Source organism: Nostoc sp. FACHB-133 (genome assembly GCF_014698055.1).
Classification (GTDB): domain Bacteria; phylum Cyanobacteriota; class Cyanobacteriia; order Cyanobacteriales; family Nostocaceae; genus Nostoc.
On record NZ_JACJSH010000024.1, the window covers coordinates 57,672 to 115,342 of the forward strand.

Consider the following 57,671-nt stretch of genomic DNA (forward strand, 5'->3'; position numbering starts at 1 on the left):
GGGGATACTTCTCTGAACCAGAGCCATATCTCAACAATCGCCAAATCTTTTGTCCTCGTGGTAAAGTTTTGGGGGGCAGCAGTTCGATTAATTTTCTGGTGTATATCCGGGGCAATGCTAGCGATTATGATCGCTGGGAGTCACTAGGCAATCCTGGTTGGAGTTACCAAGATGTCCTGCCCTACTTCAAGAAATCTGAACACCAGCAACGCGGATCTGACGCATATCATGAGGTAGATGGGGAATTGAGCGTTACTGATGTTATCTCCCCTGCTCCCATCTCCCAACGATTTGTTGATGCAGCCGTGGCATTGGGATACGATTACAACCCTGATTTCAACGGTATAAAGCAGGAAGGAGTAGGGCCGATTCAGTTGACGGTCAAAGAGGGGAAACGGCACAGTACTGCTGCGGCATTTCTCGTGCCGATTTTGGATCGTCCGAACTTAACGGTGCAAACGGGTGCGTTAGTGACTCGGTTATTGTTTGATGGCACTCGCGCCGTTGGGGTGGAATATTTGCGTGAGGGAATGCTGCATCAGGTCAGAGTCAATCAGGAAGTGATTGTCAGTGCGGGTTCGTTTGACTCGCCCAAGTTGCTGATGCTGTCTGGCATTGGGGATGCAGCACAATTACAAGCAATGGGGATTTCTGTTGTAGTTGATTTGCCCGGTGTCGGTCAAAATCTACAAGACCACATTGTTGTTCCTATTCCATACGAAGCAACTGGTGATTTACACACGGCAATTAGCAGCAATGGCATCGCCGAAGCTGTATTGTTTTTGCATAGCGAAGGTAATTTGGAAGCTGCACCGGATTTAGAGCTGATCTTCGGCCCGATTCTGTGGGCACCTCCTGGCTATCCAAACTCTGGTTTAGGCTTCACGGGTCTGGTCATTTTGACTCATCCCCAAAATATTGGCAGTGTCAGTTTGCGATCGCCCGATCCCAAAAACACACCAGTGATTCGGCTAAACTATCTGCAAAGTCAATCCGATGTGCAAAAGCTCGTTGCCGGAGTTAAATTAATGCGCCAATTGTTCCAGACCAGTGCTTTTGATGAATTTCGCGGACGGGAAGTTGCTCCGGGCGCTGATGTAACTGACGATGTAGCCCTGGAAGCATACATCCGGGAAACCTGCGGCACAGTGTTTCATCCGATCGGCACCTGTAAAATGGGCACGGATTCAATGGCAGTTGTAGACTCCCAACTGCGGGTCTATGGAGTTGAGGGCTTACGAGTTGTCGATGCTTCCATTATGCCAACTCTAAATACAGGGCATACAAACGCGCCCACAATTATGATCGGTGAAAAAGCAGCCGATTTAATTAAAGCAGCAGGTAGCGTTTCTAAGCAAGTACAGAAAGCAATTGCTAAGTGACTCATACGAATAACGCGATTACTTTTTGTAATGAGGATTTGACCCCAAGGTAGAAGAAAAATGAAGATTGCCCAATATGGAACAGCGATCACGGTTCTTCATGCGATCGCCAACGGACTGCATGGTTTAGCACATATAGAAATCCCAGTTGCCCTATCTTTGCTTCAGAGTTCATTTGTGGGGATTGTGATTTTTCTAACTCCCATCATTGCCGCCGTTTTACTTTGGACGCAGTTTTACCGCCTTGGTAGCTGGCTATTGGTGAGTTCAATGGCTGGATCGCTGCTTTTTGGAATCTACAATCATTTCATCGTAATTAGCCCCGATCATGTGTCTCAAGTTGCCTTTGCAGGTTGGGGAATGCTATTCCAAATCACCGCCATCCTGATATTATTTGTGGATGCATTTGGCTGTTGGGTTGGTATCTGGGCATTGAAAACGATTCAGGAACCAGAAAAGGTTATATAAATTGTTCACCTGCTTGCTGCCAATTTAGAGCAGTTTCCTTCATTAGACACAACGAATTATCCAATTTCTCATCGCACGGTATCGAACATGAACCACACACTCAAGAATAAACGCGCACTTATTACTGGAGGCAGTCGCGGTATCGGGGCAGCGATCGTCAAGCGTTTAGCAAGTGAAGGTGCTGATGTCGCCTTTACATATACCAGCTCACCCGATCGCGCGAACGAAATCGTCCAGGCAGTGCAAGCATTAGGTGTCCAGGCTCTTGCCATCCAAGCTGACAGTGCCGAAGCTAGTGCAGTAGTCGCTGCTGTTGAGGAGACTGTAAATCAATTGGGCGGCATTGATATTCTCGTCAACAATGCAGGCGTGTTGGCGATCGGGGCGATCGACGATTTCAAGCTGGCGGACTTTGATCGAACCTTTGCCGTTAACGTGCGTGCCGTATTTGTGGCGACGCAAGCCGCAGTCAAGCACATGAAAGAGGGCGGACGCATCATCAACATCGGTAGCACCAACGCCGAACGGATGCCATTTGCTGGTGGCGGCGTTTATGCCATGAGCAAATCTGCTCTACAAGGGCTTGTGCAAGGACTGTCACGTGACCTCGGCCCGCGCGGGATTACGATCAATAACGTGCAGCCCGGGCCGATCGCTACAGAGATGAATCCCTCGGAGGGTGAGTTTGCCGAAATGCTCAAAAAGCACATTGCGGTAGTCCGCTACGGCACCGTTGAAGAGGTTGCGGGATTGGTTGCTTATCTAGCTGGCCCTGAGTCTGGTTACATCACTGGTGCAAATTTGATGATTGACGGAGGGTTCAGCGCATAACTGCTGCCCGATTGAGCGATGGCGCAAAGCGCCCGCTGGAAGCGATCGCATTTATTTCTCATAGAGGTTGATAAAATATGTTTGATCTCGACCAAACTATTAAAGACCGCCACTCAACACGGAAATTCTTATCCCAACCAGTGCCACGGGCTTTGCTCGATGAAGCCCTGGCTCTAGCGCAGTTGGCACCGTCAAATTCAAACATCCAGCCGTGGCGGTTGGTGTTTGCCCAAGGCGATCGCCGCGATCGTCTGCAAGAGGCTTTGCTAAACCTTGCCAAGCAGCAGCCCAATATATCTCCTCTGCCTTCCGCCTTCCAGCATTACCGCCAGGAACTGGGAGCGCAAGTCTACGGGGCGATGGGGATTACTCGTGACGATAAGGCGAATAGACAGTTGGCGGTTCTGCGTAATTACGAATTTTTTGGCGCACCAATGGTTGCTATTGTCTGTATGCACCAAGATTTGGGTGTTGCCGATGCTTTAAGTGTGGGGATGTATTTACAAACGCTGGTGTTAAGCCTAACTGCTCGTGGCATTGGCACTTGCGTAGAGGTTTCGCTAGCGACTTATCCCGAAATCATCCGCAACGAATTGAACATCTCACCGGAATTATTAATCATTTGTGGTTTAGCCGTTGGCTATCCCGATCCTGATTTTCCCGCTAATCATCTGCATATAAGCCGTGAGTCCGTTGAGAAAAACGTCTCGTTTCAGGGCGATTAACAAAAGGCTGGATTTTTTTTCTACTAGACGCTAAACACAAGTCCAAAAGAGTATCTGCGTTCCCAATACGGTTCGGTTAAAGGGGAAAGGGTAAAGGGAAAAGGTTTTGAATACATCCTTTCCCCTTTACCCCTTACCCTTTACCCAGACCACAAGGAAAGTTAAAAATGCTTATCCGAACCGTATTGTCTGCGTTCCTACTGCCATTAATGAATTGATCTTTGTTGAAGTTTTTTATTTAGAAGAAATTAAAGATGAAGATTGCTCAATATGGTTTAAAAATTCTTTGATTTGTTTAATTTAGGAGATTTTATGTTTAGGAAGATTCTAGCTGCAATTGACCGTTCTCCAAATGGCAATGCTGTTTTTGATGAAGCACTTGCTCTAGCAAAGGCAACCAAAGCAAGCTTGATGCTGTTGCATATTCTATCTGGTGAAGAAAAGGATAGCCCCCAAACACCTACACTGCTTACTCTCGAATACCACCCATTACATGGAGAACTTCTAGAGGATTATTGGAAGCAGTGGCAAAGTTACGAAGAACAGGGTTTCAAATTATTGCGAGCATATACAGAGCAAGCAACCAATGCAGGGGTGAGTACTGAATTCACCCAAAATTCTGGCAATCCCAGCCGGAATATCTGTGAAGTTGCTCAAGGTTGGGGTGCTGACTTAATTGTGATCGGTCGTCGAGGACATTCTGGTTTGAATGAATTGATTTTAGGCAGTGTGAGTAATTATGTTTTTCACCATGCTCCTTGTTCTGTGCATGTTGTTTATGCTCCATTTTCTCTTAAATCTGAAGTACCCATTCTTAATGAAGCTCAAGTAGTTCATTAAGAATGGGCTATGAATATTTTTGTTGGTGGTAATGCAAAAGTTAGATTCATAAACTTCAAGCTTTTGCCTTAGTTGTTGCCGTGGAATCGAAATTGTTCTCAAGTAAACACTAATTCAGGAAATTTTGACATGGATAATGTAATAGCCCCGACCAATTCACCTGTTGTAAGACCACCCGAAGTAACATTGGTTCCTAATAACTCACTATTGACTGAGACACCAGAAGAAGGACGACAACTGGCAGTCAAAATGTCACGGTTAATTATTAAATTGACTCAGCCGGATGAAGAAAAACGCAACCAACTGCGAGATGTTTATGGCAATGATGCCATGATGCTGATTGCAGTTGGTCAAACGGTTGCAACAGAGTTTGCCACGATCGCAGCTGCTAATAACTACTGGCGCAAGTAATATCAATACGGTTCGGTTAAAGGGCAAAGGGGAAAGGGACTCATGTTTTGAATACATCCTTTCCCCTTTACCCAGACCACAAGGAAAGTGAAAAATGCTTATCCGAACCGTATTGGAAGTAATATCTCGAAAGTTTCAAATCAGTAATTTGCTCAAATGTGATTTCAATGGCACCCAAAGTAGAGGTAGCGGATGCTGACTTTAGCCTTGAAGGAGAAATCGCTGCTTACTGCACACTTGCAAATCGAGTCCCCAGTTTAGAGATTCAAAAAATTCTCTATTCCGAAATTGTGTTGAAATCGTCTGCTCATATTTACTTCGGTCATTCACCTCTATCTGAACTTGTGTTTCCCTAAACGTTTACTCACAGGACTTACGCAAAATACGTCTCAAATTCTTATTCCTCCATGTTCTTCATGTCTCTGTAGTAGCCTGCGGTAAGCCGCGTTGCATCTACGTTTTTTAACTATCTGTGCGTAAGTCCTAACTGATTACAAAACAATATATTGGGAGTAGAACTTATGGCTGCAACAACTAAGCAAAATGACACTAAATCATTCGTTTACTCAACCCGAATTGATATTCCCGTCGAAATCCGATCGCAAGTAAATACGTTACTTAATCAAAGCTTGGCAACTGCGATCGACTTGAAGACCCAGATCAAATATGCTCACTGGAACGTCAAAGGTAAAGACTTTTATCAACTGCATCTACTGTTTGATGAAATTGCTTCCGAAGTTGAAGAATTTATTGATTTGATTGCCGAACGAATCACAACATTGGGGGGGAAAGCACTGGGAACCGCCCGGATTGCTGCCAAAGAATCCGAACTGCCTGAGTTTCCCTTCGATGCTGTTGATGGGACAGATCATGTCATTGCACTTGCCGATTGCTTGGCAATTTACGCCAAATCCCTCCGCAAAAATATTGATAAAACAAATGATCTGGGTGACATGGATACCAACGATCTCTTTATTGAGATTTCACGAGCTATAGAGAAGCGGTTGTGGTTTCTAGAAGCTCATCTGCAAACCTCATTTCAGAACAAAGATCATTCAGACCAAAGTGAGGAGTGATTGATGAAGAATAACTTATTTACACGTCGAAGATTATTGAATGTAGGAATTTTCATAGGTTTAGGTTTTACTACTACCCCACTGATTGCACTTGCAAAACCTCAGAAGCATTCACATCAAACGAAGGAGACTAAAATGGCTGCTAATAATATCGTGCTGGTGCATGGAGCCTTTGCCGACAGTTCAAGTTGGAGTAAGGTGATCCCACTACTGCAAGACAAAGGCTTTCGCGTTACGGCAGTGCAGATTCCGCTTACCTCCCTTGCAAACGACGTTGCTGTAGTAGAGCAGATTCTTGCAGCTCAGACAGATCCGACAATTCTCGTCGGTCATTCTTATGGAGGTGCAGTCATTACAGTTGCAGGAGCCAATGCACCAAATGTTATTGGATTGGTGTACATTGCAGCTTATGCACCCGATACTGGAGAAAGCCTCGTTGACTTAAATGGGCGTTTCCCCACCCCATCTGGTTCTTCCCATGTCCGTCCTGTTTATAATAATCAGTTCCTTGAGGTTGATCCTGATACTTTTCAAGAGGCATTTGCTCAGGATGTTGACACTGTTCAAGCACTTGTGATGGCTGCTGTACAGAAGCCGATCGCAATCAAGAATTTTGACGATAAAGTGACCAAACCAGCCTGGAAGTCCAAGCGATCGTGGTATCAAGTATCTGATAATGATCGCATGATTTCACCAGAACTAGAGCGTTTTATGGCGAAGCGTATCGGGGCAACGGTCATTTCATTACCATCAAGCCATGCCTCAATGGTTTCACATCCTGCGGAAGTAGCAAATCTGATTATTGAAGCAGCAAAAGCAGAAGCCTTAAGTAAAGTTCATTAACCTTATTTATATGATGGTTAAGCGATCGCTAACCCTTATTGGCGTTGGTTTGAGGCATTAAACCAAACCTACGTCTATCGGATCTCGGAATCGGCAAATCAGGAAAGTGTTCTGATTTTAGAGGAATTCAACATGAAAGTTTTGATTCAAGCGATCGTCAGTTTTTTTGTATTTATTGTCGATTTCGTCTACGGAAATCGTTCTTACCCTCGATTTTATGTGCTGGAAACCATCGCTCGGGTTCCTTACTTTTCCTATCTCTCGGTGCTGCATCTTTACGAGACGCTGGGTTACTGGCGCAAAGCTGACTTGTTGAAAGTTCATTTCGCCGAAACCTGGAACGAATTACATCATTTGTTAATTATGGAATCAATGGGGGGCGATCGCTACTGGATTGATCGCTTCATCGCTCAACATATTGCAGTGGTGTACTACTGGGTGGTTGTCCTAATCTATATGCTGTTTCCCAAGTATGCCTACTACCTAATGGAACTGATTGAAAATCATGCCTACCATACCTATGACGACTACTTGAAAACCCATGAAGCAGAACTGAAAGCTCAAAGAGCGCCCAAAGTTGCAATTAATTACTACCGCGATGGCGATCTCTATATGTTTGAAGAAACCCAGTTTACATCAGATCATAAATTTCGCCGCCCGAAAGTGGATAATCTCTACGACGTATTCGTGAATATTCGGGATGACGAATGCGAACACGTCAAAACAATGGAGGCGCTCCAGCTACCAGAAGCACGGCAAACTTTCAAAAGTCCCCATACAGTTTTTGAACTGATGCCAACCAGCGTCGAGAAACAGGATTAATTCTATAGAGTTCCTATTTGATTTTTGAACAATTAAACCATAGGAAAACTATGAAAACACTACTGAAAAGATCCACGCTATTTCTTGCTCTAACAACCTGTGTTTGGGCTAATTACTCCTTAAGAGCTTCTGCTGATTCTACTGCTGACTTAATTCTCAGTATGAAATGCCGGGGTGGATACAATGTTAATGTTTGGAAAAGGTATTCTTCGGGTGAACTTCTCTACCGCTCTACAAGTTCGCACGGTGATTTGAGTTTAAACAAAGGAACTAGCAAAGTGACAGAAGGTGTTCGAGTGTATAAGTTTCAAAGTGGCAATTATAAATACTGGGTATGGGACGGTACACTAGATAGCCAGCAGTCTGGAACTTTAGAGGTGTATGAAGACAATCATCTCCTAATGCGGCAGGTTTGTACAAAACGTTGATGGGGAAATAAATGCTGCTTCTTTGGGTGACTCAAACCCATATTCCCCGCTTCATTCCACAGCAGTTCTTGATGGGGTCATTTCCCTCTGCTCCCTGCCCCCTGCCTCTTCATTAAAACCCCGATCAAGCTAGCTCTGACTTTTTCTGTTTTAACTATGAGCTAGCTCAAAGAAATTATTGAGAAAAATTGTCAGATTAAAGGTAGTTCAAGGGTATGAGGATAGCAATATGACTCTTACAAAAGTAAACACAAATATATCCCATATATCCCAAGTGGAAACTCTTGCTCAACTCTACTTAGAAGGCAAACCAGCCGAGATTTCTGACGAAACCATCACCCAACTCTGTGACTGGCTCATGGGTGAATTCCACCAATTACCTTTAAATCTGCAATTCTCAGATTATATGCGTTACCACAACGCTCTTGAGATGTTTGCCGATATTAAACTTCAGCAACTTTGGGTATCCGCTGATAGTTATGATTCTTCCGTTTATCCCAATCCGATCTATGGATTTATTTTTCAGGGAATGCACGATTATGACCACTACTTGACGGATAGCGACTTCAGTTTGAAGGGGGAAATCACGGCTTACAAATTCACTGCAAAACGTGCGCCTTCTTTGGATATTCAAAAGATTCTCTACTCCGAAATTGTACTGCGATCTGCTGCCAATCTTCATTTAGGATATGCAGCTAGTCCCAAAATTGTTTTTCTATGAGCAATGACACAGCAGAACGATCATGAATAACTGTCCTTATTGCTCTTACCCATTATTACCGCACATGCAGCACCATGAAATTTGCTGGTTTTGTTCCCAATATAGAACTAACAGTGCCTGTATTTTATGAAGTGCAAATGCCCCATCACAGCAGTATGGAAAATTATGATTCAAGCCTGTCATTGCTAATTTTATCGGCTGCTTTAACAGATTCATCATCACAAAATAGATTGGTTTTGCTCTCTCTGCCATTCCTTATATGCCCCGCGATCGCATTCTAATGATGCGACGAGTCTTCACTCAACACAAACAAGACTTTGGCTACATCGCTTTGTGTGCTGTTAGAGAATTGTAATAAACCTTGATTGAAATGACAGGAGATAAATCATGGTCTACCCCTCAAAAAATAATACTGAAATGACAGCTAATCTGCGGGAATTGGCAGATTACACGAAACCCGGAGTGACTCGCAAAGCGTTAGTACAAGATGAACAAAACAGTTTCTCTTTACTCTGTCTCACTGCCGGAACAAAAATGCCTGAGCATACTGCTCCTCGGCATATTTCGGTGACTGTAATTGAAGGACGCGGAGTACTTACTCTGCAAGGACGTGAAATTACTTTGCAACCAGGAGTATTTATTTATTTGCCTGCAAACACCCCCCATGCGCTCCATGCATTAGAAAATCTTGCATTTCTGCACACATAAAGTTGAATATACAAGTGAGGATGTCATGACTCAATACGATTATGTGGTGATCGGTGCTGGTTCAGCAGGCTGTGTTGTTGCCAATCGTTTGACAGAAGATGGTGAAACAACCGTGTTGTTACTCGAAGCAGGCAATCCGGCAACTAAACCAGAGATCCAAATCCCTGTAGCTTGGCCAAGCTTGCTAGGAACGGAGGTTGATTGGGCTTACTGGAGTGAACCAGAACAACACCTCAATGGGCGGAAAATTTTGTGTTCGCGTGGCAAAGTCACTGGCGGCTCTAGTTCACTCAACGCCATGATATACATTCGAGGCAATCGCCACGATTTCGACTGTTGGCAAGAACTCGGCAATTCCGGCTGGAGTTACGAAGAGGTATTGCCTTACTTCAAGAAATCAGAAAACCAGCAGCGAGGCGCGTCCGAATTTCACGGTGTTGATGGAGCCTTGAGCGTTACTAATCCGCTCGCGCCTGCTGTCATGTCAGAGCAATTTATCGAAGCAGCAGAGCAACTTGGCTACGGCCGCAATCCCGATTTTAATGGCGCACAACAAGAAGGTGCGGGATTATATCAATTAACTATCAAAAATGGTAAGCGACACAGTGCCGCCGCCGCATTTCTTGTGCCGATTCTTACTCGTCCTAATTTAACTGTTCAAACTGGTTCATTAGTGACTCGACTATTGTTTAAGGGAACTCGCACGGTTGGGGTAGAATATCTGCACCAAGGAACGCTGCAACAAGTTTATGTCAATCAGGAAGTGATTTTGTCGGCGGGTGTATTCGATTCTCCCAAACTGCTGATGCTTTCTGGAATTGGGAATGCAGCGCATCTGCGATCGCTCGACATTCCTGTGGTTGCTGATTTACCTGGTGTAGGTGAGAACTTGCACGATCATCCATTGGTTGCTGTTGGCTACAAGTCTACCCAAGCGCTACCCGTGATCGCACCTACCAGTAATATAGTCGAAGCTGGGCTATTTCTGCATAGCGGTAAAAGTAACGAAGTTGCACCAGACTTACAGTTCCTCTTTAGCCCGGCTCTGTTGTCTCCAACCCTTACCCATGACGTTTCGGGAGCCACATTGGTTGCTTGCCTAATCAAACCTCAAAGTCATGGTACTGTGACGTTGCGTTCAACAAATCCGCTCGATCCAGCTGTTGTTCAAGCGAACTATCTTCAGTGTGACACTGATTTACAAGTGCTGGTAGAAGGTATTAAAATTGCCCGTCAACTTGCTCATTCTGCTGCCTTTAATCAAGTATTAGGAGAGGAAGTGGCTCCCGGTAAAGATATAAGCAGTGATGAAGCGATCGCTGCTTACATTCGACAAACGGCTAATACCTATTGGCATCCTGTGGGTACGTGTAAAATGGGTAACGATGTACTGGCGGTGGTTAATGCTCAACTCCGAGTTCACGGAATTGAAGGATTGCGCGTTGTCGATGCCTCTGTAATGCCAACTATTCCATCAGGAAATACGAACGCATCTACGATCATGATTGGTGAAAAGGCAGCCGACTTAATTAGAGCCGCAGGCTACACATTTCAAAGCAAGAGTGCCAAGGTGAATTAACGCTTTTGCAAGCCTTTTTACTATTCCAGTCCAACATGAATGGCACAGCATAATTGCTCTTGCCAGCTGTTTGTGCTGCCATTCGGAAAGCATTGGTAGCAGGGTTGACTATTAATCAAAGCAAATACAACTACAAAAAGAACTAGGAGTCAGAAAATGAGACGTAAGTTTTTGAATTTAACAAGTATCTTGGGTAGTGTAGTTATTAGCATACTGAGCTTAACTATAGCTTATAAGTATGCTCAAGCTGGCTCTAGTAGTTATCCAAAAACTTGTCGGAATGAAAGGATATTTTATATTAATGGTACTAATACTACTAAATTGTCTGCTGTTTGTATCAATGTAAAAGGTCTACCTTTTACAAGTGAGATTGACTTACTAGGAATCACTAATAAAAATGGAAAGCTAATACAAAATCCCTTGGTTGGAACAACTTCTTTTTTTACAACCTGTACCGCTATAAACGTAACTTATGGGGTACTATCAGCTTATTGTAAAAACTTAAACGGCAAATATCTATCTAACGCTATTCGGTTGGAGGAAATTTCAAATTACGATGGGCATTTACACTATGAGATAAATAAAGTTATCGATGAAACAGCTTCCAAGATTGGGCATGGTCATGCCTATCCTAAGCACGGCAATGAATTCGCTACTCTTAGTAGTAGCCCAACACAGGGTGTTATGACAAAAATTGCTAAAGATATCCTCAATTCCAAGGCAAAAAATGCACAGTCAAAACCTTTTGGACAGGGGAAAAGAGCCTTCTGGGGAGTCATAAGTCCGTCTCATTATTTACCCGGTACTAGTTCTAACAAAGGCACTGTAGTTATTGTTGATCCAGCTAATCCAGACACAGGTACAATGTTTGTACCTTCAAATGGATTGCAATACTACAATAACTTAAGGTAAGAAGCAAATTTATTTAACTCAGTAAAAAGACCGAGCTTGTTGAGCTAAATAATTTATCTACTTCATTGCATCAATGATTTTCCCTATTTGGAAAAGTAACTCCTCCACATTTGCCCTTGACGCACCTATTCGAGTCGAAAACTCGTTTATATCTAATCCGTTGCATACCTCATTTAAAGCATTGTTTATAATTACCACTTCTTCTTGACTCAAACGAATGGTGGTTATCTCTTGTTCTACCTGCTCTATCTGCATAAAGTTGCATTTCTTAGGTGTATGGACAGTATCTCTTAGAGGATGATGTACTTTTAATTTTAAGCTGTCGAGTAGCGATCGCAATCTATTCTTGGCTTGATTAGCTTACTCTAACGCATCAATGCCACACAGCCTAACTTGCATTTGGTGGTCATCTGTTTGGCGCATATATTTGCACCAGATCGGATGGATAGGTTATTTTAACCCACATTCCGCAGGTTAGTTTCAAAATTTTGGTATTTTCTATAAACTAGTTCTGACAACAGTTTCGGGTATTGAACCTATATTCTGCACTCTGCGATCGCAACTCTGGCTTATTGCCCTGCCGTAAGTACTCTTTAATTAAAGAATGCTTAATATCAAGCATTTTGCTATACAATATTTTTAGCTTGAGATATTTTTTGCTAACTGTGCTTAACTGTCTAACATATATTTCTTAACTGTCTTAACTGTCCTTGCATTCTCCTGAAAATTGTGAAATATTAAAACCATGAAGTGCGCTCTTGATAGACTTTAAGCCACTTCCATTCTTCACATTTATCAAGCTAAACGCTTTAAGCGGACGGCTATATGTGCTGCTGTAATAGTAATTACGCACTAGACTGACTGATGTCTTGAGGCGAAAACTGCTGTGCGGGCGACCGTTGTTTTTTGCATTGACACGAATGGAAAAGCCTTACTCATGTTCAAAATCTAGTAATTTGAAGGGTTGGATTCATCACAATCATAAGCCTTACCACAGGAACATCTCCCAGAGACTTGACCTGCTGCCAGTTGTCCAGTCCCAGATAGTCGCGGGCGATCGCCTCTTGCTTCTGTCGTGAGCAGTTGAGAGACAAAAACAAATGAAAATTTTTGAAACCACATTGCGGGACGGAGAACAAGCGGCGTTTATTCATCTTGAACCCAGGCAGAAAGCTGATATTGCAGCCTCACTGGAAGCGATGGGTGTCGATATAATTGATGCTGGATTTCCCGCCGCCTCGAAGCTTGATTGGGAGGGTGCTTATGCAATAGCTGATGCAACCAACTTTGTCCAGTTAAGCGTATTGGCTAGACATATACCAAAGGACATTAAAGCAGCCTACAGTGCGGTAAAACATCATATAGACCGCACTAGATTGGCGACATGGGTTATGCCATACGAATTATACACTCGCCATGCTTTTGACTCCGACATCCACAGAAGGATCATTAATTCATCACGCAAGGCAGTGAGCTATGGGCGAGATATTTTTCCGGCTGTACAGTATTATCTGGTTTACAGTGGTAACCGAGACAAGTATTTTCTGAGTGAATTGGCTTGCGAAGTAGCGGATGCTGGTGCCACATGCATAGCAATTGCGGATAGTCAGAGTACTATGAATGCAAATAGTCTCGCATCTTTGGTGAGTTTCATTAAAGAGAGCTTACCGATAGGTGTTGACATATCTATTCATTGTCATAATAATATGGGGCTTGCCTTTGCCAATACTGTGGCAGCGATTAATGCTGGTGTCAATCAGGTGGAAGCAACTATTGGAGGAATAGGTGATGCTGGTGGAAATACACCACTTGAACAGATTTTGGCATACGCCAGTTATTTTGAAAAAGATAATCCTTTATTTGAATGTGGCTGCCGTCTTGACAGCCTTTACAAGATTGCCTTTGATCTGAGCAAGCTGACTGGTTTCCAGTTTGCATCAAATCAACCGTTTGTTGGACTAGATACTTTTAGTGTTGAAACAGGCATACACCATTCACTTGCTCAAAACATTCAAAACACCACATTTGATCCGAAAGTTATTGGCCGTAATATTAAGTCTACCGTTGGAAGACATAGTGGACTTACTGGACTCTGTGACAAACTGCAAGAGATTGGTGTAGACACCTCGTCCATAAATTTTCATATTCTTTACTCAAAAGTCATGGAAGCGGCAGAGACAGAAGGTACAGTCTGTAACGATACACTACTCCGTTTAGTCAAGGAGATGTAATACATTGGATGTCACTGTTATTAAATATGGGGATGAAGCACTTCCAGAAATCAAACGGCACCTTAGCCAAGGACAGCCTGTTGTCTTACCCAACCCTTCTCCCTTGCCGTATATGGTAGTGGCTGTTTCTCCAGTCATAATCAATAGACTGAAATGTAGATCGGTCGATCAAAATGTAGCTTCTTTTATCGGAAGGTTCGAGACTGTCAAACAATATTTCAATCTCGACCAATACGGTATGGAAATAGCTGAAAAATGCCTCTTTGAAAAGAAAATGACTGTGCTGTGTCCAGTCAAGAACGATATTGAGGTGCCGGCATTCCTTCTACCCTCTCTTAAAAACAATCATATTCTGTTGTTTGCTACTCATTTGGCTGGATTACAGCAGTTATGCCTTCAATTTCCTTCACTGTATGTCAGCAGCGGGAACGTGACAACGATGGAGCCACAGCAATTTTGTACAGATGTGCAAGCCCAGTTCAAGGAATTTGGAAACACTGAATTCAGATTGCTTCTAGTCGATGGAGATCATTTACGAGACAGACATCAACACCACGGCTCAACAACAATGGTAGCGATCTCGCCTACTGGCAACTTTTCTGTTAAGCGCAAAGACATACAGCAGCTACACCCCCTAGGAGAAACGCACCTTATTTACTAATAAAAACTAAGAGAGATTTCAAAATGATATAGATAATTGTAAAAATTGATGGAATGATAAATAAAACAAATGAAGTATTTCTGATAAATATGAATTAACTTATCTGCGGCTGAATGATTATTTATTGATGCTAAAACGACTCAAGATTTGAGTTTGTAAAAGTAGTTTGTCTAGAGGAAAAGTGAGATTTTTCCTAAAAGTCTAAATTCAAGTTTTGAGATATTAGTTTATGCTAACGCTAAAACTCTTGATAAATAATTGTTATCCAACCCAGTGAGAAACTGTTTATTTTTTATTCCACGTTTGACACGCTTCTCCTTACCTAAAACATTAACTGCAATATGTCTGAGAATTGCAAAATTCTCTGGAGCATTATCTTTTCCCCTACGACAGTCATCTTCTCATAAAGCAACATCTAATATTCATTGTAGTGAGTTCTCGATTCCCCAATGACAATCAACGACCTATTGCCGTACAAATTCCTATCGCTGAATTTTAAAAGATTGAAGAAATTATTGAGGATTATGGTTTAGCAAAACCCATAGAAGAAGTAGAAGAAGAAAAACCATTATCAAAAGATGAAGCACTACAATATTATTAATCACTAAAAGAAGAAAATGTGGCAAGTTGAATATACCAAAAGATTCTTGAAAAAATTACCTGTTGCTTCAACTATTGCCTCACTAATACACATTTATGGACTTCTACACAACAGTTTTGCGAAAGAGTGCGGGTTATTGGGTTGCTTTATGCTTAGAAAATGAACTAGTAGGACAAGGGATAAATTAAGAAGCAGCAATCAAGCAACTTAATGAAGCGATCGCATCTTTTTTGGAAGTCTATAAAATAGAATCTGATATTTACTATACTTCAGTCAGTATAAAATAATTACATGAGTTTTTGGCAGTGGAAAATACTAGATCCATCTGATAAATCCATACTTTGAATCAAAGTACTCGCCTTTAACTACACATTGTATACTGAGTTAAATGTATATTCTGAAACATAATTTTTCCTGTAATCAAAGATAAATACTTGCTCTCCTCACAAGTTCCTCAAATTCTTTTGCTATATATATAAATATGGGCCGAAAACCTTTAAGAATATTTAAATTCAAAAATCGCTAAACATAGTTGAGGGATTAGTCATTTTTGATAATCCAGCATTTGGAAATCTGAAACAGTAAAGACCAATTACCAATGAACTAGGAGGTCTATTATGGTGTTTAAAAAGATTTTAGTTGCATTAGATCGCTCGGAAATAGGGCAACAAGTTTTTGAAGAAGCATTGAGTTTAGCAAAGTTAACACAAGCTAGCTTAATGTTAGTCCATGTCCTATCTCCAGAAGAAGAGGGTAGCCCTTATGTACCTATGATGTCTAATTTTGACTACTATCCAGGATTGACTAGTCAAAGCTTTGAGTTATACCAAAAGCAGTGGGATACCTTTAAAAATTTGGGAATCCAGATGTTGCAATCTTTCTCTGCCCAAGCTAATACAGCAGGTGTAAATACAGAATTTACACAAAATGTTGGTAATCCTGGGAGGATTATTTGTGACTTAGCCCATAGTTATGGCGCTGACCTAATTGTTATGGGGCGGCGGGGTCATTCTGGGCTAATGGAACTATTTCTCGGTAGTGTAAGTAACTACGTTCTTCACCATGCTTCTTGTTCGGTTCATGTTGTGCATCTTTCATCTGCTGTTAAAAAAGATGAAGTTGTCAAAGAAACTACAAGTACTTTAAGCGTTAACTAACTACTACTTTGTCAAACTAGTTTTGAGGGTTTGTAGTAAGGACTTTAGTGTTTAGAAAAGAAGGACTAAAGTCCTTACTACGAACTTGCTTACCATCAATTTAAACTTGACAGACTACTAATATTGCATAAATCATAGCCAGCCAAATTCAGAATTTGGTTTGTTCTCAACTACCCAATTACCTCAATTAATGGCCTCTATAGAGTCAAATTGCTACAGACTATCCTTAACTGCACGGTATTAGGCTAAAATTGAGCGTAGGCGTAGCCCATCCTAGACATCGCTTTTTCAGTGAAAAAGGAAAAGTCCTCTACCCAAAATTAGAGTTGAGAGCAAAAAGTGGATCTATGAAAGAAGATACCATTGAGATCGCTGGTTTTCATGCTCATGTTTACTTCGATGCTGCGAGTCGGGGTGTCGCTGCGCGTGTACGTGAAGGATTGGGCGCTAGATTTGACGTGCAACTCGGACGCTGGTTTGACAAGCCTATTGGGCCCCACCCAAAAGGGATGTATCAAGTTGCTTTCTCACCGAATCAGTTTGATAAAGTCGTTCCTTGGTTAATGCTTAATCGTGAGGGATTAGATATTCTCGTCCACCCTGAGACAGGCGATGCTGTCTCAGACCACGCGATTTATTCTCTCTGGTTAGGAGAAAAGTTAGATTTGAATATTGAGTTTCTTCGACAGCTTAGTTCGACTTCATCCAATTAAAGGAAGTAGCACTTTGTTGGGTAAAAGTTATGGACTGAAGCGTGAAACTTGATTATGAGGACTAAAGTCCCCACTAGAAACTTTAGATTTGCGATCGCCTACCTCCAACACCATACTGAATACTAAAAGGGATTAGCCTCTGTCACCACTTCTGGCAGTGGAATAAACTCTGTCTCTTCTGAAACGTTAGCAAAGCGGCAATCTTGCCAATCGGCTTTTGCTTGCTCTATCCGCTCTGGCCGGCTAGAAACAAAATTCCACCATTTGTAGCGTGTACCCAATGGTTCACCACCAATAACAATACACCGAGCAGGAGCAGCAGCAGAAACCCTGATTTCATCGACTGGTTCTAGGATCGCAAGGCGATATGGCTCTAACGGTTGCTCATTAATGCTTAAACCTTCTGTGACGCTGTATACTGCCCTCTCTGAATAACCAGTGGGGATAGTAAAGTGAGCATTGGCAGACAGTATCACATCTAAATAGAGAATAGGTGAGAAAACTTTGACTGGTGAGGTGTACCCAAGTGCAACTCCTGCAATAAGTTTGATGATAGCGCCATTCTCTTCCCAGGTAGGAAGGGTTTGGGCAGGATAGTGAGTGAAGCTTGGATCGATTTCTTCGTATTCTACAGGCAAGGCGACCCAGGTTTGAATGCCATGAACGGTGCTTTCTTTTTGACGATCAATGTCTGGCGATCGCTCCGAATGTACAATCCCTTTTCCCGCCGTCATCCAGTTTACAGCACCCTGTTGAATTTCCTGCACAGTGCCTAAACTATCGCGGTGCATTAAAGCACCATCAAATAGGTAAGTTACGGTGGCAAGATTGATATGCGGATGTGGTCGGACATCGATACCTTTGTTGGGTGGCAAAACAGACGGGCCAACATGATCAAAGAAGATAAACGGCCCAACCATTTGACGATGAAGATATGGCAAACTGCGGCGGGCAACAAACCCACCCAAATCTTTAACTTCAGGTTCAATCAGTTGAAGTATTGCCATAAGTGATGGGGGGTAATTGGTAAATGCTGGAATCATTATAAGTAGATCCACCAGAAAAAAGCTAACCTTTATGAGTTATTTGTTTGTGCGATCGCTTCTAGCGGGCGCTTCGCATCATCGCTCCTCTTCGGTCAGGAGTCAGAATGGGCTAAACCTTAGCTATCCGCTAACAGAATGAATAATTACTGCTGTGGAAAAAGCAGGCTTCAAATTGGTGGGAAAATCAGAAATTAACGCCAACCCAAAAGATACTAAAGACTATCCGGGCGGAGTCTGGACACTACCTCCAACCTTGAGCCAAGGTCAAAAGGATAGGGAACGCTTCGTTACTATTGGAGAGAGCGATCGCATGACCCTAAAGTTTATCAAACCCAAAGCCTCGTAAAGAAGGCAGACGACATTATTCCAACTGAGTCTTTTACTTCAGACAAAGGCGATCGCACTGATGACTGTATTCAAGCGCACATATAGCGTTTTGTAAGGAAGCTTCTCGTAGAGAAAAGAGAAAAAATCGAAGCTGCCATGAAATAACAACTCAACTTAATAGTACCCTCAAGGGTACTATTAAATACATTTTTTAGTTGATATCGTAGCTTTGAAGTACAGCGATGGAGGCAATCTTTTCTTTAACTAGCATTAAAAATTACAGGTTCAACAAAATAACCAGTTTCAAGCGTAATTACAGCCACAAATCTTGAGAATAAGTGGCTCTAGCTTTTATTCCAGGTACAAATTATTTTTATCAGCTTCAGCACTCAATATTTGTGCTTTGAATATATGAAGCTATGCGAATACATTACTTATGTCAATAATTTATCTCCTAACACATTTAAGTCTTGCCTTGATCGAATGGGTGTTAATAGGCTGGGCAATTCGTCTGTGGCGACAATCAACCAGCTTTGCAATGATGGTGTTGCCTATAGTGCTATTGAGCATTAGCTATGACAATCTCATTCTTTCAATAGGAAGTCTGATTGGTGCAGGAGAGCTTTTGAAAACTCTCAGTATGCTGCGCTTTCTATTACATTATTTAGTTGTACCTCTATTCATTGTGATTGGTGTTGAACTCGCTCACCGCGCTGGAGCTGGTTGGGCCAATAGAGTAGTGCGGATTTTATCTGCGATCCTTGCATTGGGACTTGCAACGATAGATATTGCCACCCATTATATAGGGCTGGAACTAGTTCCAATAGAGTTTGCGGGAATTCTACGCTATCATGTTGCCAACTTGAGTGGCCCGCCAATTATCACGATTGTAGTTAATATATTTGTCCTACTAATTGGCATTGGTATTTGGTTCCGACTGAAATTGCCTTGGTTATTTTTAGGAACATTGCTTTCCTTTTTTGGTAATGCTTTGCCATCAGATATAGTAGGTACACTTGCTGGTAGTGCATCTGAATTTGTCATGGCTATAGGTTTACTGTTAACGGAGGAGTTTTCCCAAAAAACGAAACAAAAAAGTATAAGGGAAAGTCTGTTGATAAACAGGTAAATTATGAAAAAAGTAATTATTATCTGTGGTGGAATTGGCAGTGCTACAACTGCGCTTGCCCTGAGTCGTGCTGGTTTTGAACCTGTTGTATTTAATGAGGTTAAATGTGTAAATATTATTTACATTTAATCTAATTTCATTCATTGGCTATTAATGCAGTTCGCTACAATAAAATATAGTTTTTCTCTCTGAAATCTGAAAGAAATCTAACATTTTATATGATTATGCGCCTTCCCATAATTGCTATCACCTTTCTGGTTGCCAGTCTTACTACAGGTACACTTTTGAGTGTTGCTGCTCCAGCTTCAGCTCAGGAAATAATAACTTGTTCAAGCCAGAATAATCGAAGGAATACTTGTTCGATAAATACAAGAGGCAGAGTGAGGCTTATTAGGCAATTGTCTAACGCCAGTTGTAGAGGAAATTGGGGCTATGGAAGAAATCGTATTTGGGTGAAAAATGGTTGTCGAGCTGAGTTTTCAGTTGGCGGTCGTAGAAACGGCAGATATGACAGAAACGACAGATATGACAGATATAACAGATAGTCAACTAGGTATTTCATCAACATATAGTACTCATATTTGATTGCGTGAAAAAGCTCCGTACAATTCAAAAAGCCTTCTTTACTATTGCCTTCCCACGCAAGTAAATATGGCTACGCTACACTGCGCGAACAAAAATCAAATCCAGACTTTTTCTCCATAAAAAAGCCCAGTCATCTTTTAACTGGGCTTTTAGCTATCTCAATCAATTATTGGGGATAAAGTAGTTTTGTCAACATCAATTAAACAGAAGTTTGCTCTAGATTAACCTTGACAACTTTGTTCTTTTCTCGCTCGGACTTGGGTAGTGTCAAATTCAAAATACCGTTTTTATAATCTGCGGTGACATTAGTATTTTGAATCCGAGCAGATAGAGGAATTACACGTTGGAATTTACCATAGTAGAATTCACTCTTGGTAGTGCCATTGTTTTGGGTTTTGGTTTCAGACTTGCGTTCACCGCTAATGTGAACAGCGTCTTCTGTAACTTGAATATCTAGGTCTTTAGCTTCCAGTCCTGGCAGTTCTAGCTTCAGATAAATTGCATCATCAGTTTCTTGTAGTTCAGCAGCCGGAACTTTGACAGAGCCTTTTTCAAACTGTGTAGATGGGACTCTAGTGTCTCCTAATAGACCGTTGATGTAACTTTCTAAAGTGTTCAAATCTTGTGCAGAGTTGTAACGAAATAACATATTAATTTATCCCTTGTATCAGTACTAAGTAGTTTTTGGCTAAACCAACTTTGGATTTAAATCCTTGCTTTGATTTCCATAATATTGAGAAATAACAAGCTTGTAAATTCGGTTATTATCACCAAAGAATGGATGATTCCCGCACCATATTAGGCGGCAAAAAAGATATTACGGGTTACTCGCCTTTCTCGGTTCGGTAAACCGAATAATAGCTGTTAAAGGGGATTTGCTTTAACACTAAGCTTTACTTTCTTCTACCCAAACGGTTGTCCCAGCGCTCCCACTTTTCTTTATTGAACGGACTGCGCCACTTTAAAACTAAGTTCAATTTAAATTCTTGTGGATTACTAGCAGCTAGTGGTGGTGAAATTTCCCTTGGTGGTGAAAAAGGAAATCTGCGTAGTCGTGACTTACGGCGACGTATCGGTTAGGGGTTGGTTTAGATGTGCTGTGGTTGAATGTTCTAGCATTGCTTGGTTTTGCCGTTGTTTTATTAACTATTAGTGTTCATAAGTTTCGGAGTCAGTTAAGTTAAACTGTACTATCTCATTAATTCTGACAACATCTGCTCAAGAATATCTTCCATAATTTCTTCGTCTAAGGAGTGTGGAGTTGGTGGGCCACCGAGAAATTCTTTGATAGTGATCTTCTGCTCTCTAAAGTCCTTGACAAAATCGCGGATTTTAGAAATAACATTCATTTGAGATTCTATTGTTTTTAGCATCAAAGACATAGAGTCAATGCCTTTTTTGGCAGCTTTACGAAAATCAATTACCATAGCTCCTTCTGGAGTATTTTTTACTAAACGTAGTTCCAGTTTCAAATTTTCATATTGAGTGAGGAGAATTTGACTTTGCTGTTTTATAGTTCGACATTTGCGAGTTAAATCATCCTCGTTATTAAGATCAATAACTTCTCCCACCTGCTGAATTCGCTCAATTTCTAAAAGTCTTGCCAAATCTCCTTCTTGGTAAGCTTTATTAATTGATTTCATGATTTCTGTATGATATATCTGTGTCTCGCTGTCTCTTGTCTTATCAGGGTGAAAGATTTCAGCTAATCTGAGAAATGTTTCCCGAATTTTTCTCTTATCCTCTGTTCTAGCTACAGAGGGAGATTCTACAGACTGTTGTGCTTGCCAATATTGATGACTACCTTCAGTCCCTTCCTCTGAGAAATCTGATTCGGATTCGAAATTATTAAATAGTTCGTTTAACTCTGTATTGAATTGTTTGCGATTCGCGATTCGCGTTTGGACTAATAATCCCTGTCAACTGGAGTTCAAGGTAAACTGCCTCTATATTTTTGATGGTTTGCTTCCCAAACTTTCTAGTGGTAAAAATTTCATCAAATAGAGCATGAATATCTCGGTCTAACTCAGCCATTTTTTGAAAGTGGGGACTAGCTTGATGAAATATTTCTGTGGCAAAAGTTCGCATTTGCTCGACAAAATTGTTCAATTCCGTTCGCTTTCTTTTAATCTGTTTAAGTAGCGATTTATGTTCTGCTTCTAAAAACTCCAAGCGGATATGTAATTGAGAGAGGGCTAATGGAGTTACTTCAGTTGATTGTAATGGAAGTGATTTTTTGCGAGCCATGAAACACGTTTGTAAGTTTAAGGTTTAAAATGTAATTGCCAAAGTTGTTTCGTCAATGCGAAAAGAACATATCTAGTGATAATACATGAACTATGGATACTTTTTTTGTCAAGAATTACTGTAATGGACATAGGCCACATCATCTATATTGTTACTATCGGGAAGCGCACTATGCGAGAAAAATTATAAAATATCACGATAAGAATGACACCACAAGACGCACGACAATACGCACCAGCAACTGAGCGCAACCGAGAACCAATTCTAGAAATACTTTTGCAGGTATTACCCAAAAGTGGCACTATTTTAGAAATAGCAAGTGGTACTGGTGAACACGCAGTCTTTTTTGCATCCAGGCTAAGTCCTCGCCTGTGGCTACCAACAGATGCAAATTTAGAGTTACGAGCCAGCATTAGTGCATGGACTGAACACAATGCCTGTGATAACGTTTATCCACCGCTTGAGCTAGATGTTAGAGAGCCAGTTTGGGCAGTGGAGAAAGGGGAAGTAACTCAGTGGCTTGATAGGGAGCCAATTGTCGCCATCGTCAACATTAATATGATTCACATTTCACCGTGGTCAGCTTGTTTGGGACTAATGGCAGGGGCAGGCCGTATCCTAAAAGCAGGAGGTATCCTCTATTTATATGGGCCCTTCAAACAAGGTGGAGAACATACAGCGGCGAGTAATGCAGCATTTGACGAATATTTACACACCCAAAACCAAGAATGGGGTGTGCGGAACTTGGATGATGTAGTGGCAGCAGCTAGGGCAGAACATTTCATTTTGAAACAAATTTACCAAATGCCAGCCAATAATCTTTCAGTAGTGTTTGAACGTGCCGCTAATGAATAATTCCTGGAAATAATTTCTTAGTGGACATAATTTAATTCAATTCAAAATAATTGCAGATATGTAAATTTTCTGGCTACTTTCTGCTTTGCTACCTCAAGGCTACATATAGACTCATATTTGATTGCATGAAAAAACTCCGTACAACTCAAAAAGCCCTCTTGCCTCTTTCCTTCCCACGCAAGTAAGTACGGCTACGCTCCCGTGAGGGATACAAAAATCAAAGCGGATTCAATACTTTTCGGTTAAGGGGGAAAGGGAAAAGGGAAAGGGTTTAAATTTACCTTTCCCCTTTACCCTTTAAGCTTTGCCCAGACCAAAAGAGAGATTGTTGGGTTTATCCGAAAAGTATTGAAAGCGGATTCCTATAGCTTGGAAAGCAATTGATGAGAAAACTATCCAAGCTATTCACAAGTTCCTCAAACTATTTGTCTACAATTCAAGACTCAGGGCATTTCAGAAGCGAAAGGCTCATTCTGATTGAGGCTAGAGGCAATGTCAGTCAAAACTTTAACAGTCAACGACAAACTTATTAGCGCCCGTGAAGAGGAAACTATTCTCCAAGCGGTGCAAGATGCAGGGATTCACATTCCTACTTTGTGCCACTTGCAAGGAGTTGAAGATGTTGGTGCTTGTCGACTTTGTTTAGTAGAAATTGCTGGGAGTAATAAACTCCAACCTGCTTGTGTAACAAAAGTTGCTGAGGGTATGGAAGTCCAAACAAATAGCGATCGCCTGCAAAAATATCGTCGCACCATTATAGAAATGCTATTTGCTGAAGGTAATCACATTTGCTCGGTCTGCGTAGCTAACAATAATTGCGAATTGCAAGACTTGGCAATTGAGATGGGTATGGATCATGTGAGGTTAGATTATCATTTCCCCGATCGCAAAGTCGATATTTCTCACGCTCGCTTTGGCGTTGACCATAACCGTTGTGTTCTTTGCACTCGTTGCATCCGTGTTTGTGATGAAATCGAAGGAGCGCACACTTGGGATATGGCCGGTAGAGGGACAAATTCTCATGTCATCACTGATTTAAATCAGCCTTGGGGAACCTCAGATACTTGTACTTCTTGCGGCAAATGCGTTAACGCTTGTCCCACAGGTGCGCTTTTTGACAAAGGTTCGAGCGTCGGGGAAATGAAACACGATCGCGCCAAGCTTGATTTCCTACTTACAGCAAGAGAAAAGCAGCAATGGCTTGTTTAGCTACTGTTCATAAATTAGCACAACGAGGTAAACCTAATGTTACGCCGCATCTTAAAAATTTTTTGGTGGCTCCTATTGTTGGCAATATTAACAATATATATATACCTGGGTTTAGCAACCTTCACATCTCAACAGGTAATTGCTGCTGTTATGCAATTAGAAGATACGCCAGAAGAAATCCTTTATCGCTCACAAGAAAAATTAAATGATGAATTAGGAAATTATTGGCAAGTTATTTTGTTTAAGCGAGTTAATCCTAATAGCAATAAAATATCTTCAATAAATCTCCGATTGGTGGGATTTCCTGGTTCTCAGGAATTGCCCCATCCCTTACCTCTAAAGATTACTACAGATACAGGCAAAGTATTAACTGCTCCCGATATATTCCTAGATGAAGCACCAGCACCAACCATCGCTCAGTATGACTTCAAGGATGTTTTGCCTAAATTATCAACTCAAGAATTGTTGATTGGTATACCTGTAGGTAAACAACACTTCGTCAATCTTTCAATCCCAAAATATGTCGTGCAGGAATGGCAAGAAATTGCACTAAAGTCCTGAGTGCTAAGGTCAAAATTAATTTAAAAAATAAAATGACTCGTTTAAAATTAGCAACGGTTTGGCTCGGCGGCTGTTCTGGCTGTCACATGTCTTTTCTCGATTTGGATGAATGGCTGATTGATTTAGCAGCACAAGTAGATTTAGTTTATAGTCCCTTTGCTGATGCTAAAGAATATCCCCCAGGGGTAGATGTGGTGTTAGTTGAGGGTGCAATTGCAAATGAAGATCACCTGCAAATGATTCAGATAGTAAGAGAGCGATCGCACATTCTTGTCTCTTTTGGTGATTGTGCTGTTACTGGTAATGTTACTGCTTTACGCAATCCTTTAGGTAGTGCCGAACCTGTTCTTCAACGTTGTTATATCGAAGCAGCAGATATTCACGGCACCATTCCCCATGAGCCTGGCATTGTACCAACCTTACTAGATCGGGTGATACCAGTGCATACAGTAGTCCCAGTTGATATTTATTTACCAGGTTGTCCACCCTCAGCAACTCAGATTAAAGCAGTGTTAGAGGCACTCTTAAGGGGAGAAAAACCACAGTTAGAAGGACGTGAATTTATCAAGTTTGGTTAACTTCACAAGTTACTCAGATTCTTTATCTAAGTTGAAAGTGAGGCAATCACAAAATAATTTTAGAAGCAATTATGTTGAAAGCATCTGACATTATGACTAGAGATGTTGCTACGATTCACAGTTCAGCAACAGTGGCTGAAGCAGTTAGACTCTTGAGAGCAAGGGACTGGAAAGCGCTGGTTGTAGATCGCCGCCATGAACACGATGCCTACGGCATGATTACTGAAAAGGATATTGTATATAAAGTGATTGCTTATGGTAAAGATCCCTTTAGTGTGCGTGTTCATGAAGTGATGACCAAGCCTTGTATCGTTGTCAATCCTGAACTTGCCTTAGAATACATAGCGCGCTTATTTGCTGACCATAATTTGCAGAGAGCGCCCGTTATTCAGGGCGAACTACTGGGTATCATTTCCCTGGTTGACATTCTAGCTAATAGTAGCTTTCTTGAGCAACCCCATACTTTCCTGCTAGAACAACAACTTCAGGACGAAATTCAAAAAGCTCGTGTCATTTGCGATCGCCAAGGTATCCATTCAGAAGAATGTGCTGTTGCTTGGGATGCGATCGAGGAATTACAAGCCGAGATCGCACATCAAAGGGCCGAGAAAGTCGTGAAAACAGCCTTTGAAGAATACTGTGATGAATATCCAGAAGCTAAAGGAATTTATGACAACTGGTCTAGTAGTCTGCCAACCCAAAAATGCTAAGTGAGGACTGGGGAAAGGGGAAAGGGGAAAGGGTAAGGGATTTAAACCCTTTCCCCCTTACCCTTTACCCCGCCAAGTCACGAAAGCGAACTACTAGTGGTTGACCTGAGAGAGTTATGAAAAAAGTAATCATCGACCCAGTTACCCGAATTGAAGGACACGCCAAAATCAGTATTTATCTGGATGATACAGGACAAGTGAGCGATGCTCGCTTTCATGTCACAGAATTTCGTGGTTTTGAAAAGTTCTGCGAGGGTCGCCCGCTTTGGGAAATGCCAGGAATTACGGCACGAATTTGTGGCATTTGTCCGGTAAGCCATTTGTTAGCATCAGCAAAGGCAGGCGATCGCATCCTTGCAGTTACAATTCCTAAAGCTGCGGAAAAACTGCGCCGTTTGATGAATTTGGGACAAATTATCCAATCCCACGCCCTGAGTTTCTTCCACCTCAGCGCCCCAGATTTATTATTAGGAATGGATAGCGACCCCGAAAAACGCAATGTATTTGGGTTAATTGCAGCCGAACCAGAACTGGCGCGTGGCGGAATTCGCTTACGTCAATTTGGACAAGAAATTATTGAACAATTGGGAGGGCGAAAGATACACCCATCATGGGCGGTTCCTGGTGGTGTCCGCGAACCCTTATCGATAGAAGGACGCACCCATATTCAAAACCGCATCCCGGAAGCACGCACCACAATATTAGATGCACTGGGTAAATTTAAAGACTTACTCAATGATTATCAAAGAGAAGTGCAAACCTTCGGGAATTTTCCTAGTTTATTTATGGGTTTAGTCACTCCTGATGGTTTGTGGGAAAACTACGACGGACATATTCGTTTTGTAGACAGCGCGGGAAATATTATTGCCGATAAACTCGATCCGACTCATTATCAAGAATTTATTTGTGAAGCGGTTCAACCAGATTCCTATTTAAAGTCTCCTTACTATCGTCCTTTAGGTTATCCTGACCAGAGCGACCATTGTCGTTTAGATAGTGGTGTTTATCGGGTAGGGCCGCTAGCACGTCTGAATGTTTGCAGTCATATTGGTACACCTTTAGCTGATGCAGAATTGAGAGAATTTAGAGACAGAGGTAAAGGCACTGTCACTTCATCATTTTTCTATCATTACGCCCGGTTAATTGAAATTCTGGCTTGCATTGAACGCATAGAAATTATAACAAATGACCCAGATTTAATGTCTAAAAAATTGCGTGCTGATGCTGGCATCAACCAATTAGAAGGAGTAGGTGTAAGTGAAGCACCACGCGGTACATTATTTCACCATTATCAAGTTGATGAAAATGGGTTACTTCAGAAAGTAAATTTAGTAATTGCCACAGGTCAGAACAATCTAGCAATGAATCGTACAGTCGCGCAAATTGCCCGACATTTTATTCACGGCTCAGAAATTCCTGAAGGTATGTTAAACCGAGTTGAGGCGGGAATTCGAGCTTTTGACCCTTGTTTGAGTTGTTCAACTCATGCGGCAGGACAAATGCCTTTACATATTCAATTAATTGGTTTTGATGGGAGTGTTGTAAATGAAGCGTGGCGGGATTAATAATTTCCGATTTAGGCAGTATGAAGGGGACTGAGGACTGGGTAAGAAATAGGCAGACAAGGTACGGGGTTTCGACCCTAGTTTAAAGAATAAAGATTAGGCATCCAAGTCGCACGTATGGTTCAGATTTAAGTAGTTGAGCATTGTCACTCCAGTATGTTTGAGTTTTTACTATTTCTCTACTAATGCTTTGAAGCGCGGGTCTTCTCGGATCAAATCAAAGTTAGGATCGCGACGGGTGAATTCTAAAGACCGCTGCTTTTGCTCTAGTGCCTCTTTGAGTAACTTTAGTGCTGTATCCACATTCCCACAAAGAGCCTCGAAGCAAGCTTGGTTATACTCGTCTTCATAAGGTTGCATTTTCATTTCCCGCGCTATTTTAAGCTGTTGCTTAGATTCATTTTCAAACCCAAGTTTTCGATAGCAAGCAGCAAGAAATGCTTGTGGCCAACGATCATTGGGATTAAGTGCGATCGCACGCTGAAGTTCAAGCATGGCATCATTGATGCGATCCTGGCGATAATACAAGCTCGCTAACCATTCATGTGCATAGTAGTCGTTGGGGTCTAGTGCAATCGCGCGTTGGTATTCTGCAATAGCCTCATCTTCACGTCCCATATTAAGGTAGACGAAACCTAGAGAATCATACGGCATAGGATTTTTAGGATCTACTGTGATGGCATCCTGATATTTATTGATCGCCAATTCATAATTTTCCAGACGAAGGTATACTTTTCCTAACCCAAGGTAATAAGTAGCATTTTGGGGTTCACGCTCTATAGCCTGCTGAAATTTTTCAATGGCTTGATGATAGGTATTGATAGCTAAGTAATGATTTTTCAGACGACGGTGTGCGTTACCTAATTCAACCGAGTAATTAGGATTTTGAGGATCAAGCTCAATAGCTCGCTGAAATTCTGCGATCGCCTCATTCTTGCGTCCCATCTCAAGGTAGACGTAACCCAGGGAATTATGAGGCATAGGATTTTGAGGATCTTGCTGGATTGCTTGATGATAGGTAGCGATCGCCAAGTAATAATTTTTCAAACTACGGTATACGTCTCCCAACCCAAGGTAGTGATTAGCATTTTGGGGTTCAAGCTTTATAGCCCGCTGAAATTCTGCAATCGCCTCATTATTGCGTCCCATTTCCAGGTAGATGGAACCCAGGAAATCGTGAGGCATAGGATTTTGAGGCTCTAGCTGAATGGTATCCTGATATTTAGCGATCACCAATTCGTAATTTCTCAAGCTACGGTATACATCTCCTAACCCAAGGTAATGAGTAGCATTTTGGGGTTCAAGCTCAATAGCTCGTTGAAATTCTGCGATCGCCTCATTATTGCGTCCCATTTCCAGATAGACGTAACCAAGGGAATTATGAGGCATAGGATTTTGAGGCTCTAGCTGGATGGCTTGATGATAGGTAGCGATCACCAAGTCGTAATTTTTCAAGCTACGGTATACATCCCCTAAACCAAGGTAATGAGTAACATTTTGGGGATCAAGCTCAATAGCCCGCTGAAATTCTGCAATCGCCTCATTATTGCGTCCCATTTCCAGATAGACCGAAGCGAGGAAATCGTGAGGCATAGGATTTTGAGGATCTAGCTGAATGGCTTGATGATAGGTAGTGATTGCCAAGTCGTAATTTCTCAAGCTACGGTATACATTTCCTAAGCCAAGGTAATGAGTAACATTTTGGGGATCAAGCTCAATAGCCCGCTGAAATTCTGCAATCGCCTCATTATTGCGTCCCATTTCCAGATAGACCGAACCAAGGGAATTATGAGGTGTAGAATTTTGAGGTTCAAGCTCAATAGCCCGCTGAAATTCTGCGATCGCCTCATTATTGCGTCCCATCTCAAGATAGACGTAACCCAGGGAATTATGAGGCACTGAATTTTGAGGCTCTAGCTGGATGGCTTGATGATAGGAATTGATCGCCAAGTAATAATTTTTCAAACTACGGTATACGTCCCCCAAGCCAACGTAGTGATTAGCATTTTGGGGATCAAGCTCAATAGCTCGCTGAAATTCTACAATAGCCTCATCTTCGCGTCCCATATTAAGGTAGACGTAACCCAGGGAATTATGAGGCATGGGATTTTGAGGTTCTTGCTGGATAGCTTTCTGATAGATAGCGATCGCCTCATCATTGCGTCTTTGGCTAGTATAAATATCCCCGAGATTAAGATAGGCAAATATCAACTCTGGCTCAAGTTGAATGGCGCGGGTAAACTCAGGAATTGCCTTAGCCTGATGTCCCTGAATCATATAAATCAATCCAATATTGTAGTGTGGATATGCAAAAGCAGGGTCAAGTTTAATTGAATGATGGTACATCTCGATTGCCTGTTCTAGAGAACCTTGAGAGACGTATAAAGACCCCATATCGTTATAGGTGTCAGCATTCTTTGGAGCTATGTTAATTGCACGTTGATATTCCGAAAACGCACTATCAAAATCCTCAAGTTTTCCATTTAGCCAGAATAGTTCCGCATATACATTAGCCAGTTCATGATGTAGATCATGCTTCAAATCCACATCATCTGGTTGCTTTGAGATTTCATTTAAGTAGGCGGTTATTGCATTATGATAGAAGTCAATGCCTAAACTAAAGTACCACCGCCCCAAAAAAGTAGCAGGAACTGATTTTTGCTCTACAGCCTTTTTGATTAAGTTCAACTCTAAAGCCTTATTTACAGTGTCTATAGCTTCATCAAGCCAATTCAATCTTATGAGAACCATACTGAGATTAACATAATTCAAAATATCACCAGAATATTTAATTGCTCGACGATAAGCCCGTTCAGCTCCTATATACTTATTCTGATACTTATCCTGGTTGCCCTGATCACCCTGATTGAGCCGTGCTGTGCCCAAACCAGTCCATAAATCAGCGAGTATTTTTTTATCATCAGGAGAATCTGAGGTAATTACACTATCGGATAGCTTAATGGCTTGCTCTAATAATTCCTCAGCTTTAGCGAAGTCTTGTATGTCAAGGTAGAAGTCAGTGGCTAGACTATAAAGTAAATTAAATAAAAGTTGATAACCCCTGTTTCTTAGGTCAAATATTTCAGATTTTACCGCTTCAATACAATTGATTCGGGCATGTTCAATGTCTTCTTGTCTTTTGGTGTTATAATACTTCCGGTAATTATCTAAAGCGTTGATTAAATACTGATAACCCTGCCATGTATTTGCGATAACTGACCCTATGATGTTTTGATTCTCTTGACAAAGCTTAAATGCAAGCTCCGAAATTAATTGAGGAATCTCCTTCTCTATAAGTTGATCGCGAATCTTGTCATCTTTTCCTTCAGTTACAATCTCGCGGTTAGCTTCCCAAGATTGCTGGATTGTTTTTGACTCTCCATCAAAGCTATCAGACGCACTGTATTTCCAAACTGATACAGGGTTCCACGGACTACGTACTCTGGATCTCGACGAAAAAGCGTTAATAACAATGAGCCAAGTGGGATTGTTGTTCCCCCGATATTGACAACGGTTTTAGCAAATTCCGAGTCGGAGCTTGTTTGAGTTGGTCTTAGAGTCCAAAGTTCTTGTTTTTTCCAGTAACTTTCTAAACTAGGGTCTATAGATAAAATAGGTTTTTTAGATATAGAATCATCTTTTTTTTTCGGATAAGGTTGATTGACTACAATGGTATCAGTCTCTTTTCCCTTTTGCAGATGTTCATCGCGCCATGAATTATGAACACTTTTAATTCGCATTATTTCTTTCTTAAGGGAAGCAGAAATTGCGTTAGTGTCATACTTTATATCTTTAAATGGGATCTCAAAAATAATATCCCATCCTTCTCCTTTTCGAGTTCGCTGATAAATAATTAAAATTGGGAGGCAAAGTACTATTATAATGGCAAACAATTCCAGGAGATCCAATCCTGTATTACGCCATTCTTTGATATTTTTCGATGTGATTGAGAAAGGTTTGTTGGTGACGATAAGCAACCATGATAATCTACCTAAAACAGCGATTATCAGAAGGATTACTGTAAAAGTCAAAATTCTCGATTTATGCTGTTTTAATCTTTTTAAAAAATCTTGGAAAAACATAATGCCTCTCGCATACTTACAGATATAATTTTAAGATGCAAACTTTATAACTTTTATAGAGCAGGATTTTCAGAGAGCGAATCAAAATTTGCTTCTTTCTTTTGTTATGAGGGAGGATTAATACTTTTGACTTTCCCCCGTGAGGCGCTCACGTCTTACACCAAGAAAAGTTTTGATATTTTAATTACTCAGTATTAAAACATGACTCTGATTCAGCGATAAAAAGCAATAAAAATCAGGTAGTCTTATCGCGCATCTTTTATGCGGAAAGATTTGATAGTTTTTGGAAATGTCTAATGTTGTTTGAGTATCCCCGTAATATCTCTGTATTTAGCGAGTCGTGGTTGGGCATTGTCTATATAAGACTTGCAGTGAATTCGATGCAAATACAGTACTATATTCTCTCAACATAAATCGCATGACCTTCAATTTGAATTATCTCTAGTTTTTTTATATCAAAATCATTAGAAGTATAAAGTTATGCAACGCTCAATGAAGCAACCAACGTAAAATTGATACTTTGAGAAAAACCTGCCTGCAATATTGACTAATACCAGAATCACAGGCAGGTTGAAAACAATTATAAAATAGATAGACGCAATCTTTAACTAACTGGAATAGGCTGACCGCTAGACAGAATCAAAGGGAAATTATGGACATTAGGGGCGTGCATTGCACTTATACCAAGATTGGCACGGTTTAGCATATCAGCGTTGGTTCTAATTACTTCACCCCGACTATCTAAGATGGAATGATTAAAGTTCAAGCCATTGATATTAAATGCCATCGAACATACACCCATCGCTGCGAACCAAATACCTATCGTTGGGAATGCTGCTAATAATAAATGGAAAGCACGATGATTTTTACTAGCAAAGATAGGAATCAACAACCGTCCCAAAAAACTAGAGTGTCCTGCTAAGTACTTGTAGGTGACTTTCTGTTGACCAAACTTATATCCGGCATTAATTGATTCATTTTCATCGGTCTTCCGAATGAGTGTTGAAGTCACCAAAGAACCATGTAAAGAACTAAATAGTGCGCCACTGAATATACCTGCTACACCCAACATGTGAAACGGGTGCATAAGGATATTGTGATCACCTTGGAAAGCCAACATAAAGTGGAAAGTTCCAGTGATTCCCAAAGGTAAACCATCAGAAAAACTACCTTGACCAATAGGATAAACCAGCAAAACGGAAGTAGCAGCGATGACGGGTGCAGAATAGGCAATTGCCATCCAGGGGCGCATTCCCAAACGATAGCTCAGTTCCCAAAATCGCCCTAGATAGCACCAAATACCAATAAGAAAATGCAGCACAATTAATTGATATGGTCCACCATTGTAGAGCCATTCATCCATTGATGCCGCGTCCCAGATCGGATAAAAGTGCAAACCAATGGCAGCAGAGGTTGGTACAACTGCGGCTGTAATTAAGTTATTACCATCCATCAGTGAACCCATGACAGGCTCACGAATGCCATCCATATCTACGCCGGGAGCGGCAATAAAAGCCAAAATAAAACAGGTGGTGGCAGCCAACAAGGTGGGAATCGCCAACACACCAAACCAGCCGATGTAAATCCGATTTTCTGTACTAGTAATCCAGCGACAAAAACTATCCCAGAAATCAAAAAAATTAAATTCTCTTTGAGGTTGAACAATGGTACTCATGGTGTATATCTCCTAAGTAACTCCAAGTTCAAATTTTTTTTACTACTTTTGGCAGATGCCTATTTATTTCGCTTGAACTATCTTTTTTGGCTCACAAGTTTTCAAGCTAATTTAATGCAATAGTTAGGCATCTTTATCTTGAAGGTAGAAAAAGAATTTGAGGAACTTGTGAGGAAATACAGTGTTTATTACAACTTAAATTTTGTCAGGACTCAGATTCACATACCCGCAAAAAAGCAGGAAGTATCAGGGAACTGGGGGATGTTGCGTCAAAAATCTCAGGCTAACGTGAGCTTTCAATGAACCTCTCCCTGTCTTAAACTAAAGTTCAAGTGTGTCCCTCTCGGACTCCGAGAGGGAAGGTTTTGCGTAGTAAAACCAGGGAGAGGTCTTTTGATTCAGCTAAGTAGACAGATACTATGTGAGCCGTCGAATTCACTTCAGCTTAAGTCAGGGGATGTAAAAACCCCTGGCTAATTTCGTTGAGCTAGGGGTAGTTCCTAACAGTATTAATTATTTAAAGCCACGACCAATATGTGGAACGTGGATCAGTTTTTTTGGCTTGTGAGTCACGTAAATATCAGTTTCTAGTTCTGGCTTTTCTTCTTCCTGCTTCCCAAAAGCACCAGCTTGGCTGAGGTCTTGAATCAGTTCATCAATGAGGGTAGTGGTAACGTGCGCCATGATGAAAATATGCGAGTACTCACGCTTTTGACCTTTCACATATAACGTCTCGCTTGATAGAGAATATTTAAAGATAATATCATCATTGGCACGTTTGAAACGGATAGTAAGTGATAGTGGCGTGTGTCTCACCCACAAATCCTCACCCAGTTTCTCTTCGAGCGTCTTTAATTTCAAGTATGCATAGGTAGCTATATTCTCAGTATAAAGCACCTTGTTAACCTGGGTGTCGTAAGAATTTTTTGCCAAGTAATCCCAAAAAAGCATGGCTGAAAATCCGTTACGAGAGCCTGCAAATGTAGTATCCTGAGAACCGATATACTCTGGATCGTCGGGTGGACGCAGCTGATATTTTGTCTTGGTCATATAAATCCCGCATGGTAATGGTGCGCCAATCCACTTGTGTCCGCTCATAGCGATGGAGTGGACAAAGGGCAGACGAAAGTCAAAGTTCGGCCCACGCTGCGAGATTTTGCCCATGTTATACGCCATTTCGATGAATGGCATATAGGCAGCACCAAGCGCAGCATCTACATGGAACCAGTAACCATTGCGAATATCATACTTGGTCGGATCTTCGGGATCGTAATATACCTTACGCTCATCAAGACCATATTTTTTTAAAATAGGAAGCAGAGCGTTGCCTGCTGCTTCTACGTCATCATAAGCACCTTTGAATGTAGTGCCGTAGTTAAAGCACACGAGAATCGGATATCCCTTGGCGGCAAAAAACTCGACAAGCTTGCACAATGCTTCAATATCAATCGAGCCAGGGCCATCGTTACCGCCTTGAGATGGTACCTCTTTTGGCCAAGATTGACCTGGTGCTAGTGGATTTTCCTGGGGATATTTTTCAGTCCCAATCTCGTAAAAATTTTGAATAGCCATCACGCGCATGGCTTTGATAATTGAGTAGTGCGTGTCTTCTGAATAAAATGCAACTGGAGTGTGAGCGTTTGGGTTATTTTCTAAAACGGGTGTCTGCTGATAGATGAGGCGGCGCTCTACTGAGCGTGGCTGACCTGCTAAACTAGCTTGTCTAGCTTCTTCTTCAACGGTAGGGTCATTGAGTAGGAACTTACCAGCTAAATAATCACGTCCGTTCCACAAACCATATAAGTTACCTTCGGTGCAACCCATTGTTAGAGCATAACCCCAGTAAGACTCTGGATCATTGGAATCGTGGGGCCAACGAGCATTCCACAGCGAGGCGTAATAATCTAATACCGCACGCTCCATAAACTTACTGTTGATAGTATAGTTTCCGCTTTGGAAAGGGTCGCCGACATTATTAATGTGGTAGTTGAGGTACGGCTTTAAGTCTTCTTCGTAGTTGAGGCTTTGGTTGACTTGATAGCCGAGGAAGTAATTTCTCTGCCTCGACTCATAGTTTTGCAATTGAACCAGAGCGGTTTTTCGTTGTTCGGGGGTCAAGCCTGTTGAAGATAGCTCGAAGTTTTTGTAATTAATACCAGGGACTGTGGGGTATGTAGAACATGAATCTTTCGTAGGAGGTGACACGATCGCAGCATTACCAACAATAGCCGAATCAGACACCGTTTGCGGCCATAATCCGACTTCTAACGTAAAAAGCAGGGGATTTTTTGAGTTCTTTCCATCACTTATGCTCATCATCATCCTCCAAACAAAAGATTCACAAGACTATAGAGATGCTTGGTTGTTGATAAAAATCACAATTTTTGTCTTGACTGGAGAGAATTTGACTATGTGCGATCGCCTGTAGTCATAATGTCTGCTACAAAGTACCGATCGCTTGTAATATTGCTTTACAGTTTTAGTTATATGTCAACAATCTGAGGAAATTGTGAGCATTACTTCCAAGTTTCTCTATCTCCTCACAAGTTTCTCAAGTTTTTTATCTAACTTTAAAATAGTGTTAGACAGCTAAAAATATGAATTCTAATGCGATGGGCTACGCTCCGCCGGAAGCGATGTCTACGACGGGCTACGCCTACGCCATTGGTTACGGTAATGAGTTGCGTAGTGATGATGGCATTGGGCAACGAGTAGCTAAGGCGTTGCATCTATCAAACGTGAAATCTCTGGCTGTCCATCAACTCACCCCTGAACTTGCTGAAGCTTTAGCCCATGCTGATTTGGCAATCTTTATCGATGCTTGTTTAATGTCTGAAAGTTCTCAAGTGCAGGTAGAATCGCTTTCATCTGAATCTTTCAATATTATCGCTGGACATACAGCCGATCCGCGATCGCTCTTAGCTCTCACTCAAGCCCTTTATAATCGTTGTCCACCAGCTTGGTGGATAAAAGTACCAGGCGTAAACTTTGAATTAGGCTACAGCTTATCACCAATTGCTGAAATTGGAGTAGCGATCGCTTTACAAAAAATTACCCAGATTATAGACGAAAATTTCACCTTACTTCTTTAAAATATATTTCCACCACAGGTAACAGCAACTCATGCAAAAGCCTATCCAGTCATCTGTCGAACGCGCCTATGATATTTTGCGAACTGAAAAAGCTAACCCTCTTGATGCTATTTTTGCCCCAAAAAGTGTGGCTGTAATTGGTGCTAGCGAAAAAGCTGGTAGTGTTGGGCGCACTCTACTATGGAACTTGATTAGCAATCCTTTTGGTGGAACTGTTTTCCCTGTCAATCCCAAGCGGCACAGCATATTGGGAATCAAAGCATATCCGACTATCTTTGATGTACCCGAAAAAGTGGATTTAGCAGTTATTGCCACCCCCGCAACAACAGTTCCAAGTATTATTGCTGAGTGCGTCGATGCAGGTGTCAAAGGTGCAATTATCCTTAGTGCTGGTTTTAAAGAAGCTGGTGCTGAGGGTGTAGCTTTAGAACAGCAAATACTTGAGCAAGCGCATCGTGGCAAAATACGGATTATTGGCCCTAATTGCTTGGGTGTAATGAGTCCACGCACAGGTTTAAATGCAACTTTTGCCAGTACAATGGCGCGTCCTGGAAATGTCGGCTTCATTAGTCAAAGTGGAGCGCTTTGTACGGCTATTCTTGATTGGAGTTTTCGGGAAAACGTTGGTTTTAGCGCCTTTGTTTCTCTTGGCTCAATGCTGGATTTGGGTTGGGGAGATTTGATTTACTACCTGGGTGATGACCCGCACACCAAAAGTATTGTCATTTACATGGAATCAATTGGGAATGCGCGATCGTTTTTGTCAGCAGCGCGGGAAGTTGCTTTAACTAAACCGATTATTGTCATAAAAGCAGGTCGGACTGAAGCCGCAGCCAAAGCAGCAGCTTCCCATACTGGCGCACTGACAGGAAGTGATGAAGTTCTGGATGCAGCTTTCCGGCGTTGTGGGGTGTTGCGCGTCAACAGTATCTCTGACCTGTTCGATATAGCAGAGGTGCTGGCAAAACAACCCCGTCCCCAAGGGCCACGCCTGACAATTTTGACTAACGCAGGTGGGCCTGGAGTACTTGCTACTGATGCTTTGATTGCTGCTGGTGGAGAAGTTGCACCAATTTCTGAAGAAACTAGCGCATCCCTTAATCAACTATTACCAGCACATTGGAGTCACGGCAACCCGATTGATATCCTGGGCGACGCTGACCCACAACGATATACCAAAGCGTTGGAAATTGCTGCTAAAGACCCAAATAGTGACGGCTTATTGGTGATTCTCACGCCTCAAGCTATGACAGACCCCACCCAAACAGCCGAGCAATTGAAACCTTATGCACAGATAGCTGGTAAACCCATCCTTGCTAGTTGGATGGGGGGAGCAGATATTGCAGCAGGTGAGATGATTCTCAATCGCAACCATATTCCCACATATCCTTACCCTGATACTGCTGCTCGAATATTTAGTTATATGTGGCAGTCTAGTTATAACCTGCGTGGTATCTACGAAACTCCGGTAATGCCTGCACTTGATTCTTCATCAGGGATACCAGACCGTAACTGTGTGGAAAAAATTATCCAATCAGCACGTCAGACACAGCGAACTATTCTTACAGAGTTTGAATCGAAGCAAATTTTAGCTGCTTATGGTATTCCGGTGGTTGCAACTTGCGTTTCTAAAAGCGAGGATGAAGCAGTTCAATGTGCTGAAAAAATTGGTTATCCAGTTGTTTTAAAGCTGTTTTCCGAGATAATCACTCATAAAACTGATGTTGGCGGTGTGCAGTTAAATCTAAGAGATGCTGAAGCTGTACGACACGCTTACCGCAACATTAAATCCTCTTTACAGGATAAATTGCAACACGACCCTGATTATTCAGACGCGATGAATCGCGTTTCTACAAGAGATGGGATTCATCGCGTTTCTACAGAATTATTTTTGGGTGTAACTGTGCAGCCTATGGTGAAAATGGCTGGTTATGAACTAATTATTGGCAGTAGTCTGGATGCACAGTTTGGCCCGGTGTTGCTTTTTGGCACAGGGGGACAACTAGTCGAAGTTTTTCACGATCGCGCGATCGCACTTCCACCCCTGAATACAACTTTAGCGCGGCGGATGATGGAGCAAACGCAGATTTACAAAGCGCTGAAAGGAGTCCGGGGACACAAAAGTGTTGATTTGGCTGCCCTTGAACAATTAATGATGGTATTTAGTCAATTAGTTGTAGAACAGCGTTGGATTAAGGAAATCGATATTAACCCGTTGCTGGCTTCATCTGAACAATTAATTGCCCTCGACGCGCGGATTATCCTTCATGAACCAGATGTTAAAAAAGACCAACTACCAAAGTTAGCAATTCGACCTTATCCTACACAATATGTCAGCAAATGGACGATGAAAGATGGTACTCCAGTTACCATCCGTCCCATCCGTCCAGAAGATGAACCGTTGATGGTGCAATTTCATAAGACACTCTCAGAGCAAAGTGTTTATTTTCGTTATTTTCACTTAATTAAGCTCCAGTCAAGAGTAGCCCATGAACGCCTAACACGTATCTGCTTTATTGATTACGATCGCGAAATAGCCCTAGTTGTAGAATATCAAAACCCCGAAACGCAGACACGGCAAATATTGGCAGTCGGGCGGTTAAGTAAAATACATGGTACGAATGAAGCAGAATTTGCTATTGTGGTGTGCGATCGCTCTCAGTGCCAAGGTATAGGAACCGAGTTACTACAAAGGTTACTGCAAGTTAGTCGAGATGAGCAACTCAGCACTATCACTGCTGATATTTTGGTTGACAATTATGGTATGCAAAAAGTTTGTGAAAAACTAGGTTTTCGTATTCAACACACAGATGATCCAACTGTACTGAAAACCGAAATCGATATCAAAACATTTCACCCCGAAAATTAACGTGCGCCTCCGTTGGAGACTCACATAAAATTAATACTCATCGACAAATTGAGGATGAACCCACAGAAATTCACGGCGTTTGTTCTGCACCCGTTTGAGACTGCTGGTAGCGACGTAAAACAGATTGGATATTTTTTTTACAAACTTCTTCACCAATTACCTGAGAAAGCGATCGCCACAACTGAGAACCCACTTGTTTAATATAGTCGTGTTCATAACTTATCTGCTCCGCAATTTCCGCATAAGTGTGCCCCAGCCAACTTTCCAACAAAACCACAGATTGAACATCATTGAGTCTTTGCCCAAAGGTAGAGCATAAAAGAGTATCGACTAGATTCAGCGCCTCTTGTGCCGTCATGGGTGAGCCTGCTTTATTTCTACGTTGAACTTAAGAAATATCTTCTTGAAATGATATTTTTACGTAAAATGTCACATTTATTTACAGCAAAAACTCACTTTATCTCACCGACAGAGCGCTTATATTTAAGCTAATAATTAATACAGTGTAATTAAATTATGCTTACCTCTCAGAGTATAAAAAGGAAATCAGCAAGATGAAATTTGGTATTGATATGGGACACAACTGTCCTCCAGATACAGGAGCAACAGGTATCAAACAAGAAGATGCTTTAACTAAAGCAGTTGGTACACAATTGATACAAAAACTCAGAGCAGCAAATCATACCGCCATCGATTGCACTCCTACAAGCGCTAGCAGCGTAACCGATTCTCTGAAACAACGAACTAATAAGGCGAATGCTAATAACGTTAATGTCTATGTTTCGATTCATTTTAATAAATTTAACGCTAAAGCTCATGGCACAGAAGTTTACGCCATTAGTAACGCATCACAAGGTATTGCGGAATCAGTTCTCAAAGAAATTGTTCAACTTGGTTTTTATAACAGAGGGGTGAAAAATACAGGTTTCTTTGTCCTGAAGAATACACAAATGCCAGCTATTTTAATTGAGTGCTGCTTTTGTGATTCCCAAGTAGATATGGATCTATTCGATGTTGAAAAAATGGCGGAAGCAATTAAAGATGGATTAATAGGTCAGCCAAAACCAAAGGAACCTAAAGCTGATAAAAAATACGTTTTGGAAATTACAACAAAAACCTTCTTAAAGCCTTCTACAGAACAGGCATCAGACTTACCAAAAGATTCTATCTTTGAGATTGAGCCAGGAGATTACCCAATTTTGGATGTAATTTTTGAAGAAAATCATTATTCGGTTAAGTGGCCCGATCAAAGTAAAGGAAACCGAAACGAGCATTTTGTTTATGCTGGACATGCCAAAGTTATAGAAAAAGATTAACTAATTCTATTTCAATCATTTGTTAACATCTACAACCCGATTTATTTAATAAATCGGGGTTATATAAATAGTTTTTGCAAGGAAAAATTCATGCCATTACTAGATGATTTAGTAAACAATTATTCCAATAAAATTTTAGTTAAAATATTTACACAAGTTGGCATTGAAATTGCAAAAATTACCGATATAAATCGGCAAATTTTAAAAGAAGTTACCCTCGCTCAATGGTTACTAGAGTCTGCCAGAGGTAAAAGCGATCTTGCTGTCAATACTAATAATTTTGCGGGATTAAAATGGCAAATTCCTGATATGAAAGGGTTTGCTGCTTAGTGGTGCAGAAAAGTCTTGAAACTTAGATATAGGTGGAATTTAAAAACAGAGAGGGATGACTTGGAGGGGCAGAGCATGAGATGCTCAAGTTTCCACACAAAAAGTCATGCCATGCGAGTGCCCCATTTAAAGTTTGAGAATATTACCCAAGCATGTTGCTATTATTGGAGGAGATTATACTGCTCTAAAAACTGCACAACTATGGCAAAACTTTATAGCTAAAGTAGCGATGAAAACTCTCAGTGATATGAAGCAAGAAACAGACGTGCCAGTTGTAATTACAGATCAACAAGGGTTTGTCACTTATGTAAACGATCGCTTTACCTCTGTTTTTGGCTGGAGCATGGCTGAAATTAATGGTCAAATTATTACAGTAGTTATTCCAGAAGGTTTTCATGCACCGCACCATCTTGGTTTTTCCCGCTTTCTTTCAACAGAAAATTCTACTATTCTCAATCACCCCCTGCGTCTAGTCGGCATCACCAAAGATGGTCTAGAAATTGAAGCCGAGCATTTGATTATGGCAGAGAAACATCATGGAGAATGGGTGTTTATGGCGATGTTGCGTCCTCTTTAAAATAAATGAGAAGATAGATCGCCAAAAAAAATCACAAATTGACCTTTTTTTCTTAAAAATGGTAAATTTTAATTAATTTTGGGTACAAGTCCCCAATAGTTTACAATTTTTAATTCTTAATTTTTGATTTTTAATTCCCCGGAGGTGAGTCTGCTGATGAGCATACATTTGACTAGTTTGGTCAACCAATTACGGGCAATTTTGGGCAAGATGGAGGTGGCGCTGGGGACGATCGCTGATGCTATTGTCTGGACTGGGAGTGATGGCAAGATACAATGGTGCAACACTGCTTTTGACAAACTAGTTAACCGACCACATATTCTAGTTCTCAATTCCAAGCTGAGTGACTTGTTATTTTTAAGCCTAGCTGATGAAGCAGTTGCACCAGAATCCTATCCAAATATGAGGGTGTTAGCGGGAGAGTATGAAATCACAGAAGAATATGAATGTCGTGACAGCAAACATCGCTCCTTAATTTTAGAAATATCGGGTAACTGTGTCGAACTTGCAGGAGGTGACAGGTCATCTATACTAGTAATTCGAGATGTCACTCAAGCAAAACAGTGGGAAGCGGAAGGCTACTTAGCACAACAAAAACAAGCAGAAACTTTGTCTCTTTTGCAAGCTACACTGGAATCTACAGCTGATGGAATTATAGTTGTAAATCAAGACTTTAATGTAGCAGTTTTTAATCAAAAGTTTATTCAGATGTGGTCAATACCAGAATCGTTGTTGCAACCTTCTCAAAGCAATGAACGATTCAAGTTTATGTCTGAACAAACGCGAGATCCTGAAGCATTTATTGCCAGAGTCAAGGAACTGTTTTATAAGTTCCCAGAACAGGAAGCTTTTGATTTGGTAGAGATGAAAAATGGACGTGTTTTTGAGCGTTACTCTCAACCCCAATGGAAGGGCGATAAAATTATTGGACGTGTTTGGAGTTTTCGGGATATTACTGCACGTCAGCAAGTAGAAAAAGCCTTGAGCGAAAACGAAATTAAGTTCCGCCGCATTGTGGAAAATTCTAATGATATTATTTCTCTGATTGACTTAGAAGGACGAATCTCCTATATTTCGCCCAATTTAGCCAAGCTTACAGGCTATGAAACAACTGAGTTAGAAGGTATACCATTTGCAGATTTTATTCATGCTGATGACTTACCAAGTTGTCTAGATGCAGTCAACAGGGTAGTAACAACAGGGGAGAGGTTAGAAGTTGAGTATAGAGCTAGACTCAAGGATGGTAGTTGGCAATGGCAAGCCACAAACTTAGCTAAAACTGATGATATCGATGGTAACTTGGTACTGATCAGCGTTGCGCGTGTCATTACAGAGCGCAAACAGGCTGAACAAGCTTTGCTCAAGAGTGAGCAAAAGTTTCGCAACCTGTTTGAGAATTCCCAATTTGGCATCCTTCGCAGCCGAATTGATGATGGACTGATTTTAGATGCCAATCAACGCCTTGCGGAGCTATTAGGCTACAGCTGTGTAGAAAACTTAATTGGTGGCACAAAATTTACCACAGATTTTTATGCAAACCCAAGCGATCGCCAGCGTATAATAACTGAACTGCGTCAAAAAGGTTCGCTCAACAACTTTGAGCTACAGTTTAATCAATGCAACGGTAAGGCTCACTGGGGCTTGTTTTCCTTACGTTTAAATCTGGAAGATAATTGTCTTGAAGCCGTGGTTGCTGACATTAATGATCGCAAGCAAGTAGAGGCAGATTTACATCGCAGTAATGCCATACTTAAAGCCCAACAAGAAGCTTCAATTGATGGAATTTTAGTCGTTGATGAAAATGGTCAAATCGTATCTTACAATCAACGTTTTTGCCAGTTATGGCAAATTCCAGAAACATTCGTCAATAGTAACGACCAGCGATTACTAGAATTGGCACTTGCCAAACTGGAGCAACCACAGGAGTTTCTGGCAAAAGTTGAGTATCTCTACGCTCATCCAGAACAAATCAGCCGGGATGAAATTCGCCTGAAAGATGGAAGGACTCTAGACCGATATTCGGCATCAGTGCGATCGCCAACAGAAGATTACTACGGTAGAATTTGGTACTTTCGCGATATTACAGATCGCAAACAGTCAGAAGAAGCTCTACGCCGCAGCGAACAGAAATATCGCAACATTTTTGAAAACTTTCAAGTGGGGATTGCTCGCATTCGCTTAGAAGATGGGCTGTTTCTGGAAGCCAATCAACGCCAAGCGGAAATTTTAGGTTATAGTTGCGCCACCGATCTAATTGGTAAGCAATTCACGACGGAGTTTTACGCCAATCCAAATGATCGCCAACAGCTGCTAGCAGAAATGGCACAGCAGGGTGAGGTACGTAACTTTGAGTTGCAACTGTGTCGTCGGGATAAATCTCTTGGTTGGGGATTAATATCGCTGAGACGGAATGCTGAAGATAGCTGTATAGATGCTGTAATTACAGATATTAGCGACCGCAAACTTGCAGAAGAATCTTTGCGACAATCAGAAGCCAGATTTCGCGCTCTTTACGAATCAACCAGCATTGCTGTCATGTTACAGGAAAACGGAATTCCCCTTGATTGTAACCGGGCAGCAGAAGAACTATTCGGCTATTCTCGGCAAGAATTTTTGCAGAAGCATCCCAGTGAATTTTCACCGCCATTTCAACCAAACGGTCAAACTTCTGCTAGTTTAGCGCGTGAACAAGTTGCGATCGCTTACGAGCAAGGCAGACATCGTTTTGAATGGGTTCACCGTCGCGCTGATGGTACAGATTTTCCGGCTGAGGTGTGGTTAACAGTATTTAAATTGGGTGAGCGCAAACTCATTCAGGGGTTGGTGCAAGACTTGACTGAACGTAAGCAAGTTGAAGCCACACTTTGGCATCGCGCTCAGGTAGATAGACTACTAAACAGCATTTCTCGCCAGTTTATCGACCAAGATGCAGACACCGCAATCAATTTTACACTGCAAGCGATCGCCGAATTTATGGGGGCTGAATGCAGTTGTATCTTTGAATATTACGAGCCACAACAGCAATTTCACATCGCCCATGAGTGGTACGATCCTAGCAGCAGACTATTATTAAACAGCGCCACTTCATCTGAACCGTTGCCTTGGTTTTACAACCAAATTCTCAACGGTAATCCTATCCAAGGTTTACAAGCATCTCGAATTGCAGATATTTCACCAGAGGCGAACGCCGAGAGAGAAATAATTAAATCTGTAGTGGCTGTACCGATGATTTACGCCGGCAAAGTCGTTGGATTACTGGAATTAGATGCTGTTAACAAATCTAAAACTTGGAGCCAAGAGGAAATCAACTTACTGCAACTGGTGAGCGAACTCATAGCCATTGGGCGATCGCGGCACAAAGCAGAGGAGGCACTACGGATTGCTAAAGAAACCGCCGAAACAGCCAACCGCTCAAAAAGCGCCTTCTTAGCCAACATGAGCCATGAACTGCGAACGCCACTCAATGCCATTTTGGGTTTCGCCCAGCTAATGGAACGAGACACCACCCTCAACAAACGTCAGCGAGACTCTTTAGCAACTATCAATCGTAGTGGAGAACACCTGCTCAACCTAATTAATGATGTGCTGGAAATGTCCAAAATCGAAGCTGGACGGATTGTTCTTAACCCGACATCCTTTGATTTGCATAGGTTATTGCAAGAGATGCAACAGATGTTCCAGATACGAGCCAAGGACAAAAAGTTATCACTCTCATTTGAACTTGCTCCAAATTTGCACCAATATATCCTCACAGACGAAAGTAAGCTCCGACAAGTGCTGATCAACCTATTGGGAAATGCGATTAAATTTACCAATACCGGGGGAGTGACGTTGCGCGTAGAAGTAGGAGAAGGTAATCCTGAAAATTCTTTGAGGAATCCTCAATCGCTGATTACCTTTGAAATTGAAGATACAGGATTGGGAATTGCCAGCGAGGAATTAAATAATTTATTTCAGCCTTTCGTTCAGACTGCAAGTGCAAAACAAGCGAGAGAAGGGACAGGATTGGGATTAACAATCAGCCGTCAATTTGTGCAGTTAATGGGTGGCGATATCCGCGTTCATAGTCTGGTAGGTCGTGGCTCAACTTTCTACTTCGATATCAAAATTGAATTAGCAAATTCATTAGATATTGCACCACCAACCCTTAAACGTCGAGTAATTGCTTTGGCATCAGGCCAACCTATATACAGAATTCTGGTAGTTGATGACCGCGAAGACAATTGCGATTTATTAACGCAGTTATTTAATAGTATTGGTTTTGAAACTCAGATAGCAGCTAACGGCCAAGAAGCGATCGATCTTTGGCAAAGTTGGGAACCTCACCTGATCTTCATGGATATGCGAATGCCCGTAATGGATGGATATGAAGCCACTAAACAAATCAGAGCTACTTTAAAAGGTCAAGCTACTGTGATTATTGCTCTAACTGCTAGTGCTTTTGACGAAGAACGATTTGTGGTTTTATCGGCAGGCTGCAACGATTTTGTACGTAAGCCGTTCCGAGAGGAAGTAATCTTAAATATCATATCTAAATATTTAGGGGTGCGTTATGTGTATGAACAAGAACCACTTCAAAAAGACCAACTTGCAGAAAATTCTAACCTTAAACTTCTATCAGTAGAAGAGATTCTAGCTCAGATGCCCACTGAGTGGGTGACACAGCTACACCAAGCGGCACTGTGTACTGATGAAAAACTGATTTTCAGCTTGCTTGAGCAAATTCCTGAAGAATCTGCTCTTTTGGCAAACACTCTGTCTGATTGGGTTAATAATTTTCGGATTGATAAAGTTATTGACTTAACCCAACAGTAATAAATAATTTATGAGGTGAATTTTCAGAGGTGGGCGATTTAAGATAAGCTGTACCGTGACTATATAAATGAGTTTTTAGACATCTATACTTTGCTCATATTATTTATATAAAGTCATGGTAATAGCTGCTTGTTTTTGATAATTTTTAATATTTACTTTTATAAATCAGTTCTAATAAATATGAATAACCATCAAGTTCAGCTAGCAAAAGCAAATATTCTTGTTGTTGATGATACGCCCGATAATCTGCGACTTTTATCTGCCATGCTAACTCAGTTAGGGTATGAAATTCGCAGAGTGATTAACGGGCCAACAGCTTTGAAAACAGCACAAGCTGCGCCACCGGATTTAATTTTGCTTGACATCATGATGCCAGAAATGAATGGCTATGAAGTCTGTCAACATTTGAAAGCCTCGGAGATAACCCGCGACATTCCAGTGATTTTTATTAGCGCTTTGGATGAAGTATTTGATAAAGTCAAAGCTTTTGCAGTCGGGGGAGTAGATTACATTACCAAACCTTTTAGTGAAGAAGAGGTTTTTGCCCGTGTAGAAAATAACTTGACTATCCGAAGACTACAAAAACAACTGACTGAGAAAAATTTACTTTTGCAACAGGAAATTAGCGACCGCCAAAAAGCAGAATCAGCATTGCGATTAAGCCAATTTTATTTAGATAAGTTTAAAGATTCAATTTTTTTTGTTAATTCAAATGCCCAGTTGGTTTATGTAAACGAGGCAGCTTGCCGCGTTTTAGGCTATTCTCGCGAACAATTGCTGACCATGACTGTTCACGATATCGATCCAAATTTTCCCGCAGAAACTTGGCACTCACAATGGCAAGAACTTAGACAAAAAGATTCTTCAAGTTTCGAATCTATTCACCGAACTGAAGATGGTCGTAATCTAGATGTGAAAATAACTTTTAGTTATCTAGAGTTCAAAGATCAGGAATATTTATGTACTAGTGCTTACTATCCCAGCACTCACTAAAATTGTGTTCGGTTCAAGGTTGATCTAATAATTGCTTTGAGGTCACTGAACAGTGCTTTTTATACTGAAAAGTCACTACCCCCAATCCTAAAACAACTATCAATGCCCAACTGAATGCGCCGATAAAAAATAATCTTTGGAATCTAGCTGCTTTTTGCTCTTGAACTAATCTAGCTTTAACTTCTTTTGTTCGTTCTGCTTCTAACCATGTCTCAACTTCTCGCCGATCGCATTCTTGGCTAGCTGCTAAAAACTGATAATCTAGATCACTCAAGCTTTTGCCTTGTGACCAAGCTAAAGCTTCAAGCAAAGCTGTTCCACGCAATAGTCGTGAATTGTCACAATGTTCTGAGGCTATCCAAGCATTTAATGCTTGCGAGTAGGGTCGCAACTTTGCTAATTGTTTTTCTACCCAAATTCCGTTAAAAACCTCTTCATAAATGCGGTTTTTTACTATGAGTTGCCCTTGCTGCTTAGTTACTAACCCCGATAACAGCAATTCTATTTGTTCTTCTCCATCGTCACAAGCTACCTGAATACCTTGTAAAATTTGCTGGTACATTCCCAGTAAACCTCCAGCACGTTGCTCATTTCTCAGCAAGCGATCGCGGATTGTTTTCAAATGCTCTGGATCATCTTTCGCTTCCCATTTATCTATAATATGCGTTTGCACGAGTTTTTCTAAAATTAATAAGGGAAATTGGTAATAAAAATTTATCAGATGTTGATTAATAATTGGTAAATGGTCATCCAATTTATAACGCTCATCCACTTCTAAACTTCTCTGTTGAACATCTTTGCTTCCAGAGTTTCTTTCTTGCACCACTATCTGACAGAGCTTTTGAGTGAGAAACGGTTGACCATTTGTCCAAGCTAAAATTTCTTTGAGAACTGCCATCGGATTAGCTACTTTATTTTCTAAACCTGCTGCTAATGGCTGAACTTCTGATAAATTAAAGCCGTGCAGTTCAATAGATTTACCTATATTAAATGGTGTACAATTTCTATCAGTAATCAAATTTGAAGGGGTTGCTACTCCAAATAGTGCCCAAGTTAGGCGGTTATATTCTGGATTTTCTGCTCGTTGATTGTAGCATGAGCGAATTAGGGTAAAAAAATCGACAACGGGGAAATTTAAACCTAAAACACTATCAATTTCATCAATAAAAATAAATATTTTTTCAGTTTTTAGTTCAACTAATAAAATATCTTCGACAAATTGGCTCAATCGCTGTAACGCAGGCAAATCTTCTCGCTCTGCCCACCAGGCTTTTAAATTAACTTTGCTAAAGAGATTAAAGCTCCTTAATAAGTCAACCACTATGCCCTTATACCACTGAGTAGGAGTAATATTGCCATTGCCGATCCGAGTCATGTCGATAGAAGCACAACTGTAGCCTGCTTGTTCTAATCGATGCCTTGTTTGTAACCGCAAGCTGGATTTACCCATCTGCCGGGAGCTAAATACATAACAAAATTCACCTTGAATTAGAGCATTATAAAGTTCAAAATCAGCCTGCCGTTCTACATAGCTAGGAGCATCGACTTTGAGACTACCGCCAATTTGGTATTCGTACTTATTCATAACGTTTAGGTTAATTGCTCTCGGAAATATAGCTGATATAATTCACAGCTAGATATTGCCTGATTTCCTTCAAGTTTTACCAAACCCATACTTTCTAATTTATAAGCAGCGATCGCTTCTAATTGCACACTTGTTGGAGAGGTGACTACCCGTTTGAGTGCGATCGCTAGTTCGGGATGTTCTTGGAGATTGGCTAGATGATGCCGTAAATAGTTGCTATAAATGCCGGCAATTGTGGGAGCTTCTTTTAATAGCTGCTCTAAAGTTACTGTTTGATTTCCCAGGTTATAAAGAGCAAGACGAGCTAGATAGGGATGTCCACCAATCATTGCTAATAGAGGAGCCAGCTTTTCCAATCCTTTCTCACCTTTGGCCCAATCGAGTCCATGACGCACCGCCAATTCTTGCATCTGCTCTAAACTAAATTCTGGTAACTTAATCGGTAGCCCCACATTGAAAGGGGATTGATTAATATCTAACGGAATATAAGCTTCTGTGGCATGAACTACTAGTAATCGGAGTTTACGCCAGATTTCTAATTCGGAAGCATCTTCATACCAAGAACGCAGTAAAGGTAGAAAGTCTCTAGAGATTTCTGGATACTCGAAAATTCGATTTACTTCATCCAAAGCTAAGACTACCGGAGCGTCGATTTTCTCCAGCAAATATTCTTGTAAATACAATGTGCAGCTAACTTTGCTGCCAATATCTTCATCCCAATAATCATCTAGTCTGATCTCTAAGTTCAACTGTCGGCTGACATTAGCACAAAACCAGCGTAAGAATTTTTCCAAACTAGTAAAAACTTGGCTATCTGCTCTCTGTAAACCAATCTGTACAGTGTGTACCCCAGTTTGTTTAGCATGAGTAAGAATTCTGTGCATTAAGGAAGTTTTTCCCATTTTGCTGGGGGCTTTGATTCTGATTAGGCTTCCAGGTTTATTGATTTCTGTATATGTGCGTTCTTCAATTGGCGGACGCTCTATGTAAAAAAAGGAATTAAGCGGCACTGAACCACCAGGAATTTCTAAAAAGTCAGAATTAAGGACTGGGGTTTTTCTCTCATCTTGCTTTTCGATCACCAAAGAAGATGCTGATATCCCATCTTTCCCTATGCTTGTTTGCTGAGACTGTCTCAAGACTGCTGGCATACTTTGTGGTTTTTCTGACAAAATGCCATTTTGCGTAGGCAAAGCCTGCATTTCGGCTGCGCTCAGTGACCGCCGGGGGCTTCGCCGTCTCAATACTGAGCGAAAATTACTTTTTGTTACCTCCTCCCCGAAAGCTTGTGAAAGTAACTTCCATAATTTAGAACCAACATCTTTAATATAATTGGCATCATAACCGCAGCTTTCAGCAATATCTGGATAAGTTTGTCCTTCCCAAGCTTGACGAAATATTATTTCTTGAACATCACTTAAGCCATGTTCAAGAAATGTGTCTAAAATTACTAGCGCTTCTTCTATATTCATTTGTAAAAAGAATAAAGTTTATTTTAAATAAGACTTTAGCGGAATTTTTCATATTTTTTTCCTTATTTACTTAAATTTAAACAGTCGGCTTCAGAAACCTAACCCTCTACCAGTCAACAAGATGCTAGAAAAAGTCCCTGCATTGTAACGCCCTATGACGCTATACCCACGACAAGCAAGCGCTTGTCTCTATTTCTGAGGGAAAGGGAGGCGATGGGCTACGCCCCACTTTATAGCGATGCCTGCGGTGGTCACTGAGCTTTGTCGTTCGCGCAGCGTCTCGTAGAGAAGTGCGGGCTACGCCTACGCATTTTCAACTCAGCCAATAAATAATAACAACCAAATTCTGTATGTGTACTAAGATGCAAAGGGAGTTATTTCTCCGAATTAAGCAGAACTATTGCCAAATTTCACCATGATGAATAACTGGTTTGACACAGCTCGATTGGGGATGTTTATTCATTGGGGACATAGTTCTCAACAAGGATGTGAGTTATCTTGGCCCTTAGTTGGGGGTGTATTCAGCCTTCCTTTTTGCAAAGATATTCCAGTTGAGAAATACCACTATACAGCTAATACTTTTAATCCACAGCAATACAATCCTCAAGAATGGGCAGATTTAGCAAAAAGTCTAGGAATGAAATATGCCATATTAACAGCCAAGCATCATAATGGTTTTGCCCTATTCCATACCCAAGAATCAGACTTTTCCATTGCATCTGCACCTTACAAAAAAGATATTGTACGTGAATATATCGAAGCGATGCGCTCTGTCGGATTGCGTATTGGTCTTTATTTTTCGCTTAGTGACTGGCATCATCCAGACTATCCGGCTTTTACAGAAGCAGATAAACCTTATCGCTTTGATCAGCTACCTCAACCTACAGCGCAACAGTGGGAGCGATATATCCAATTTATGTTCAATCAGATCCGAGAATTATTGACCAACTATGGTCAAATTGACATAATTTGGTTTGACGGAAGTTGGGAACGCACTTCAGAGCAATGGCAGGCTCAAAAATTAGCAAAAATGATTCGTGATTTACAACCGAATATTCTCATCAATGATCGTCTTCCAAATTGTGGAGACTTTGAAACTCCTGAACAGTTTATTCCTCCTCATCCACCCGATCATCCTTGGGAAACTTGTCTGACTATCAATGAAAGTTGGGGATATAATTCAGACGACCATTGCTTCAAATCATCTCGTCAGCTAATTCATACCCTTTGCGAAGTAGCAGGCAAAGGAGGCAATCTCTTACTCAATGTTAGCCCAATGGGTAATGGACAAATCCCTCCTGAGCAGTTAGAGCGTCTCAAAGATATAGGAGATTGGATGGAGAGTCACAGTGAAAGTATACTTGATACAACCCCAGGGTTAGAACCGTGGCAATTTTATGGCCCATCAACTCGTAAGGGCGATCGCATTTATCTACACCTATTAATGAAACCTTACGAAACAATATCAGTTAGGGGCATACCAATCAAACAAGTAAAATCGGTGTTTGTTCTTGCTGACGGCAGAGCATTAACCTACACAAGCCGCTGTGCAATTATAGATTCTATTTTCAATTCTAATCCGTTAGGAGAATTAACAATTGATGTACCTGAATCAGTAATTAATCCATACGTTACAGTAATTTGTATTGATATTGATTCTTGAGTAATTAATGTAAAAAGTTAGAAATTCTCCTCGGCGTGGGAGGGGGTTGAAAACACTCTGAAAAACGATTTTGTTCAACGGAGGGACTTTAAGCTTTCAGTCTTTTGCACTAAAAAATCAGTAAAGATACTCATGATTGTGCGCTGACGCAATTTCACATTAGCATTAATCGACATCCCTGATTGCAATGGAATTTGACGCTGATTAATCAGTAACTTCTGCCCATGTAGGCGGACTTTTGCAGAAAACCGCCAGAAATTATAAACTTGGTCTGGAGGTAAGGCATCAGAGCCAATCTCAACTAGTTCGCCTTTGATATCACCATACTCTTGGAAGGGAAAGGAATCAATTCTCACATCCACTTGTTGCCCTTCTTTGACAAAGCCGATGTCGCGGTTGGTGATATATACGTTAGCAACCAAGTTATCACTAGGAATGAGCTTCAGAATCGGTTCGCTGGAATTAACTACAAATCCTGCTGTTTTGGCTTTGAGTTCAAAAACGGTTCCATCTACGGGTGCAGTAATTTTTTGATATTTCAGGGTTTGTTGTGCCTGAACCCATTTACTATCAATCTCTCCAATTTGACCATCAATTTCATAGATGCGTTTCTGATTATCTACAATTACCTTGGTTAATTGACTGTCAATTCCGGCAATGTTTTTATCATTATCTGTAATTTTGGCTAGTAAATCTTCTTGAGACACAGCCGCAGTATTGCGAAATTTTTCATTTGACTGTGCGATCGCTAATTGTAATCGCTGTTGTTCTCTATTCAATCGAATCACTTCAGCTTGTTTAGTGCTGACATCCTGCTGCTGCTTCAAGTATTGTATCTGGGAGATAGCCCCCTGCTGCGCTAGAGGTTCAAACTTTTGGAGAATTTGTTGATTAATTGTCAGCAACTCTTTAGCGCTATTTAATTCCGCCTGAGTCTGGAAAAATTGCTGTTGCGTCTGTCCCGTTTCTAAATTAGCTGTGGCTAAACGTGATTCTAATTCTATTTGGCGATTTCGCAAACGTAACTGTTGCTCTCTTGTGAGAGTACTTCCAGCAGTCGCACCATTTAACTGTGTCCGATACAACTGGTTTTCGGCAATAATGGCTGCTCGGCTCTTGGTCAAGAAGGCTAGTTCTGGTTTAATTTTTAACAGAGCAGTTTGCTGTGCCACTTCCTGTAGTGATATGCTCCCTTGAAGCTGACGGCGGTAGAAGTCATTTTCTTGCTCTAGCGCCTGTTTGGCAAGCAATTGAGCAGCCCGACTTTGCTTTAATGAAATTAACTCCGCTTCAGAAGTAGTTTTTTCTAGGCTAATGAGCGTTTCACCTTTTTTGACTCGCTGACCATCTTTAACCAGAATCTCGTTGACAACACCATGAACCGGAGCCTGAATTTCTTTGACTGCACCCTGTGGTTCTAGCTTGCCAGTAGCATGAATTGATTCATCAATTTGGCAGACTGAGGCCCAAATTACAGTGAAGGTGCTAACTCCAACAATAGTCCAGGCGATCGCTCGTGACCAAGTGGAAGTTTGTTGTAAAAGTACTGGTTGATCAAATTTATATTGAATATTCATAATAAATGGGGAATGGGGGATGGGGCAGGGGGGCAGGGGAGATAATTAATGACAAATGACAAATGACTAATGACCAATGACTAATGACTAAACTTTCGCTTCCTGTTGCTGATACAAACAGTAGTAATAACCTTTGAGCGCCATCAATTCTTCATGAGTTCCCTGTTCTACTACAGCACCTTTATCCATCATCAGAATGACATCGGCATTGCGAATTGTGCTGAGGCGGTGAGTAATGAAAAACACTGTTTTATCTTGGAAAGTTCTTGCCAAGTTACCGCAGACTTGGGCTTCGGCATTGTAATCTAAGGCGCTGGTTGCTTCATCAAGAATCAGTAATTGGGGATTTTGCAGAACAGTACGAGCGATCGCTACTCGTTGGCGTTGTCCCCCAGACAGCCCTGAACCTCGTTCGCCGACGCGGGTGTTATAGCCACTGGGTAAAGACATAATAAAGTCGTGGGCAAATGCTACCTTGGCGGCGGTTATAATTTCCTCGTCGCTAGCATCAGGATATCCCAAGGCAATGTTTTCGCGAACAGTTCCATCGAATAGTAGGGTATCTTGTAGCACCATCCCAATTTGACGGCGCAAAGAATAGAGTTCTACTTTGCTGATATCATAGCCATCAATCAAGATTTTGCCGGACTTGGGTTCGTAAAGCCGAGGTAATAATTTTAGCAGTGTGCTTTTACCAGAACCGCTTTGCCCAACAATTCCTACAAAGGAGCCAGCCGGAAAGTCTAAGTTAATATTGCACAGTTGCATTGGTCCATGTTCCGAGAAACTGAAGCTGAGATTTTCAAAGCGAACATTACCTTGAATGCTGGGCATAAGGATATTTTGAGAGTTGCCGATTTCTGTTTCTTGGGGAGTGTCTAAAATATCAGCAAGGCGTTGCAGAGATAAGGCGGTTTCTTGGAAGTTCTGCCAAAGTTGCATCAGGCGTAACAAGGGACTAGTAACATAACCAGCCAGGATGCGGAAGGCGATGAGTTGTCCTAAGCTAAGGTGCTGATTGAGGACGAGGAAAGCTCCCACCCACAGCACTAACATGCTGGAAAACTTGTTGAGAAAACTGCTAATAGAACTGGCGGTAGTTTGCGTAGAGACTGTTTTGAAACCTGCACTGATGTAACGAGCATAGCGTTCTTGCCATTGCCAACGCGATCGCATTTCTAAATTTTGCGCCTTGACTGTCTGCATTCCCCCCATGATTTCCACTAAGTAAGATTGCGTCTCGGCATTGCACTCAGCTTTCTCTTGCAATTGTCGCCGCATTAAAGGAGATACCATCAAGTTGAGCAAGCCAAACAAGGGCACTGTTGCCAAAGCAACTAATGTCAACACTGGGCTATAAATCGCCATTACTAAAATGTAGACTACCGAAAACACAGCATCCATCACTACAGTTAGAGCTGTACCAGTTAAAAAAGAACGGATGTTTTCCAATTCGTGAATTCGCGTTGCCAGTTCTCCCACAGGACGGCGTTCAAAGTAAGATAATGGCAGACGCAACAGGTGATTAATCACCTCAGAACCAAGGGTGAGGTCAATTCGGTTAGTGGTATCTGTAAATAAATGAGTGCGGACACTGGTGAGTATTGCTTCGATGACTGCTACTACCAGCAAAAAGATGCCGAAAACTTCCAGGGTATCAGGACTGTTACCAACCAATACTTTATCAATAATCACCTGTGTGGCAAGGGGATTTACCAACCCAAACAGTTGGATAACAATAGAAGCAATGAGTACTTCAATTAATACTTTGCGATAGCGCCGCAGTGAAGGTACAAACCAACTCAAACTAAACCGCGCCTTGGGAGTATTTTTGGTGGTTTGTAGCAGTAGAACTTCTCCTTCAGCCCCCCAGTTTTCTGCAAAGTCTCGGAGTTTGTAGCGTAGTAGTCCCATCTCTGGAACGGCAATGAGTAACTCTTGATTGCTATTTTTGTAGATGATGGCAAAACTATCTTGCCAAGAAATCATGACTGGTAATTGCAAGCGTCCGACTGCGGCGGCGGGAACTTTGACTATCTGTGTTGTTAACCCCATCAACTCAGCAGCGGCGGCGCAAAATTGCAGAGATATAGTGCCCTTTTGTTCGTGCTGCTTTGTCAAAACCCGTCGCAGTGTATCTTTGCGCCAGGAGATATTAAAGTATTGGCTTAACATCTGGAAGCAAGCTAGTGTTGCATCCAGCGGGCCTCTACCCTTGATATAAGGAAACTTCTTTTGTTTACCCTTAGCTGCTGGTTCTTCTTTAAGAGTAATTTCTGAGGCGTAAGGAATCTCTGCGGGTAATAGTGTTTTTGACGCAGGAGGAGCAAGATTTTCTCCAAGTATTGATTCGGGTAACCCCACCAGACGCATACTTGCATTAAATTTCAGTTTGGGGTTGATATCATCTAACTCTAAGCGGCTCCCCACAGGAAAGTAAGCACTCGAACTACTGCTAACTAACCATAATAATTCTGAATCTAACTGTTGGAGAGATACTTTGCGTGTTGGGAATGTTTGGATAACGGCTGCTTGAGTTGCTATGCGGGCAAGCTTAATTAAATTTCTGCTACCATCTGCCCGACGATTCAGTTCTTCCATTAGCAGTTCATATACTTCTATGAGGGAGGCAGTATTATGTAATACTTGGGCAAAAGCCTCTTCCTGTTGAATCAATCTGAGAAAATCTGCGATCGCCAGATTAAAGGTGATAACTTCAGTAGAAGCGATCGCAGTTTCACAAGCAATCCCCCGCACATGACTTACCCAACCCAAAACTTCTCCAGATGAGAGCAACTTCAGTGTCGCCGGATTTTGTCCTTGAGAATTGTAGGCTAATAAACGCGCTTGTCCTTGGTAGATGATGCTAATCTGATCGGGCATAGCTTCCCTTGCTACTATTACCTGCCCGATGCGATAACGACAAAATTGCACCTTGTTGAGCAAATTTTCTAAAACATTTGGTGACAGATAATTGAAAGGAAACAGTTCAGCAATAAATTCTTGAATATCAACGGTTGTATTTGTCATCATTTTGGACACCCTATTTTAATAAGTTCTACGCAGCGATGGCTTGTTGAGTATGTGCTGGTTTAGTGTTGATTCCCATCCAGGTTTTCTCTTCTGGTGATAGTTGATTCAGTTGCTGTTGAAACCAAGTTTCAAAATTCTCTTGCAGCAATCGTTGGCGCATAAAATTGTCTAACTGTGCAGTTATAAATTTTTCCACACGTACAATCACCCATGATTCTCCAAAGGCTACAGGTGCTTGAACTATACCCACTTGACTTGTGCAAAGTAACTGAGCAAAATTTGGGGTGATAGTACCAACTTCCACTGGGCCGATGATGCCACTTGTCTCAGCTTCAGGGCCTTGAGAATATTCATGCGCCAACTCAGCAAATGACTGTTCCCCTTCTGTAATTCGGAAGTATAACTCGTTAGCAGTTCCTCTGTTATCAGTCCGAATTAAAGAATAAATTACTTTATCAAAATGTCTTTTGTATTTAAGGAAGTAAGATTCTAGTTGATGTCCCCAAGTTATTTGCTTGAACTTTTCGACTCTGAGCTTTCGGGTTGCAAAAAGTTCTAATTGTTCTTGATTTAAACCGTAACGTAAGCACCAATCTTGGATTTTTTGCTCAGTTGTCAAATCCCACTGCTGATAAAATTGTTCTAGAGCCTGAGTTGTTTCTGTTTGTGTA

The 57,671-nt window shown here is 41.4% G+C and carries 54 protein-coding genes and 2 pseudogenes (2 of these 56 cut by a window edge); 40 read left to right on the forward strand and 16 right to left on the reverse strand.

Annotation, left to right across the window (positions count from 1 at the left end):
- The 16 genes from H6G86_RS20125 to H6G86_RS20200 form a co-directional block, all read left to right on the forward strand.
- A protein-coding gene (locus H6G86_RS20125; protein WP_190935783.1) for a GMC family oxidoreductase crosses the window boundary here: on the forward strand, positions 1 to 1,382 show its 3' portion. 178 nt of this gene lie to the left of the window's left edge; 1,382 of the gene's 1,560 nt are visible here — the last part of the coding sequence; its start codon lies beyond the left edge, outside the window; it ends in the stop codon at positions 1,380 to 1,382.
- A gap of 60 nt (positions 1,383 to 1,442) precedes the next feature.
- A complete protein-coding gene (locus H6G86_RS20130; RefSeq protein WP_190935784.1) occupies positions 1,443 to 1,850 on the forward strand; it encodes a hypothetical protein in 408 nt (135 codons plus the stop codon).
- A gap of 87 nt (positions 1,851 to 1,937) precedes the next feature.
- Positions 1,938 to 2,681 carry an SDR family oxidoreductase gene (locus tag H6G86_RS20135; RefSeq protein WP_190935785.1) on the forward strand — a complete coding sequence of 248 codons (744 nt, stop codon included), beginning with the start codon at positions 1,938 to 1,940 and terminating at the stop codon, positions 2,679 to 2,681.
- A gap of 77 nt (positions 2,682 to 2,758) precedes the next feature.
- Positions 2,759 to 3,406, forward strand: a complete 648-nt coding sequence (locus H6G86_RS20140; RefSeq protein ID WP_190935786.1) for a nitroreductase — start codon at positions 2,759 to 2,761, stop codon at positions 3,404 to 3,406.
- A gap of 312 nt (positions 3,407 to 3,718) precedes the next feature.
- Positions 3,719 to 4,246 carry a universal stress protein gene (locus H6G86_RS20145; protein ID WP_190935787.1) on the forward strand — a complete coding sequence of 176 codons (528 nt, stop codon included), beginning with the start codon at positions 3,719 to 3,721 and terminating at the stop codon, positions 4,244 to 4,246.
- Between the two features lie 129 nt (positions 4,247 to 4,375).
- Positions 4,376 to 4,657, forward strand: a complete 282-nt coding sequence (locus tag H6G86_RS20150) for a hexameric tyrosine-coordinated heme protein (protein WP_190935788.1) — start codon at positions 4,376 to 4,378, stop codon at positions 4,655 to 4,657.
- A 167-nt stretch (positions 4,658 to 4,824) separates the two neighbouring features.
- Positions 4,825 to 5,013: a hypothetical protein gene (locus tag H6G86_RS20155; protein WP_190935789.1), complete on the forward strand. Its 189-nt coding sequence runs from the start codon at positions 4,825 to 4,827 to the stop codon at positions 5,011 to 5,013.
- 165 nt (positions 5,014 to 5,178) lie between these two features.
- Positions 5,179 to 5,733 carry a DNA starvation/stationary phase protection protein Dps gene (dps, locus tag H6G86_RS20160; RefSeq protein WP_190935790.1) on the forward strand — a complete coding sequence of 185 codons (555 nt, stop codon included), beginning with the start codon at positions 5,179 to 5,181 and terminating at the stop codon, positions 5,731 to 5,733.
- Positions 5,734 to 5,736: 3 nt separating this feature from the next.
- Positions 5,737 to 6,576, forward strand: a complete 840-nt coding sequence (locus H6G86_RS20165; protein ID WP_199338358.1) for an alpha/beta fold hydrolase — start codon at positions 5,737 to 5,739, stop codon at positions 6,574 to 6,576.
- A gap of 132 nt (positions 6,577 to 6,708) precedes the next feature.
- The gene (locus tag H6G86_RS20170) at positions 6,709 to 7,398 is read left to right on the forward strand and encodes an alternative oxidase (protein ID WP_242064876.1); all 690 of its coding nucleotides are present in this window, start codon (positions 6,709 to 6,711) and stop codon (positions 7,396 to 7,398) included.
- A gap of 50 nt (positions 7,399 to 7,448) precedes the next feature.
- A complete protein-coding gene (locus H6G86_RS20175) occupies positions 7,449 to 7,826 on the forward strand; it encodes a hypothetical protein (RefSeq protein WP_190935791.1) in 378 nt (125 codons plus the stop codon).
- 229 nt (positions 7,827 to 8,055) lie between these two features.
- Positions 8,056 to 8,547, forward strand: coding sequence for a transposase (locus H6G86_RS20180; protein ID WP_190935792.1), 492 nt, complete (start codon positions 8,056 to 8,058; stop codon positions 8,545 to 8,547).
- A 74-nt stretch (positions 8,548 to 8,621) separates the two neighbouring features.
- Positions 8,622 to 8,828, forward strand: a complete 207-nt coding sequence (locus H6G86_RS20185; RefSeq protein ID WP_190935793.1) for a hypothetical protein — start codon at positions 8,622 to 8,624, stop codon at positions 8,826 to 8,828.
- Positions 8,829 to 8,934: 106 nt separating this feature from the next.
- Positions 8,935 to 9,255, forward strand: a complete 321-nt coding sequence (locus H6G86_RS20190) for a cupin domain-containing protein (RefSeq protein ID WP_190935794.1) — start codon at positions 8,935 to 8,937, stop codon at positions 9,253 to 9,255.
- 25 nt (positions 9,256 to 9,280) lie between these two features.
- A complete protein-coding gene (locus tag H6G86_RS20195) occupies positions 9,281 to 10,834 on the forward strand; it encodes a GMC family oxidoreductase (protein ID WP_190935795.1) in 1,554 nt (517 codons plus the stop codon).
- A 156-nt stretch (positions 10,835 to 10,990) separates the two neighbouring features.
- Positions 10,991 to 11,746 carry a CVNH domain-containing protein gene (locus H6G86_RS20200; RefSeq protein WP_190935796.1) on the forward strand — a complete coding sequence of 252 codons (756 nt, stop codon included), beginning with the start codon at positions 10,991 to 10,993 and terminating at the stop codon, positions 11,744 to 11,746.
- Positions 11,747 to 11,803: 57 nt separating this feature from the next.
- Here H6G86_RS20200 and H6G86_RS20205 read toward each other — a convergent pair whose 3' ends face one another.
- Complete coding sequence (locus H6G86_RS20205) at positions 11,804 to 12,001, reverse strand: hypothetical protein (protein WP_190935797.1); 198 nt, start codon at positions 11,999 to 12,001, stop codon at positions 11,804 to 11,806.
- 686 nt (positions 12,002 to 12,687) lie between these two features.
- Complete coding sequence (locus H6G86_RS20210) at positions 12,688 to 12,840, reverse strand: hypothetical protein (RefSeq protein WP_190935798.1); 153 nt, start codon at positions 12,838 to 12,840, stop codon at positions 12,688 to 12,690.
- A gap of 6 nt (positions 12,841 to 12,846) precedes the next feature.
- Here H6G86_RS20210 and H6G86_RS20215 point away from each other — a divergent pair, with 6 nt between their 5' ends.
- Both H6G86_RS20215 and H6G86_RS20220 read left to right on the forward strand, forming a co-directional pair.
- On the forward strand, positions 12,847 to 13,977 hold the full coding sequence (locus H6G86_RS20215; protein ID WP_277883647.1) for a LeuA family protein: 1,131 nt from the start codon (positions 12,847 to 12,849) through the stop codon (positions 13,975 to 13,977).
- Between the two features lie 4 nt (positions 13,978 to 13,981).
- A complete protein-coding gene (locus H6G86_RS20220) occupies positions 13,982 to 14,638 on the forward strand; it encodes a hypothetical protein (protein WP_190935800.1) in 657 nt (218 codons plus the stop codon).
- Between the two features lie 227 nt (positions 14,639 to 14,865).
- Here the strand turns inward: H6G86_RS20220 and H6G86_RS38760 are convergent.
- A pseudogene (locus tag H6G86_RS38760) lies at positions 14,866 to 15,099 on the reverse strand (transposase); the annotation flags it as partial.
- 50 nt (positions 15,100 to 15,149) lie between these two features.
- Here H6G86_RS38760 and H6G86_RS39595 point away from each other — a divergent pair.
- The 3 genes from H6G86_RS39595 (at position 15,150) to H6G86_RS20235 (ending at position 17,109) form a co-directional block, all read left to right on the forward strand.
- Positions 15,150 to 15,239 carry a RelB antitoxin-like protein gene (locus tag H6G86_RS39595; RefSeq protein WP_313931249.1) on the forward strand — a complete coding sequence of 30 codons (90 nt, stop codon included), beginning with the start codon at positions 15,150 to 15,152 and terminating at the stop codon, positions 15,237 to 15,239.
- Positions 15,240 to 15,859: 620 nt separating this feature from the next.
- Positions 15,860 to 16,396, forward strand: a complete 537-nt coding sequence (locus H6G86_RS20230) for a universal stress protein (RefSeq protein WP_190935834.1) — start codon at positions 15,860 to 15,862, stop codon at positions 16,394 to 16,396.
- Between the two features lie 347 nt (positions 16,397 to 16,743).
- Positions 16,744 to 17,109 (forward strand): DOPA 4,5-dioxygenase family protein, encoded by a 366-nt coding sequence (locus tag H6G86_RS20235; RefSeq protein WP_190935801.1) that lies wholly within the window; start codon positions 16,744 to 16,746, stop codon positions 17,107 to 17,109.
- 122 nt (positions 17,110 to 17,231) lie between these two features.
- Here H6G86_RS20235 and H6G86_RS20240 read toward each other — a convergent pair whose 3' ends face one another.
- Positions 17,232 to 18,116: a pirin family protein gene (locus H6G86_RS20240; protein WP_190935802.1), complete on the reverse strand. Its 885-nt coding sequence runs from the start codon at positions 18,114 to 18,116 to the stop codon at positions 17,232 to 17,234.
- Between the two features lie 190 nt (positions 18,117 to 18,306).
- Here H6G86_RS20240 and H6G86_RS20245 point away from each other — a divergent pair, with 190 nt between their 5' ends.
- The 4 genes from H6G86_RS20245 (at position 18,307) to H6G86_RS40010 (ending at position 20,156) form a co-directional block, all read left to right on the forward strand.
- The gene (locus H6G86_RS20245; RefSeq protein ID WP_199338360.1) at positions 18,307 to 18,501 is read left to right on the forward strand and encodes a class I SAM-dependent methyltransferase; all 195 of its coding nucleotides are present in this window, start codon (positions 18,307 to 18,309) and stop codon (positions 18,499 to 18,501) included.
- Positions 18,502 to 18,918: 417 nt separating this feature from the next.
- Complete coding sequence (locus H6G86_RS20250) at positions 18,919 to 19,611, forward strand: hypothetical protein (RefSeq protein WP_190935803.1); 693 nt, start codon at positions 18,919 to 18,921, stop codon at positions 19,609 to 19,611.
- 3 nt (positions 19,612 to 19,614) lie between these two features.
- On the forward strand, positions 19,615 to 19,740 hold the full coding sequence (locus H6G86_RS39600; RefSeq protein ID WP_277883648.1) for a hypothetical protein: 126 nt from the start codon (positions 19,615 to 19,617) through the stop codon (positions 19,738 to 19,740).
- Between the two features lie 95 nt (positions 19,741 to 19,835).
- Positions 19,836 to 20,156, forward strand: coding sequence for a DUF3011 domain-containing protein (locus H6G86_RS40010; protein ID WP_190935835.1), 321 nt, complete (start codon positions 19,836 to 19,838; stop codon positions 20,154 to 20,156).
- A gap of 239 nt (positions 20,157 to 20,395) precedes the next feature.
- On the opposite strand, the gene H6G86_RS20260 is transcribed toward H6G86_RS40010, so the two are convergent.
- Positions 20,396 to 20,845, reverse strand: coding sequence for an Hsp20/alpha crystallin family protein (locus H6G86_RS20260; protein ID WP_190935804.1), 450 nt, complete (start codon positions 20,843 to 20,845; stop codon positions 20,396 to 20,398).
- A 266-nt stretch (positions 20,846 to 21,111) separates the two neighbouring features.
- Here H6G86_RS20260 and H6G86_RS20265 point away from each other — a divergent pair, with 266 nt between their 5' ends.
- A complete protein-coding gene (locus H6G86_RS20265; RefSeq protein ID WP_206758442.1) occupies positions 21,112 to 21,276 on the forward strand; it encodes a hypothetical protein in 165 nt (54 codons plus the stop codon).
- Between the two features lie 110 nt (positions 21,277 to 21,386).
- Here the strand turns inward: H6G86_RS20265 and H6G86_RS40185 are convergent.
- Positions 21,387 to 22,443 (reverse strand): annotated as a pseudogene (locus H6G86_RS40185) (J domain-containing protein).
- Positions 22,444 to 22,647: 204 nt separating this feature from the next.
- On the opposite strand from H6G86_RS40185, the gene H6G86_RS20275 reads away from it, so the two are divergent.
- The 6 genes from H6G86_RS20275 (at position 22,648) to H6G86_RS20300 (ending at position 27,921) form a co-directional block, all read left to right on the forward strand.
- Positions 22,648 to 23,298: a DUF938 domain-containing protein gene (locus H6G86_RS20275; RefSeq protein WP_190935805.1), complete on the forward strand. Its 651-nt coding sequence runs from the start codon at positions 22,648 to 22,650 to the stop codon at positions 23,296 to 23,298.
- 492 nt (positions 23,299 to 23,790) lie between these two features.
- A complete protein-coding gene (gene hoxU / locus H6G86_RS20280; RefSeq protein ID WP_190935806.1) occupies positions 23,791 to 24,507 on the forward strand; it encodes a bidirectional hydrogenase complex protein HoxU in 717 nt (238 codons plus the stop codon).
- 36 nt (positions 24,508 to 24,543) lie between these two features.
- The gene (locus H6G86_RS20285) at positions 24,544 to 25,068 is read left to right on the forward strand and encodes a DUF3122 domain-containing protein (RefSeq protein WP_190935807.1); all 525 of its coding nucleotides are present in this window, start codon (positions 24,544 to 24,546) and stop codon (positions 25,066 to 25,068) included.
- Positions 25,069 to 25,100: 32 nt separating this feature from the next.
- The gene (locus tag H6G86_RS20290) at positions 25,101 to 25,646 is read left to right on the forward strand and encodes an NADH-quinone oxidoreductase subunit B family protein (RefSeq protein WP_190935808.1); all 546 of its coding nucleotides are present in this window, start codon (positions 25,101 to 25,103) and stop codon (positions 25,644 to 25,646) included.
- A 71-nt stretch (positions 25,647 to 25,717) separates the two neighbouring features.
- Entirely contained in the window at positions 25,718 to 26,356 is a 639-nt protein-coding gene (locus H6G86_RS20295) for a CP12 domain-containing protein (RefSeq protein ID WP_190935809.1), read from the forward strand.
- Positions 26,357 to 26,472: 116 nt separating this feature from the next.
- Positions 26,473 to 27,921, forward strand: a complete 1,449-nt coding sequence (locus H6G86_RS20300; protein ID WP_190935810.1) for a Ni/Fe hydrogenase subunit alpha — start codon at positions 26,473 to 26,475, stop codon at positions 27,919 to 27,921.
- Positions 27,922 to 28,092: 171 nt separating this feature from the next.
- On the opposite strand, the gene H6G86_RS20305 is transcribed toward H6G86_RS20300, so the two are convergent.
- From H6G86_RS20305 to H6G86_RS38780, 4 genes are all read right to left on the reverse strand, one after another.
- Positions 28,093 to 30,807: a tetratricopeptide repeat protein gene (locus tag H6G86_RS20305; protein ID WP_190935811.1), complete on the reverse strand. Its 2,715-nt coding sequence runs from the start codon at positions 30,805 to 30,807 to the stop codon at positions 28,093 to 28,095.
- A 443-nt stretch (positions 30,808 to 31,250) separates the two neighbouring features.
- Positions 31,251 to 32,003: a hypothetical protein gene (locus H6G86_RS20310; RefSeq protein ID WP_190935812.1), complete on the reverse strand. Its 753-nt coding sequence runs from the start codon at positions 32,001 to 32,003 to the stop codon at positions 31,251 to 31,253.
- A 604-nt stretch (positions 32,004 to 32,607) separates the two neighbouring features.
- Positions 32,608 to 33,678 (reverse strand): photosystem II reaction center subunit D1, encoded by a 1,071-nt coding sequence (gene psbA, locus H6G86_RS20315; protein ID WP_190935813.1) that lies wholly within the window; start codon positions 33,676 to 33,678, stop codon positions 32,608 to 32,610.
- Between the two features lie 513 nt (positions 33,679 to 34,191).
- Positions 34,192 to 35,919, reverse strand: coding sequence for a pyridoxal-dependent decarboxylase (locus H6G86_RS38780; protein ID WP_199338362.1), 1,728 nt, complete (start codon positions 35,917 to 35,919; stop codon positions 34,192 to 34,194).
- Positions 35,920 to 36,314: 395 nt separating this feature from the next.
- On the opposite strand from H6G86_RS38780, the gene H6G86_RS20325 reads away from it, so the two are divergent.
- Together H6G86_RS20325 and H6G86_RS20330 are read left to right on the forward strand one after the other, a co-directional pair.
- The gene (locus H6G86_RS20325) at positions 36,315 to 36,770 is read left to right on the forward strand and encodes a hydrogenase maturation protease (RefSeq protein WP_190935836.1); all 456 of its coding nucleotides are present in this window, start codon (positions 36,315 to 36,317) and stop codon (positions 36,768 to 36,770) included.
- Positions 36,771 to 36,801: 31 nt separating this feature from the next.
- Positions 36,802 to 39,639: a bifunctional acetate--CoA ligase family protein/GNAT family N-acetyltransferase gene (locus tag H6G86_RS20330; RefSeq protein WP_190935815.1), complete on the forward strand. Its 2,838-nt coding sequence runs from the start codon at positions 36,802 to 36,804 to the stop codon at positions 39,637 to 39,639.
- A 70-nt stretch (positions 39,640 to 39,709) separates the two neighbouring features.
- Here the strand turns inward: H6G86_RS20330 and H6G86_RS20335 are convergent, their stop codons facing one another.
- Entirely contained in the window at positions 39,710 to 39,997 is a 288-nt protein-coding gene (locus H6G86_RS20335) for a helix-turn-helix domain-containing protein (protein ID WP_190935816.1), read from the reverse strand.
- A gap of 196 nt (positions 39,998 to 40,193) precedes the next feature.
- On the opposite strand from H6G86_RS20335, the gene H6G86_RS20340 reads away from it, so the two are divergent.
- The 5 genes from H6G86_RS20340 (at position 40,194) to H6G86_RS20360 (ending at position 47,670) form a co-directional block, all read left to right on the forward strand.
- Positions 40,194 to 40,955 (forward strand): N-acetylmuramoyl-L-alanine amidase, encoded by a 762-nt coding sequence (locus H6G86_RS20340; protein WP_190935817.1) that lies wholly within the window; start codon positions 40,194 to 40,196, stop codon positions 40,953 to 40,955.
- 90 nt (positions 40,956 to 41,045) lie between these two features.
- Positions 41,046 to 41,285 (forward strand): glucosaminidase domain-containing protein, encoded by a 240-nt coding sequence (locus H6G86_RS20345; protein ID WP_242064880.1) that lies wholly within the window; start codon positions 41,046 to 41,048, stop codon positions 41,283 to 41,285.
- A gap of 133 nt (positions 41,286 to 41,418) precedes the next feature.
- Positions 41,419 to 41,862, forward strand: coding sequence for a PAS domain S-box protein (locus H6G86_RS20350; protein WP_242064881.1), 444 nt, complete (start codon positions 41,419 to 41,421; stop codon positions 41,860 to 41,862).
- 156 nt (positions 41,863 to 42,018) lie between these two features.
- On the forward strand, positions 42,019 to 46,677 hold the full coding sequence (locus tag H6G86_RS20355) for a PAS domain S-box protein (protein WP_190935818.1): 4,659 nt from the start codon (positions 42,019 to 42,021) through the stop codon (positions 46,675 to 46,677).
- Positions 46,678 to 46,857: 180 nt separating this feature from the next.
- Complete coding sequence (locus H6G86_RS20360) at positions 46,858 to 47,670, forward strand: response regulator (RefSeq protein ID WP_242064882.1); 813 nt, start codon at positions 46,858 to 46,860, stop codon at positions 47,668 to 47,670.
- Positions 47,671 to 47,683: 13 nt separating this feature from the next.
- Here the strand turns inward: H6G86_RS20360 and H6G86_RS20365 are convergent, their stop codons facing one another.
- Positions 47,684 to 49,255 carry an AAA-like domain-containing protein gene (locus H6G86_RS20365; protein WP_190935820.1) on the reverse strand — a complete coding sequence of 524 codons (1,572 nt, stop codon included), beginning with the start codon at positions 49,253 to 49,255 and terminating at the stop codon, positions 47,684 to 47,686.
- Between the two features lie 5 nt (positions 49,256 to 49,260).
- Complete coding sequence (locus H6G86_RS20370) at positions 49,261 to 50,727, reverse strand: AAA-like domain-containing protein (RefSeq protein ID WP_190935821.1); 1,467 nt, start codon at positions 50,725 to 50,727, stop codon at positions 49,261 to 49,263.
- Between the two features lie 415 nt (positions 50,728 to 51,142).
- On the opposite strand from H6G86_RS20370, the gene H6G86_RS20375 reads away from it, so the two are divergent.
- Positions 51,143 to 52,390: an alpha-L-fucosidase gene (locus H6G86_RS20375; protein ID WP_190935822.1), complete on the forward strand. Its 1,248-nt coding sequence runs from the start codon at positions 51,143 to 51,145 to the stop codon at positions 52,388 to 52,390.
- Between the two features lie 74 nt (positions 52,391 to 52,464).
- Here H6G86_RS20375 and H6G86_RS20380 read toward each other — a convergent pair whose 3' ends face one another.
- The 3 genes from H6G86_RS20380 to H6G86_RS20390 all read right to left on the reverse strand — a co-directional run.
- Positions 52,465 to 53,967: a beta-barrel domain-containing protein gene (locus H6G86_RS20380; protein ID WP_190935823.1), complete on the reverse strand. Its 1,503-nt coding sequence runs from the start codon at positions 53,965 to 53,967 to the stop codon at positions 52,465 to 52,467.
- Between the two features lie 87 nt (positions 53,968 to 54,054).
- Positions 54,055 to 57,000, reverse strand: coding sequence for a type I secretion system permease/ATPase (locus tag H6G86_RS20385; protein ID WP_520449078.1), 2,946 nt, complete (start codon positions 56,998 to 57,000; stop codon positions 54,055 to 54,057).
- A gap of 25 nt (positions 57,001 to 57,025) precedes the next feature.
- On the reverse strand, positions 57,026 to 57,671 hold the 3' portion of the coding sequence (locus H6G86_RS20390) for a peptidylprolyl isomerase (RefSeq protein WP_190935824.1). 134 nt of this gene lie beyond the right edge of the window; 646 of the gene's 780 nt are visible here — the last part of the coding sequence; its start codon lies beyond the right edge, outside the window; its stop codon occupies positions 57,026 to 57,028.

Coding starts and splice junctions, on each gene's coding strand:
- H6G86_RS20290 (WP_190935808.1), top strand. CDS start 25,101: ATGACTCGTTTAAAATTAGCAACGGTTTGGCTCGGCGGCTGTTCTGGC.
- H6G86_RS20155 (WP_190935789.1), top strand. CDS start 4,825: ATGGCACCCAAAGTAGAGGTAGCGGATGCTGACTTTAGCCTTGAAGGA.
- H6G86_RS20240 (WP_190935802.1), bottom strand. CDS start 18,116: ATGGCAATACTTCAACTGATTGAACCTGAAGTTAAAGATTTGGGTGGG.
- H6G86_RS20180 (WP_190935792.1), top strand. CDS start 8,056: ATGACTCTTACAAAAGTAAACACAAATATATCCCATATATCCCAAGTG.
- H6G86_RS20370 (WP_190935821.1), bottom strand. CDS start 50,727: ATGAATATAGAAGAAGCGCTAGTAATTTTAGACACATTTCTTGAACAT.
- H6G86_RS20275 (WP_190935805.1), top strand. CDS start 22,648: ATGACACCACAAGACGCACGACAATACGCACCAGCAACTGAGCGCAAC.
- H6G86_RS20235 (WP_190935801.1), top strand. CDS start 16,744: ATGAAAGAAGATACCATTGAGATCGCTGGTTTTCATGCTCATGTTTAC.
- H6G86_RS20345 (WP_242064880.1), top strand. CDS start 41,046: ATGCCATTACTAGATGATTTAGTAAACAATTATTCCAATAAAATTTTA.
- psbA (WP_190935813.1), bottom strand. CDS start 33,678: ATGAGTACCATTGTTCAACCTCAAAGAGAATTTAATTTTTTTGATTTC.
- H6G86_RS20380 (WP_190935823.1), bottom strand. CDS start 53,967: ATGAATATTCAATATAAATTTGATCAACCAGTACTTTTACAACAAACT.
- H6G86_RS20340 (WP_190935817.1), top strand. CDS start 40,194: ATGAAATTTGGTATTGATATGGGACACAACTGTCCTCCAGATACAGGA.
- H6G86_RS20375 (WP_190935822.1), top strand. CDS start 51,143: ATGATGAATAACTGGTTTGACACAGCTCGATTGGGGATGTTTATTCAT.
- H6G86_RS20130 (WP_190935784.1), top strand. CDS start 1,443: ATGAAGATTGCCCAATATGGAACAGCGATCACGGTTCTTCATGCGATC.
- H6G86_RS20200 (WP_190935796.1), top strand. CDS start 10,991: ATGAGACGTAAGTTTTTGAATTTAACAAGTATCTTGGGTAGTGTAGTT.
- H6G86_RS20310 (WP_190935812.1), bottom strand. CDS start 32,003: ATGTTTTTCCAAGATTTTTTAAAAAGATTAAAACAGCATAAATCGAGA.
- H6G86_RS20190 (WP_190935794.1), top strand. CDS start 8,935: ATGGTCTACCCCTCAAAAAATAATACTGAAATGACAGCTAATCTGCGG.
- H6G86_RS40010 (WP_190935835.1), top strand. CDS start 19,836: ATGCGCCTTCCCATAATTGCTATCACCTTTCTGGTTGCCAGTCTTACT.
- H6G86_RS20205 (WP_190935797.1), bottom strand. CDS start 12,001: ATGCAGATAGAGCAGGTAGAACAAGAGATAACCACCATTCGTTTGAGT.
- H6G86_RS20140 (WP_190935786.1), top strand. CDS start 2,759: ATGTTTGATCTCGACCAAACTATTAAAGACCGCCACTCAACACGGAAA.
- H6G86_RS20250 (WP_190935803.1), top strand. CDS start 18,919: ATGTCAATAATTTATCTCCTAACACATTTAAGTCTTGCCTTGATCGAA.
- H6G86_RS20300 (WP_190935810.1), top strand. CDS start 26,473: ATGAAAAAAGTAATCATCGACCCAGTTACCCGAATTGAAGGACACGCC.
- H6G86_RS20215 (WP_277883647.1), top strand. CDS start 12,847: ATGAAAATTTTTGAAACCACATTGCGGGACGGAGAACAAGCGGCGTTT.
- dps (WP_190935790.1), top strand. CDS start 5,179: ATGGCTGCAACAACTAAGCAAAATGACACTAAATCATTCGTTTACTCA.
- H6G86_RS20365 (WP_190935820.1), bottom strand. CDS start 49,255: ATGAATAAGTACGAATACCAAATTGGCGGTAGTCTCAAAGTCGATGCT.
- H6G86_RS20185 (WP_190935793.1), top strand. CDS start 8,622: ATGAAATTTGCTGGTTTTGTTCCCAATATAGAACTAACAGTGCCTGTA.
- H6G86_RS20150 (WP_190935788.1), top strand. CDS start 4,376: ATGGATAATGTAATAGCCCCGACCAATTCACCTGTTGTAAGACCACCC.
- H6G86_RS20145 (WP_190935787.1), top strand. CDS start 3,719: ATGTTTAGGAAGATTCTAGCTGCAATTGACCGTTCTCCAAATGGCAAT.
- hoxU (WP_190935806.1), top strand. CDS start 23,791: ATGTCAGTCAAAACTTTAACAGTCAACGACAAACTTATTAGCGCCCGT.
- H6G86_RS20285 (WP_190935807.1), top strand. CDS start 24,544: ATGTTACGCCGCATCTTAAAAATTTTTTGGTGGCTCCTATTGTTGGCA.
- H6G86_RS20360 (WP_242064882.1), top strand. CDS start 46,858: ATGAATAACCATCAAGTTCAGCTAGCAAAAGCAAATATTCTTGTTGTT.
- H6G86_RS20170 (WP_242064876.1), top strand. CDS start 6,709: ATGAAAGTTTTGATTCAAGCGATCGTCAGTTTTTTTGTATTTATTGTC.
- H6G86_RS20135 (WP_190935785.1), top strand. CDS start 1,938: ATGAACCACACACTCAAGAATAAACGCGCACTTATTACTGGAGGCAGT.
- H6G86_RS20330 (WP_190935815.1), top strand. CDS start 36,802: ATGCAAAAGCCTATCCAGTCATCTGTCGAACGCGCCTATGATATTTTG.
- H6G86_RS20325 (WP_190935836.1), top strand. CDS start 36,315: ATGTCTACGACGGGCTACGCCTACGCCATTGGTTACGGTAATGAGTTG.
- H6G86_RS20195 (WP_190935795.1), top strand. CDS start 9,281: ATGACTCAATACGATTATGTGGTGATCGGTGCTGGTTCAGCAGGCTGT.
- H6G86_RS20165 (WP_199338358.1), top strand. CDS start 5,737: ATGAAGAATAACTTATTTACACGTCGAAGATTATTGAATGTAGGAATT.
- H6G86_RS20260 (WP_190935804.1), bottom strand. CDS start 20,845: ATGTTATTTCGTTACAACTCTGCACAAGATTTGAACACTTTAGAAAGT.
- H6G86_RS20175 (WP_190935791.1), top strand. CDS start 7,449: ATGAAAACACTACTGAAAAGATCCACGCTATTTCTTGCTCTAACAACC.
- H6G86_RS20295 (WP_190935809.1), top strand. CDS start 25,718: ATGTTGAAAGCATCTGACATTATGACTAGAGATGTTGCTACGATTCAC.
- H6G86_RS20355 (WP_190935818.1), top strand. CDS start 42,019: ATGAGCATACATTTGACTAGTTTGGTCAACCAATTACGGGCAATTTTG.
- H6G86_RS39600 (WP_277883648.1), top strand. CDS start 19,615: ATGAAAAAAGTAATTATTATCTGTGGTGGAATTGGCAGTGCTACAACT.
- H6G86_RS20335 (WP_190935816.1), bottom strand. CDS start 39,997: ATGACGGCACAAGAGGCGCTGAATCTAGTCGATACTCTTTTATGCTCT.
- H6G86_RS20385 (WP_520449078.1), bottom strand. CDS start 57,000: ATGATGACAAATACAACCGTTGATATTCAAGAATTTATTGCTGAACTG.